49 protein-coding genes and 2 tRNA genes (1 of these 51 only partly in view) are annotated in these 57,221 nt (G+C 67.4%); 16 read left to right on the top strand and 35 right to left on the bottom strand.

What is annotated here, in order from left to right; translation table 11 throughout:
* Positions 1–11: 11 nt before the first annotated feature.
* The 8 genes from C1876_RS03585 to C1876_RS03545 all read right to left on the bottom strand — a co-directional run bounded on the left by C1876_RS03585 (position 12) and on the right by C1876_RS03545 (position 7,301).
* Entirely contained in the window at positions 12–1,304 is a 1,293-nt protein-coding gene (locus C1876_RS03585) for a Ni/Fe hydrogenase subunit alpha (protein ID WP_114545353.1), read from the bottom strand.
* Positions 1,305–1,315: 11 nt separating this feature from the next.
* Positions 1,316–2,101 carry an NADH-quinone oxidoreductase subunit B family protein gene (locus tag C1876_RS03580; RefSeq protein WP_211309496.1) on the bottom strand — a complete coding sequence of 262 codons (786 nt, stop codon included), beginning with the start codon at positions 2,099–2,101 and terminating at the stop codon, positions 1,316–1,318.
* A 16-nt stretch (positions 2,102–2,117) separates the two neighbouring features.
* Complete coding sequence (locus tag C1876_RS03575) at positions 2,118–3,029, bottom strand: FAD/NAD(P)-binding protein (RefSeq protein ID WP_114545351.1); 912 nt, start codon at positions 3,027–3,029, stop codon at positions 2,118–2,120.
* Entirely contained in the window at positions 3,019–4,056 is a 1,038-nt protein-coding gene (locus C1876_RS03570; RefSeq protein WP_114545350.1) for a 4Fe-4S dicluster domain-containing protein, read from the bottom strand. The genes C1876_RS03575 and C1876_RS03570 overlap by 11 nt, the downstream gene beginning before the upstream one ends.
* 136 nt (positions 4,057–4,192) lie before the next feature.
* Entirely contained in the window at positions 4,193–4,597 is a 405-nt protein-coding gene (gene ndk / locus C1876_RS03565) for a nucleoside-diphosphate kinase (RefSeq protein ID WP_114545349.1), read from the bottom strand.
* Positions 4,598–4,712: 115 nt separating this feature from the next.
* The gene (locus tag C1876_RS03560; protein WP_114545348.1) at positions 4,713–6,068 is read right to left on the bottom strand and encodes a tetratricopeptide repeat protein; all 1,356 of its coding nucleotides are present in this window, start codon (positions 6,066–6,068) and stop codon (positions 4,713–4,715) included.
* Between the two features lie 46 nt (positions 6,069–6,114).
* The gene (locus tag C1876_RS03555; protein ID WP_114545347.1) at positions 6,115–6,648 is read right to left on the bottom strand and encodes a peptidylprolyl isomerase; all 534 of its coding nucleotides are present in this window, start codon (positions 6,646–6,648) and stop codon (positions 6,115–6,117) included.
* A gap of 577 nt (positions 6,649–7,225) precedes the next feature.
* Positions 7,226–7,301, bottom strand: a tRNA-Arg gene (locus C1876_RS03545).
* Positions 7,302–7,369: 68 nt separating this feature from the next.
* On the opposite strand from C1876_RS03545, the gene rlmD reads away from it, so the two are divergent.
* Complete coding sequence (gene rlmD / locus C1876_RS03540) at positions 7,370–8,713, top strand: 23S rRNA (uracil(1939)-C(5))-methyltransferase RlmD (protein ID WP_114545345.1); 1,344 nt, start codon at positions 7,370–7,372, stop codon at positions 8,711–8,713.
* 65 nt (positions 8,714–8,778) lie between these two features.
* A complete protein-coding gene (gene dcd / locus C1876_RS03535; RefSeq protein ID WP_114545344.1) occupies positions 8,779–9,318 on the top strand; it encodes a dCTP deaminase in 540 nt (179 codons plus the stop codon).
* Positions 9,319–9,321: 3 nt separating this feature from the next.
* On the opposite strand, the gene C1876_RS03530 is transcribed toward dcd, so the two are convergent.
* Both C1876_RS03530 and C1876_RS03525 read right to left on the bottom strand, forming a co-directional pair.
* Positions 9,322–9,741, bottom strand: a complete 420-nt coding sequence (locus tag C1876_RS03530; protein WP_114545343.1) for a GtrA family protein — start codon at positions 9,739–9,741, stop codon at positions 9,322–9,324.
* Between the two features lie 18 nt (positions 9,742–9,759).
* Complete coding sequence (locus C1876_RS03525; RefSeq protein ID WP_114545342.1) at positions 9,760–12,012, bottom strand: ATP-binding protein; 2,253 nt, start codon at positions 12,010–12,012, stop codon at positions 9,760–9,762.
* A 187-nt stretch (positions 12,013–12,199) separates the two neighbouring features.
* On the opposite strand from C1876_RS03525, the gene C1876_RS03520 reads away from it, so the two are divergent.
* Positions 12,200–13,183 (top strand): glycosyltransferase family 2 protein, encoded by a 984-nt coding sequence (locus C1876_RS03520; RefSeq protein WP_114545341.1) that lies wholly within the window; start codon positions 12,200–12,202, stop codon positions 13,181–13,183.
* On the opposite strand, the gene C1876_RS03515 is transcribed toward C1876_RS03520, so the two are convergent.
* Both C1876_RS03515 and C1876_RS03510 read right to left on the bottom strand, forming a co-directional pair.
* On the bottom strand, positions 13,147–16,665 hold the full coding sequence (locus C1876_RS03515; RefSeq protein ID WP_114545340.1) for a UvrD-helicase domain-containing protein: 3,519 nt from the start codon (positions 16,663–16,665) through the stop codon (positions 13,147–13,149). The genes C1876_RS03520 and C1876_RS03515 overlap by 37 nt on opposite strands.
* Entirely contained in the window at positions 16,662–19,544 is a 2,883-nt protein-coding gene (locus tag C1876_RS03510) for a PD-(D/E)XK nuclease family protein (RefSeq protein WP_244910021.1), read from the bottom strand. The genes C1876_RS03515 and C1876_RS03510 overlap by 4 nt, the downstream gene beginning before the upstream one ends.
* A gap of 89 nt (positions 19,545–19,633) precedes the next feature.
* Between C1876_RS03510 and C1876_RS03505 the strand changes: the two genes are divergently transcribed.
* The gene (locus tag C1876_RS03505) at positions 19,634–20,539 is read left to right on the top strand and encodes an EamA family transporter (RefSeq protein WP_244910020.1); all 906 of its coding nucleotides are present in this window, start codon (positions 19,634–19,636) and stop codon (positions 20,537–20,539) included.
* Here C1876_RS03505 and C1876_RS03500 read toward each other — a convergent pair.
* Entirely contained in the window at positions 20,536–21,432 is an 897-nt protein-coding gene (locus C1876_RS03500) for a LysR family transcriptional regulator (protein WP_114545337.1), read from the bottom strand. The genes C1876_RS03505 and C1876_RS03500 overlap by 4 nt on opposite strands.
* A gap of 238 nt (positions 21,433–21,670) precedes the next feature.
* Here C1876_RS03500 and C1876_RS03495 point away from each other — a divergent pair.
* A tRNA-Glu gene (locus C1876_RS03495) sits at positions 21,671–21,745 on the top strand.
* A 38-nt stretch (positions 21,746–21,783) separates the two neighbouring features.
* Here C1876_RS03495 and C1876_RS03490 read toward each other — a convergent pair.
* A complete protein-coding gene (locus tag C1876_RS03490; protein WP_114545336.1) occupies positions 21,784–22,701 on the bottom strand; it encodes an EamA family transporter in 918 nt (305 codons plus the stop codon).
* 118 nt (positions 22,702–22,819) lie between these two features.
* Between C1876_RS03490 and C1876_RS03485 the strand changes: the two genes are divergently transcribed.
* Positions 22,820–24,289, top strand: coding sequence for a glycosyltransferase (locus C1876_RS03485; protein WP_170139511.1), 1,470 nt, complete (start codon positions 22,820–22,822; stop codon positions 24,287–24,289).
* Between the two features lie 225 nt (positions 24,290–24,514).
* Positions 24,515–25,996: a DEAD/DEAH box helicase gene (locus C1876_RS03480; RefSeq protein WP_114545335.1), complete on the top strand. Its 1,482-nt coding sequence runs from the start codon at positions 24,515–24,517 to the stop codon at positions 25,994–25,996.
* A 293-nt stretch (positions 25,997–26,289) separates the two neighbouring features.
* On the opposite strand, the gene C1876_RS03475 is transcribed toward C1876_RS03480, so the two are convergent.
* Genes C1876_RS03475 through C1876_RS03465 form a run of 3 tightly spaced genes read right to left on the bottom strand, consistent with a single transcriptional unit; the run spans position 26,290 to position 29,924 of the window.
* Positions 26,290–26,562 carry a hypothetical protein gene (locus tag C1876_RS03475; RefSeq protein WP_114545334.1) on the bottom strand — a complete coding sequence of 91 codons (273 nt, stop codon included), beginning with the start codon at positions 26,560–26,562 and terminating at the stop codon, positions 26,290–26,292.
* 51 nt (positions 26,563–26,613) lie between these two features.
* The gene (locus C1876_RS03470; RefSeq protein ID WP_114545333.1) at positions 26,614–26,985 is read right to left on the bottom strand and encodes a DUF1667 domain-containing protein; all 372 of its coding nucleotides are present in this window, start codon (positions 26,983–26,985) and stop codon (positions 26,614–26,616) included.
* Complete coding sequence (locus C1876_RS03465; RefSeq protein WP_114545332.1) at positions 26,985–29,924, bottom strand: FAD-dependent oxidoreductase; 2,940 nt, start codon at positions 29,922–29,924, stop codon at positions 26,985–26,987. Before C1876_RS03465 ends, C1876_RS03470 begins: the two co-directional genes overlap by 1 nt.
* Positions 29,925–30,023: 99 nt before the next feature.
* On the opposite strand from C1876_RS03465, the gene C1876_RS03460 reads away from it, so the two are divergent.
* Positions 30,024–30,380: a NifB/NifX family molybdenum-iron cluster-binding protein gene (locus C1876_RS03460; RefSeq protein WP_114545331.1), complete on the top strand. Its 357-nt coding sequence runs from the start codon at positions 30,024–30,026 to the stop codon at positions 30,378–30,380.
* A gap of 79 nt (positions 30,381–30,459) precedes the next feature.
* Here the strand turns inward: C1876_RS03460 and rplT are convergent, their stop codons facing one another.
* Genes rplT through infC form a run of 3 tightly spaced genes read right to left on the bottom strand, consistent with a single transcriptional unit; the run spans position 30,460 to position 31,611 of the window.
* Complete coding sequence (gene rplT, locus C1876_RS03455) at positions 30,460–30,813, bottom strand: 50S ribosomal protein L20 (protein ID WP_114545330.1); 354 nt, start codon at positions 30,811–30,813, stop codon at positions 30,460–30,462.
* A 23-nt stretch (positions 30,814–30,836) separates the two neighbouring features.
* Complete coding sequence (gene rpmI / locus C1876_RS03450; protein ID WP_114545329.1) at positions 30,837–31,034, bottom strand: 50S ribosomal protein L35; 198 nt, start codon at positions 31,032–31,034, stop codon at positions 30,837–30,839.
* A complete protein-coding gene (infC, locus tag C1876_RS03445; RefSeq protein ID WP_211309495.1) occupies positions 31,027–31,611 on the bottom strand; it encodes a translation initiation factor IF-3 in 585 nt (194 codons plus the stop codon). Before infC ends, rpmI begins: the two co-directional genes overlap by 8 nt.
* A gap of 296 nt (positions 31,612–31,907) precedes the next feature.
* Between infC and C1876_RS03440 the strand changes: the two genes are divergently transcribed.
* Complete coding sequence (locus tag C1876_RS03440) at positions 31,908–32,156, top strand: VF530 family protein (protein ID WP_114545327.1); 249 nt, start codon at positions 31,908–31,910, stop codon at positions 32,154–32,156.
* A gap of 92 nt (positions 32,157–32,248) precedes the next feature.
* Entirely contained in the window at positions 32,249–32,662 is a 414-nt protein-coding gene (locus tag C1876_RS03435; RefSeq protein WP_114545326.1) for a DUF454 family protein, read from the top strand.
* A 60-nt stretch (positions 32,663–32,722) separates the two neighbouring features.
* On the opposite strand, the gene C1876_RS03430 is transcribed toward C1876_RS03435, so the two are convergent.
* Positions 32,723–34,159, bottom strand: a complete 1,437-nt coding sequence (locus tag C1876_RS03430) for an FAD-dependent oxidoreductase (protein WP_114545387.1) — start codon at positions 34,157–34,159, stop codon at positions 32,723–32,725.
* 219 nt (positions 34,160–34,378) lie between these two features.
* Between C1876_RS03430 and C1876_RS03425 the strand changes: the two genes are divergently transcribed.
* Positions 34,379–35,788 carry a helix-turn-helix transcriptional regulator gene (locus tag C1876_RS03425; protein ID WP_114545325.1) on the top strand — a complete coding sequence of 470 codons (1,410 nt, stop codon included), beginning with the start codon at positions 34,379–34,381 and terminating at the stop codon, positions 35,786–35,788.
* A 2-nt stretch (positions 35,789–35,790) separates the two neighbouring features.
* Here the strand turns inward: C1876_RS03425 and C1876_RS03420 are convergent, their stop codons facing one another.
* A complete protein-coding gene (locus tag C1876_RS03420) occupies positions 35,791–37,266 on the bottom strand; it encodes a helix-turn-helix transcriptional regulator (protein ID WP_158544597.1) in 1,476 nt (491 codons plus the stop codon).
* Positions 37,267–37,398: 132 nt separating this feature from the next.
* Here C1876_RS03420 and C1876_RS03415 point away from each other — a divergent pair, with 132 nt between their 5' ends.
* Positions 37,399–38,934, top strand: coding sequence for an FAD-dependent oxidoreductase (locus C1876_RS03415; protein ID WP_158544595.1), 1,536 nt, complete (start codon positions 37,399–37,401; stop codon positions 38,932–38,934).
* Positions 38,935–38,996: 62 nt separating this feature from the next.
* On the opposite strand, the gene C1876_RS03410 is transcribed toward C1876_RS03415, so the two are convergent.
* The 13 genes from C1876_RS03410 to C1876_RS03350 form a co-directional block, all read right to left on the bottom strand.
* Entirely contained in the window at positions 38,997–39,320 is a 324-nt protein-coding gene (locus tag C1876_RS03410) for a hypothetical protein (protein ID WP_114545322.1), read from the bottom strand.
* Between the two features lie 93 nt (positions 39,321–39,413).
* Positions 39,414–40,256, bottom strand: coding sequence for a class II fructose-bisphosphate aldolase (locus C1876_RS03405; RefSeq protein ID WP_114545321.1), 843 nt, complete (start codon positions 40,254–40,256; stop codon positions 39,414–39,416).
* Between the two features lie 9 nt (positions 40,257–40,265).
* Complete coding sequence (locus C1876_RS03400; RefSeq protein WP_114545320.1) at positions 40,266–41,264, bottom strand: dihydroxyacetone kinase subunit DhaK; 999 nt, start codon at positions 41,262–41,264, stop codon at positions 40,266–40,268.
* 79 nt (positions 41,265–41,343) lie between these two features.
* Complete coding sequence (locus C1876_RS03395) at positions 41,344–41,979, bottom strand: DAK2 domain-containing protein (RefSeq protein ID WP_114545319.1); 636 nt, start codon at positions 41,977–41,979, stop codon at positions 41,344–41,346.
* A gap of 145 nt (positions 41,980–42,124) precedes the next feature.
* Positions 42,125–43,291: a histone-lysine N-methyltransferase gene (locus C1876_RS03390; protein WP_114545318.1), complete on the bottom strand. Its 1,167-nt coding sequence runs from the start codon at positions 43,289–43,291 to the stop codon at positions 42,125–42,127.
* 33 nt (positions 43,292–43,324) lie between these two features.
* The gene (locus C1876_RS03385) at positions 43,325–43,675 is read right to left on the bottom strand and encodes an SURF2 Surfeit locus protein 2 (protein WP_114545317.1); all 351 of its coding nucleotides are present in this window, start codon (positions 43,673–43,675) and stop codon (positions 43,325–43,327) included.
* Between the two features lie 25 nt (positions 43,676–43,700).
* Positions 43,701–44,507 (bottom strand): ABC transporter permease, encoded by an 807-nt coding sequence (locus tag C1876_RS03380; protein WP_114545316.1) that lies wholly within the window; start codon positions 44,505–44,507, stop codon positions 43,701–43,703.
* Entirely contained in the window at positions 44,504–45,196 is a 693-nt protein-coding gene (locus C1876_RS03375; RefSeq protein WP_114545315.1) for an ABC transporter ATP-binding protein, read from the bottom strand. The genes C1876_RS03380 and C1876_RS03375 overlap by 4 nt, the downstream gene beginning before the upstream one ends.
* A 38-nt stretch (positions 45,197–45,234) precedes the next feature.
* Positions 45,235–46,620 carry a TrpB-like pyridoxal phosphate-dependent enzyme gene (locus tag C1876_RS03370; RefSeq protein ID WP_114545314.1) on the bottom strand — a complete coding sequence of 462 codons (1,386 nt, stop codon included), beginning with the start codon at positions 46,618–46,620 and terminating at the stop codon, positions 45,235–45,237.
* A gap of 302 nt (positions 46,621–46,922) precedes the next feature.
* A complete protein-coding gene (locus tag C1876_RS03365) occupies positions 46,923–48,722 on the bottom strand; it encodes an FAD-dependent oxidoreductase (RefSeq protein ID WP_158544593.1) in 1,800 nt (599 codons plus the stop codon).
* A gap of 58 nt (positions 48,723–48,780) precedes the next feature.
* Positions 48,781–49,344, bottom strand: a complete 564-nt coding sequence (locus C1876_RS17920) for a molybdopterin-binding protein (RefSeq protein ID WP_244910019.1) — start codon at positions 49,342–49,344, stop codon at positions 48,781–48,783.
* Between the two features lie 63 nt (positions 49,345–49,407).
* Positions 49,408–49,908, bottom strand: a complete 501-nt coding sequence (locus C1876_RS03355; RefSeq protein ID WP_114545312.1) for a hypothetical protein — start codon at positions 49,906–49,908, stop codon at positions 49,408–49,410.
* A gap of 14 nt (positions 49,909–49,922) precedes the next feature.
* Complete coding sequence (locus tag C1876_RS03350; protein ID WP_158544591.1) at positions 49,923–51,521, bottom strand: molybdopterin-dependent oxidoreductase; 1,599 nt, start codon at positions 51,519–51,521, stop codon at positions 49,923–49,925.
* A gap of 300 nt (positions 51,522–51,821) precedes the next feature.
* Here C1876_RS03350 and C1876_RS03345 point away from each other — a divergent pair, with 300 nt between their 5' ends.
* The 4 genes from C1876_RS03345 to C1876_RS03330 all read left to right on the top strand — a co-directional run.
* The gene (locus tag C1876_RS03345; protein WP_114545310.1) at positions 51,822–52,493 is read left to right on the top strand and encodes a hypothetical protein; all 672 of its coding nucleotides are present in this window, start codon (positions 51,822–51,824) and stop codon (positions 52,491–52,493) included.
* A 24-nt stretch (positions 52,494–52,517) separates the two neighbouring features.
* Entirely contained in the window at positions 52,518–54,320 is a 1,803-nt protein-coding gene (locus C1876_RS03340; protein ID WP_114545309.1) for a LuxR C-terminal-related transcriptional regulator, read from the top strand.
* A 209-nt stretch (positions 54,321–54,529) separates the two neighbouring features.
* Positions 54,530–56,161, top strand: a complete 1,632-nt coding sequence (locus tag C1876_RS03335; RefSeq protein ID WP_114545308.1) for an ABC transporter substrate-binding protein — start codon at positions 54,530–54,532, stop codon at positions 56,159–56,161.
* Between the two features lie 257 nt (positions 56,162–56,418).
* Positions 56,419–57,221: the 5' portion of an ABC transporter permease gene (locus tag C1876_RS03330; RefSeq protein ID WP_114545307.1), read on the top strand. It continues 217 nt past the right edge of the window; the window shows 803 of its 1,020 coding nt (coding positions 1–803); the start codon lies at positions 56,419–56,421; the stop codon falls past the right edge of the window.

Raw genomic sequence — 57,221 nt, 5'->3', positions numbered from 1 at the left:
GCGCAGAAACCCTAATGCACGCTACACGACAGGCAGGGGTCGTAGGCGCGGACGAGCTTCTCGATTTCCAGGCGCACGACGTCCTCTTCGGCGCCTTCGCCCACGAGCGTTTCGGCCAGAAGGCGCATGTCGGCCTCGAGGTTCGCCACGTTCTGCGCCGTCGGCGTGAGGATGGACGCATGCACCACGCGGCCCTCGGCGTCGAGTTCCAGGTCGTGGAACAGGGCGCCGCGCGGGGCTTCGGTGAAGCCCACCGCACGGCCCGCCTTCACCTCGAAGGGCACGGGCTCGCTCGAACGCTCGATGGCGCCGGGCTCGGCCAGCATACGGCAGATGTTGGCGCAACGATCGAGCGCGTCCACCAGTTCCACCGCCTGCGCCACGTTGTTCATGAACGGGTTGGCCTCGGGCGGACGCAGCCCCGCCTTCGCCGCAGCCACCTTGGCGTTCTGCCCGAGGTTCTGCCACGAGGCGTTGATGCGGGCGAGCGCGCCGGTGAAGTACGGGTCCTGCGTCTCGCGCACGCGGGCCAGCAACGCAGCCGAGTGCGGCACGGCGTACTCCTCGATGTGCTCGTGCACGTCGTTCGCGTCGAACTCGATGCCCGCGTTCAGGAAGAAGCCCGCGTCGGAGCACTCCACCGGGTAGTAGTCGTCCTCCACCATGGCCAGCATGTCGCCCGCCGTGGCGATGGCGGGCACCTCGAAGCCGCGGAACAGATCCACCGCTTCGAGCGCGAAGTCCATGGCCGCGTCCATCTTCGCCGCCAACTCGAGGTACTCGTCGGCCGTGATCTCATGCGTGAAGCCGCCCACCACCGCGGTGATGGGATGCACGCTGCGGCCGCCCACCTTCGTGCACAGCTCGTTGCCGAGCGCCTTGAGGCCGAGCGCCTGCTCGAACAGAGCCGGATCGGTCTCGGCCAGCGGGAACACGCTCGACATGCCCACGAAGTCGGGCGCGGCGAACACGAACAGGTGCGTCGCGTGGTTCTGCAGGTAGGAGCCGTACACGAGCAGCTCGCGCAGGGCGCGCGTGCGCGGGGTGACCTCGACGCCGAACACGCGCTCGATGGCCTTGAGGTCGGTCACCACGTGGCTCGACGAGCAGATGCCGCAGATGCGGGAGGCGATGTAGGGAATCTCCTCGTAGCGGCGGCCGCGCACCATGCTCTCGAACAGGCGGGCCGGCTCGACGACGTTCATCTCGACGGTTTTCACCGCCCCGTCCTCGATGACCACGTGCACGTTGCCGTGGCCCTCGATGCGGGCGATATGGTCCACGTGTATTGCGGTTTTCGTCATGGGATGCGTCCTCACTCGCTGCCCGCAAGGGCGGGGTTCGTCTGGTTGAACATCTCAAGCGCCTGGTCGAAGTCCTCGACCGACACGCCGTAGCGCGCCACGGCCTCGCGCGCCGACGCCAGGTTCGCGTCGCGCGACAGCCCGCGGCAGCCGTTGCAGGGCCGTCCCAGGTTCACGCACTTCGCGCCGCAGCCGGCCGTGGTCACGAGGCCCAGGCACAGCTGGCCTTTGCCGAAGAAGCAGCTCGACTCGTTGCGCTTGCAGTCGCCGCACATCGTGCGCGAGGTGTAGGCCTTGTTCGAGCCGTACAGCGCGCGCTGCAGCACGTCGATGAAGTCGAGCGAGTCGATGGGACATGCGCGCACTTCGTAGTCCACGTCGATGACGGCGCTCACCGCGCGCGGGGCCACCATATCGCCGCAGGCCGAAGGCACGCGATCGTACACCTGGCCGGGCCGCTCGAGGAACCCGTCGGCGGCCATGCCGGGAATGCCGGCCGTCGTGGCGCACGCGCCCACGGCGATGACGGCGCTCGCGCGCTCGCGCAGGCGGCGCACGGCGGCCTCGGCTTCCTCGGTGGTCACGGCGCCCTCGATGATGGCGACGTCGAAGTCCTCGGGCATGGGATCGCTCGAGGCGAGCTGCCAGTAACGCAGGTCGATCTGGCCCAGCACGTCAAGCAGGTGCGCTTCGGCGTTCGTCACCTGGAGCTGGCAGCCGAAGCAGCTGGCCAGACCCACCACCACCACGCGCGGCGTGGTCGGCTCTTCCTGGCAGGCTATGCAGTTTCCGCTCATATCGCGCTTCTCCATCCTACATCGACCCCTGGATGTTCTTGGCTTCCCAGTAGTTGAACACGGGCCCGTCGATGCACACGTACTGGTGCCCGATCTGGCAGTGGCCGCACTTGCCCATGCCGCACTTCATATGACGCTCGAAGCTCACGTAGATATGGTCGTAGCTGATGCCCTTCTTGCGCATCTCGTCGATGGCGAAGCGGTACATGATGGGAGGCCCGCACAGCGCGCCGAACGTGTTGGACGCATCGATTTCCAGATGCTCGAAGGGCTTCGTGACCAGGCCCACTTCCCCATCCCACGTGTCGTCGGGATGGTCGACCGTCAGATAGAGGTCGAAGTCCTTGCGGTGGCGCCACATCTCGAACTGGTCGCGGAACATCACTTCGGAAGGCGTCTTCGAACCGTAGATGATGGTGACCTTGCCGAACTCCGAGCGCTCGTCGTGGATGTTGTTGATGAGCGAGCGCAGCGGCGCGATGCCGAGGCCGCCCGCCACGAGCAGGATGTCGTGGCCCTTCATGTCCTCGAAGGGGAAGCCGCGGCCGAAGGGGCCGCGCATGCCCACGATGTCGCCGCACTGCATCTTGTGCAGCACCTCGGTGAAGTGGCCCGTGCGGCGCACGGTGAGCTCGATGAAGCCGCGCTTGGACGGCGAGCTGGAAATGGAGATGGGCGCCTCGCCCACCCCGAAGATGGACAGCTCGACGAACTGGCCCGGCTCGTGCGAGAACGCATCGCGGATGCGCTCGTCGATGAGACGGAACTCGAACAGCTTCTCCGTCTCGGTGAGGTCGATGATTGACGTGATGCGCGCCGGCCACGGCCGGTACGGGTTGGCCGCCATCATCTCGGCGCCCGTGAGGGGCGCGGCTTCGTCGAAGAACGGCTTGACCTGGACGGTGGACACCGCGCAGCTACTGGGCATCGTCGGCCCCCTTCCGCTCGAAGAACTCGAGCACCTCGATGGGGTTGATGTTGGCCTTGCACGCCTTCACGCAGCGCCCGCAGCCCACGCACAGCATGCGGTCGTGGTTGGCGAGGAAGCCGTTGAGCTTGTGGTACATGCGGTGACGCACGCGGTTGCGCCCGTCGTCGCGGAAGTTGTGGCCGCCGGCCACCTGCGCGAACTGCGGCGCCGTGCAGGCGTCCCACACGCGCTCGCGCCGCCCGGTCTCGCCGGAGGGGTCGAGCGTGTCCTGGATGTCGAAGCAGAAGCAGGTGGGACACACCGCCGAGCAGGCCGTGCACGACAGGCAACGCCCGCCGAGCTCTTCCCAGAAGGGGTCCTTATGGAACGCGTCCATGAGCATAGCCACGTCCTGGATGTCGGGAATCGCGTCGTTGAACGCGTCCTGGCGCCGGCGCGTCGCGTGGCGGAACTCGATGCGGTCCTCGTCGGTGGCCACCTGCGGGTTGCAGGCGGCTTCGAGGATGTTCGCCGCATCGACGCTCGAGATGCTGACCAGGTACTTGTCGCCGATGTCCTGCAAGAACAGGTCGTAGCCGAAACGCGCCTCGTCGGCTCCCCACAGGTGGCAGAAGCACGTCTCGGACGGCGTGCAGCTTATCCCCACGATGAGCGTGGCGTTGCGCCGCGCCACGTAGTACGGGTCGGGATAGCGGCCGTCCTTGAACACGAGGTCGAGGCGGTTGATGGCGTTGATGTCGCAGGCGTGCGCCCCGAAGATGACGCGCGGCGTGATCTCGGAGGCGAAATCGGTCACGCTGTTCGTGCGCGCGTCGAAGGACATGAGCGTCTCCTCGGGCGGCAGGAAGTACTTCTTGGGCGATGCCAACGTGGTCGGATAGGCCAGCTCGATGTCGTCGGGCGACTCGATGGCCTCGAACACGTAGCTTTGGTCGCGCTTGACCGGAGCCACCACTTCGTAGGATTCCATGAACGCCGACACGAGCGTTGGCAACTCGGATGCATCGATGACACGATAGAGCATGCTTTCGTCCGTTCTCGTCTAGGTGAACGTATGCAAGTTCGACGGCCCGATCCCACCCCGAGGACCGCCTCGGCGCACAAACGCAAAAGGCCTCTCCGCAGCACCGCAGCGGAGAGGCCTTCCCATTGCCGTAGGCTTACGCGAAGAAGATGCCGATCTCGCGCTCCGCGGACTCCGGAGAATCAGAGCCGTGTATAACATTCTCATCCATGATGAGGCCGAAATCGCCGCGAATCGTGCCGGGGGCAGCTTCTGCCGGATTAGTGGCACCCATGAGCGAACGGCACTTCGCCACCGCGCCGTCGCCGGACACGACCATCTTCACAACCGGGCCGCTCGTGATGTAGGAGATCAGGCCGTCGTAGAACGGCTTGCCCTCGTGCTCGGCGTAGTTGGCCTTGGCCTGCTCGTCGGTCACCATGCCCAGCTCCATGCGCTCGATGGTGAGGCCCGCGCGCTCGAAGCGGTTGACGATCTCGCCGATATGGCCGTTGCGCACGCCATCGGGCTTGATCATCGTGTAAGTCTTCTGCTCTGCCATGTTGTAGTGCCCTTTCTCTCATTCTCTCATTCGAGTACGAACGCTTTTCAGGTGGTGCGCATAACGCGGCCCCGCTCCCCCGCGCACGGCGGCGCGGGCGGCAGGGCCGCAGGAATTAATTCTGGCTCGGGAAGTACAGCTCGACGTTCGACACCTTCCACCCGATCAGGTTGCGGACGAGCGACACCTTGTACTGCACGTCGCCGCCCTCGGCCGTCTTGGCCGTCACGTACACGGTGGAATCGCTCATGGACTTGTCCATACCGTCCACCACCGGGCTGCTCACGGGCTCGAGGAGCTCCTTCATCGAGGCCGCGTTCTCCTCGGTCACCTCGCCGGCGAACGTCGCCTGCGGGTCGGAGAACAGCTGCTCGACCACCTGGTCCTGGGACGGGTAGCCCCAGCCCTGCGTGTAGAGGAACACGGCGGCGCCGAACGCCACCAGAACGAGCAGGATGACGGTGACGAGGATCTTGAGGCCCACGTTGCGGCGCTTGCGATCCTGCTTGGCGAGGCCCTTCGACCACTGCTCGAGCTCTTCGTCGCTCGCGTTGAAGAAGTGATCCTCGGCGCCCGGGGCGCCGTAGGGGTTCTGCTGCGCCTGCGTGTACGGATCGGCGTAGTAGTACGGGTCCTGGCCGCTCGCGTAGGGGTTCTCGTCCACGTACACGGCCGTGCCGTCGGCGGCCACGTCGAGGCCCGACATGTCGGCCACCGAGGCAACCGGGGCCATGACCTGGGTGACTTCGGCCGTGCCTTGGGACACCGCGGCGATGGCGCGCTGGTAGTCGACGCTGGCCGAGTCGCTGAGGAAGTACGTCTTGTCGGCGATGGACTCGTCGAAGGCGTTCACGGCCTTCTGCATCTGGCCCGAAGCCACGTAGGCCTGCCCGAGGTTCGCGTACAGCTTGTTGCGCGTGTCGGGACGCATGTCGAACTGCAGGGCGCTCTCGTAGGACGCCACGGCGTCGGCCGGACGGTCGAGCGCCATGAAGCACACGCCGAGGTTCAGCAGCGCCTTGGTGGGATCGGGGTTGGCCTCGTCGAGCGCGGCCTCGCGAAACGCCACGCCGGCTTCGGCCGACTTGCCCAGCTTGAGCAGGGCGTTGCCCATGCCCGAGTAGGCCTTGTACGACGCGTCGTACTTGGCGTCCGACACCGCGATCTCGAAGTGCTTGACGGCATCCTCGTAATCGTGGAGCGAGGCGTAGGCCATGCCGAGGTTGTAGTTCACCGCGCCGCACGCGTCATAGGCCGCATCGGCCGTGGCCTGCGTGTAGGCGTGGATGGCCTCGTTCGGGTTCTTCAGTTTGACCAGGCAGTTGCCTATCTGGTGGTAGAGCAGCCCCATCTCGCCGGGAGCAAGCGAGCTGCCCGCATCCTGCAAGCACTGCGTGTACGCCGCGAGGGCGCCTTGGAAGTCCTTGCGCGCGTACGCCGCGCGGGCTTGCTGGAATACTTCGTTGTTCATCTGCTTCCTTCGTATCTTCGCGGAATCGCCTCGGGCATGCCGGACGTTATTCGGCGGCGTTCTCGATTTCGATGCTCTCGATCACATCGCCCACGCGCAGCTGGCTGATGACGTCCATGCCGTCGACGGTCTGGCCGAACACCGTGTAGCCCGAGTCCAGCATGGGCTGAGCGCCCAGGCACAGGTAGAACTGCGAGCCGGCGGAGTTGGGGTCCTGCGAGCGGGCCATGGCCAGCGAGCCGTCGAGGTGCTTGTTGTTGGGGTTCGTGGAGAACTCTTCTTTGATGGAGTAGCCCGGGCCGCCCGTGCCGAGGCCCGCGAACGGGTTGCCGGCCTTCTTCACGACATCCTCGGAGGAGAGGTCGCGCGTGTTCGGGCAGCCGCCCTGGATCACGAAGCCGGGGACGTGGCGGTGGAACTTGAGGTCGTTGTAGAAGCCCTTGCGCGCCAGCTCGACGAAGTTGCCCACGTGGATGGGGGCGTCTTTGCCCGCCAGCTGCACGCGGATAACGCCCTTCGACGTGGTGATGACGGCGATCTCGTCGCCGGTCGGCTGGTATTCCGGGGTGTACTGCGCCATAGGTCGGCTCCTTTTCGTTTGCTTATCGTACATGCGCCCACAAGAAATGAGGCGAGGGAATCGCATACAGGAGTGAAGTTTAGCAGGTCAATCCCCCGCATCAGGAAAAATCGTAGAACATCCACGGCAAGGTCAAGCAGCTGTAGCCCAACGCGCTCCGCGCTGATACAATCTTCGTAGGGATCGACCTTTTCACAAGGATCTCATGACGAGAAAGGCGGATCGTTTGGCACGTTCGCAGAATCTCAGCACGAGAATCCTGTCGCACGCGTCCGTGCCGTCCCTCGCGGTCGGCCCTCGCCAATGTCCTGAGCGGAATCCCTCTTCTCATACCCGGTTTGTGCATGGCGAAAGGCAAGCTCGTCGCAGCGTGGGTCTCCCTCGTTCCCGTGGCCCCGCTCTGCGTGGCGCCCGCATACGTCTACTTCAACGGATTCGCCGGCGTCTCGCCCACGAATTACCCGGTGACCGTCGTGTCAGCGTGCATACTGCTCGCAAATCTTTTGATCTTGGCGGTTTGCAGCGTTCTGGCGCGCCAGGAGCAGCGCCGAGGCTAAGAACGGCGAAAGAGAAAAACTGGTGCCCTTGACAGGATTCGAACCTGCGGCTTTCTGCTCCGGAGGCAGACGCTCTATCCCCTGAGCTACAAGGGCACGGTGCAGGAGATTATACGCTATCATGGACGAAACGGAAAAACAAAAACAGGATTTGGGCGTATTCAATGGAAGAAACCATAACGATAGAGCGCATGGGCTACACCGCGGAAGCCGTGGGCCATTTGGAAAGCGGCAAGACCGTGTTCGTGGAGGGCGGCGCGCCCGGTGACGTGGCAACCGTGGAGATCGTGGAGGACAAGCCGACGTTCGCGCGAGGGCGCATCGTGCGGCTCGACGAAGCGTCGGCGCTGCGCGCGAAGCCGCAGTGCGGCGCGGGCGACGCCTGCGGCGGCTGCCCTTGGCAGCATCTGGCCTACGAGGCGCAGCTCGACGCGAAGCGCGGCAACGTGGTGGCGGCGCTCGAGCGCACGGCGAAGTTCGACGCCGCGCGCGCCGAGGAGCTCGTGCGCCCCTGCCTGCCGAGCAAGCGGCAGTGGGGCTACCGCAACAAGCTCGAGCTGGGCGCGGCCTTCGACGAGCACGGCACGTTCCAGCTGGGATTCCACCGCGAGGGCACGCACGACATCGCCTCGCCGGGCGTCTGCGCCCTCGCCCACGACGCCATCGCGAAGGCCCCGAAGGCGCTGCGCGGCGCGCTCAGGTTCGCGCAGGGTTCGTCGGACCTCGGCATCTTCCGCGTGGGCGTGCGCCACAGCCTGCGCACGGGCGACCTCGAGGTGGCGCTGTGGACGACCCCGGGGGCGTTTCCGCGCGGGCACATGGCAAAGACCATCAAGAGCGCCGTCAAGGCGACGAGCATCGTGCGCGTCATGGCCGACCCCGGCAAGGCGCGCAAGATCAAGGGCGTCGAGACGCTCGACGGCAAGGGATGCTGGGAAGAGCAGCTGGGCAGCGCGCGCTACCTGGCCAGCGCCCCGTCGTTTTTCCAGGTGAACACCGCGCAGGCCGAGAAGCTCGTCGCGTGCGTCATCGAGGGTTTGGGCGGCCGCATGGGCGAAGACGGGCCCGAGGGCCTCGACGACCTCCTCGCGGCCGACCTCTACGCCGGCGGCGGCACGTTCTCGGTGCCGCTCGCGCAGGCCGGCGCCGAGGTGCTGGCCGTGGAAGCCGCCGGCTCGTCGGTGCGCGACCTGCGGCGCAACGCCGACATGAACGCCGTGGACGTCGAGGTGATCGGCGGCGACGCGGCGCGCGAGCTGCCGGAGCTCGGCGACCTCGACGCGCTCGTGGTGGACCCGCCGCGCGCGGGCCTCGCCGACGGCGTGGTGGAGAGCATCGCCGCGGCCGCCCCTGCGCGCGTGGCCTACGTCAGCTGCAACCCGGCCACGTGGGCGCGCGACGTCGCGCGCTTCGAGAACGAGGGGTACCGGCTGATCAGCGTCCAGCCGGTCGACCTGTTCCCGCAAACCTACCACGTGGAGGTGGCCAGCGTCTTCGAGCGCCTCTAGCGGCGCACCGCGCGCCGCGCACCTCCCCCTTCCGCACCCGCCCCGCGAACCTGAAAGGACCGACCATGATCCTGTCGGACATCACCATAGAGAAGCTGCTCGCCGAGGGCAGCCTCGCCATCGAGCCGCTCGAGCCCGCGCAGATCCAGCCCGCAAGCGTGGACATCCGCCTGGGCGACACGTTCAGCATCGTGGAGGACACGCCGAGCGGCATCGTGGGACTCGAGGACGAGATCGCCTACAAGACCATTCGCACCGACCGCTACATCCTGCTGCCGGGCCAGTTCGTGCTGGCCACCACCATGGAGTACGTCCGCCTCGGCAACGATCTGACCGCCTTCGTGGAAGGCCGCAGCTCGCTCGGGCGCATGGGGCTGTTCGTGCAGAACGCCGGCTGGGTGGACCCGGGCTTCGAGGGGGAGATCACGCTCGAGCTGTTCAACGCGAACCGCTGCGCGCTCGAGCTGCGCACGGGGCGCCGTGTGGGACAGCTCGTGTTCGCCCAGCTCGACGAGGCGGCGAAGAACCCGTATGCGGGCAAGTACCAGGGGCAGCGCGGCGCGACGGGATCGCGCGTGTTCCTCGACCGGGAAGCCGGCTGCTAGCGTCTATTCGATGTCGGAGAGGATCTCGCCGGGCTCGTCGCCCGCGTCGAGGAACTTCTTGCGCGTGACGAAGTTCCACACCATGACGAGGAACGTGGCGCCGATCTTCACGATGAGGTAGTGTACGCCGATGAGCTCGACGCCGGCCCACATGCACAGGTTGTTGATGCCGAGGCCGATGACCGACAGCACGACGAAGATGACGAACTCGCGGCGGCGGCTCATGCCCTCCTTGTGGGTGAACACGTAGCGCATGGACGCGATGTAGTTGAAGATGACCGACGCCGTGAACGAGATGGTGGCGCTCACGAGGTAGTTGATGCCGAACGCTTCGGTGAGCAGCGCCAACAGGCCGTAGTCGATGAAGAATGCGATGACGCCCACCACGCCGAACTTCATGATCTGAGCAATGAGCTTCTTCACCCCGTGCGTCCTTTCGCCCTAGGCGCCTCCGTTTCGCGGGCGCTTTCTCAAAAACCCGTCTATTGTGGCATAAACGAGCCGGATATCAAGGGGTTTGCTCAGATGGCCATCCATTCCGCTCATGCGGCTGCGCTCCTCGTCCTCGACGAACGCGTTCGCGGTCATGGCCACGATGGGCACCGAGCGCGCGTCGTCGCGGTCGAGCGAGCGGATGAGGCGCGTGGCTTCGTACCCGTCCATCTCGGGCATCTGGATATCCATGAGCACGAGGTCGATGGACCCGGGCGGAGCCTGCTTGAACACCTCCACCGCCTCCACGCCCGTCGAGGCCGTCAGCACCTCGGCGCCCGTCATGGCGAGCACTTCGGTGGCGATCTCGCGGTTGAGCTCGTTGTCCTCGGCGACGATGATGCGCCTGCCCGAGAAATCGTACGACTCGTTCTTCGCGGAATGAGGCTGCCGTCGCACGTGGAACGTGCCGCCGTGCACCACGGCATCGTCGTCGCTCGCGCGGACGAAGGGGATGTCCACCGTGAAGGTGGAGCCCTTCCCCACCTCGCTCTCGAGGTCGATGCTGCCGCCCATCATCTCTGAGAACCGCTTCGTGATGGCGAGGCCGAGCCCCGTGCCGCCCCGCATGCGCGACGCGTCGTCGCCCTGTTCGAACGACGAGAAGATGGTATCAAAGAGCTCCGGCTTGATGCCGCAGCCGGTGTCGGACACCGAGAAGCGCATCCACTGCATGTCGACCGTGCGCTGCCCGACGGCGCCGGACGGCGCGGGCAGCTCCTCGATGCGCAGGGTGACGCTGCCGCCCGCCGGCGTGAATTTGAACGCGTTGCCCACGAGGTTGTACAGGATTTGGTTGAGCCGCAGCCCGTCGCCCGTGAGCAGCGCGGGCAGCGTGCCCACCTCGATCGTCTCGTAGCGGATGCCCTTCTCGGCCGCCTGCGTGCCGAACACCGCGCTGAGCGCGCCCACGAAGGCCCTGAAATCGAACGTCTCGCTCTTGATGTCGATCTTGCCGCTTTCGATCTTGCTCATGTCGAGGATGTCGTTGATGAGCGCCATGAGATGCTCGGACGTCACGGCGATCTTCTCGAGGCAGCCGCGCGTCTTCGTCTCGTCGTCGGCGTTCTCGAGCGCGATGGCCGTCATGCCCATGATGCCGTTCATCGGCGTGCGGATCTCGTGCGACATGCGCGAGAGGAACTCGCTTTTCGCCATGCTGGCGCGCCGTGCTTCCTCGGAGGCGCGCTCGGCCCGGTTCTTCTCGTCGGACAAGAGCCGGGTGTTGCGCTTGACCAGGCGATAGTATATCAAGAAGAAAATGGCGACGACCGCGACGATGGCCGCGCCCATGAGGATGGCGTTCTGCAGCAGCACCGCGCTGAGCGCCGCAATATCCCGGTCCACCACGCCGTAGGGCATGGCGGTGCACAGGTACCACTCAGGATTGCTCATCGGACGCAGGTAGAGGTACTCGTGATGTCCCTGGTAGGTGAAGGGCACGAGGGTCGACTCGCCGTTGCGCACCGCCTCGCGCAGCTGCTCGACCGAGTAACCGTCGTCGAAGGCGGCGTTCTGCTCGAGCGATTCGAACATGTTGGCGCCGTTCTCCAGGCCCTCGCTGTAGCACCCGGCCACGCAGGTGCCGTCGCGATCGATGACGCTCGAACGCGAGCTGCCATGGAACAGGTCGAGGTTGAGGCGCTCGGACAGGATGTCCACGCCGTATCCGGCAACGACGGCCGTGAAGGTTATATCTCCGCAGGTCACCGGTTCGAAGGTGTCGACAAGCGCGATGGTTCCGTTGTACAGCATCACGTCATGGCCGCTCGCGTCGCGATACGACAGCGACGATTCGCCGCGCGCGACGATCTCGTCGTCGGTTTGCACCGAGACGCCCTGCGCCGAATAGTAGCGCCCGTCGCTTCCGCGCAGCGCGAGGTAGGCGTACTCGTCGTCATCGACTTCCATGCAGGCGAGGAAGTCCTCCACGTCCTCGAGGCTTGACGGCCGGTAGAGCGCAAGCGAGGTGCCCACGGTTTCGATCTGGCAGAACTTGCTGTCGATACCGGTATTGAAATGGGCGATCACCTGGTCGCTCAGCTCCTGGAGGTACACTTCGCTCATCGTCTCGACGGCGGTGTGGGTTGCCGTGCGGGACGCTATGACGGTGTAGGCGAGCGCAAGTGCGAGCACGAGGATGAGCGCGGCTGCAACGAGCGCAAGGCGCCGCCGCTCTCTCGAGCGAGTAAGCAATTCCATCGGGAGGCTGCCCCCTCTTCCTATCGTAGCGGGCCACCAGCTATTCTAGCATGCGGGTTCTGCCGCTTTATGACCGTACGACAACGGCTTCATTACCGCGTTTCGTCCGGAAAACAACGGACGCATCTGGCATTGGTATGCTGTTTCGAGTAGGATAAACCTTACCTATATAACCGAGGAGTGATACGTGGATCAGAATACCGACACGCCGCGCACGGCTGAGAACAGCGCCGTCGCCGTGCTCATCCCCTGCTACAACGAGGCTGTGACCATCGGCAAGGTCGTCGACGATTTCAAGCGCGTCCTTCCCGAGGCAACCGTGTACGTCTACGACAACAACTCCTCCGACGGCACCGGCGCCATCGCCGCCGAGCACGGCGCGGTGGTGCGCGTCGAACGCCGCCAGGGCAAGGGCAACGTCGTGCGGCAGATGATCCGCGACATCGACGCCGACTACTACGTCATGGTGGACGGCGACGACACCTACCCCGCCGAGGCCGCGCCCGCGCTGCTCGCGCCGCTCGTGGCCGACGAGGCCGACATGTCGGTAGGCGACCGCCTGTCGAACGGCACGTACGGCGAGGAGAACGACCGCGCCTTCCACGGCTTCGGCAACGACCTCGTGCGCACGCTCATCAAGTGGATCTACGGCTTCGAGTTCTCCGACGTCATGACGGGCTACCGCGCCTTCAACGCCGTGTTCGCGAAGACGATGCCCGTGCTCTCGCCGGGATTCGAGATCGAGACGGAGCTGTCCATCCACGCCGTCGACAAGCGCTGGCGCATCGCCGAGGTTCCCATCGACTACCGCGACCGCCCCGAGGGCAGCGAATCGAAGCTCAACACGTTCTCCGACGGCATGAAGGTGCTGTCCATGATCATGTCGCTGTTCAAGGACTACCGCCCGCTCGCGCTGTTCAGCTGGCTCGCGCTCATCTTCTGCGTGCTGGGCCTTGTCGCCGGCATCCCCGTCATCTGGGAATTCGTCACGACCGGCCTCGTGCCGCGCCTGCCCTCGGCGCTGTTGGCCGTCGCGCTCGTGTTCGTGGGCATCCTCGCGTTCGCGAGCGGCCTCATCCTGGACACGGTGGTGAAGGGCACGCGCAAGGAGTACGAGCTGCAGGTGACGCAGGCTTACGAGCGGTACGGAAAGCGCGCCTCGAGGATGTAAGCTGCCAGCTCGTCGCGCTCGGGGGCGGCGAATCGGTAGCGCACCGTTTGGAGCGCGCCGGTTTCGTCCTCATGCTCGACGCGCACGAAGCAGAGCTCGACCTCGGCGCAACCGTGCGCCAGAAGCGCATAGGCGTAGCACTGCGCCTGCAGGAGGTGCTTGTCGTGCAGCGCGGCGGGCGACTCGTCGTCGCTGCCGCCGGTCTTGTAGTCCACCACGAAGGCGGACGCGCCGTCGCATGCAGGGCCGTCGGTGCACACGAGATCCATCTCGCCCTCCATGAGCACGTCCCCCATCGCCACGGAGAAGGGCACCTCGGCGCGCTTGAGCGGCCACGCGCACGCCTCGGCGTACGGGGCGCTTGCGAACCAGCGCGCGCAGGCGTCCGCGAGGCGGGCGCGCTGCCCCGCCGTGAGGTCGTAGGCGCGGGCGAGCGCGCCGAGGCGCGCCGCGTCGGGCGCGAGACCCGTCTCGACCGCCTGCTGCGCCGCGCGGTGAAACGCACTGCCGAGGCTCGTGGCCTTGTCGACGTCCGTCGCGCGCGGCGCCTCGTCGTCGGACACGGAAGCGGCGGGCTGCGGCGCGATGGACGAGTACGAGAACGCATCCGCCCGCGCCGCGTTCCAGGCCAGGCGGGGAGCGCCGGGGGCCTCGTCCACCGCCGGCACGACGAACAGCCGCGGCTCGTCCGGGCGCGCGGCGTCCGGGCCCGCATCGGGCTCCGCACCCTCCTCGGGCGCCTGCACGAGGATGCGCTCGAAGCGCGCCGGCTCGGTGCCGCCGTACGGCAGCATGGCCTCCCCTTCGGGGAAGTCACCCGTGCCGCAGAGCGCGCTGCGGATGTCGTCGACGAGCGGCGCGTACGCGGGCGGCTTGCCCGCGGAGGGCGCCTTCGCGTCCATGGCCACCACGAGCGCCTCGCTCGCGCGGGTCAAGCCCACGTAGAGCTTGCGGCGCGCCTCGGCCAGCTCCTCGTCGGCGGCGCGGCGCGCGAGCGCGGCGCGGTAGGCCGCCTGCGTGCACGCGGCCGCGTCGGCCGCGCAGACGCCGCCCTCGGCACCCTCCACGTAGCGCCGCGCGGCAAGGCAGACCGGGTCGTCGTCGCCGTCGGCGGCCGGAGCCACGCCGCACCTCTTCGCGAGCTGGGGGAACGCCTCAATCGATGCCGAAGGGGCCAGCGAGGCGCGCACGGCGGGGCCGCACGTTTCCACCAACAGCTTGCCGCCCGAGAGACGCGCATCCGCGAAGTCGGCCAGCGCCACGATGGGAAACTCGAGCCCCTTCGAAGCGTGGATGGTCATGATCTTCACCACGTCGCCGCCCGCGCCCGACAGCGCGCCGGGCGCCTCCTTGAGGCCGACGGCCAGCTCGTCGGACAGCGCCCGCGTCGTAGAGGCCAAGCCCAGATGGCGCCCGGCCTCGAGGTCCTCGATGAGCCGGATGGCCTTCAGCACGTTCGCCGCGCAGGCCGTGCCCACCGCGCCCTGCTCCTCGAGGCGGGCCATCCACCCCGAGCGCACCACGGCATCGCGCACGACGTCGGCCACGGGCCGCGTGCGCGCTTCGCGCTGCGCGCGATCGAACAGGCGCACGGCGTGGGCCAGGCGCGGCGGCAGCTCGTCTGCGCGCTCGGCCAGCTTCGCGAAGCCGCGGTCGAGGTCGCGGCGGCGCACCTGGCCGGTCTCGGGGTCCTCCTCGGTCGACAGCACGAGGAAGTCGTCGGCCGCGAGGCGCACCATGTCGCTCGTGAGCACCTCGAACAGCGCGGCGGTGTTCGCCGGGTTCGCGAGCGCCTCCACGAAGCGCGCCACCACCCGCACCTCGGGCGCGGACGCGAACAGCGAGCCGCCCGTCACCACGCACTCGAAGCCTTCGGCGCGCAGCGCCTCGGCGTACACGCCCGCGCGGCTCATCTTGCCCAGCAGCACCACCATGTCCCCCGGCGCATGGCCGTCGGCGCGCAGGGCGGCGAAGCGCGACGCGATGGCCTCGGCCCCCGCGCGCTTCACGTCGCTCGTGCGCACGCCCGTGCCGCGCCCCGCGGGCTGCATCGCCAGCACGAGGTCGATGCGCGGTACGCTGCCCTTCCAGCTCGACGGGCGCGCCTCGTTCGGCGCGAGCGACATGAACTGCTCGCCGAACACCGTGGGCTGCTCGAACACGCGGTCGACGAACGACAGCACGTCGCCGTGGCTGCGGAAGTTCTTCGTGAGCTCGACGTAGAGCGCGCCCACGTCGTCCGAGCGCATGGCCGTTTTGTGCGCCTGGTACACGTTCACGTCGGCGCCGCGGAAGCGGTAGATGGACTGCTGCGCATCGCCCACCGTGCACAGGTGCGCGTTGCGCGCGCCGGCAAGGCGCGCGATCATGTCGATCTGCAGCTGGCTCGTGTCCTGGAATTCGTCCACCATGACCAGCTTGAAGCGGTGCTCGTAGCGCTCGGCGATGGCGGGATGGCGTTCGAACGCGTCGAGCGTGCGCACGAGCAGGTCGTCGTTGTCGAGCTTGCACACGGCCCGCTTCGCATCCTCGTAGCGCGCGGCCACCTCGCGGGCGAGCTGCATGAGCTCGTCGGCCAGCGGGTACGCCAACGCGAGCGCAACGCGCTGCGCCACGCTCGCATGCACGGCCTGGTACGCCTTGACCTCGGCTTTCACGGCCGCACCGCCGAAGGTGCACGGCAGGTAGGGGCATCCGTCCACCGCGCGTGCCAGCGCACGCATGTCGTCGGAAGCGCCCGCGTCGGCCAAAAACGCGCCGAGCGCTTCCACCGCGTCGGCCGCCTGCGCCCGCGCGCGCTCGGCCGACGCGCTCGAACCCGCCTGCTCGAGCGCGGGCAGCACGCCCTCGTAGGCCAGCAGCAGCTCGCGGGCCAACGCCGACGCGCGGGCCGGCCCCGGCCCGAAGTCCACGGCGTCGAGACCGCCGCGCTGGCCCACCGCCTTGTCGAGCAGCGTCTGCAGCATGGAGGCCACCGACGGCGCCGACGGCAGGGCGGAACGCGCCGGATACTCGTCGAACAGCGCCGCGTACGACCCGCGCGCGATGATGTCGTTGTCCGCGCCCAGCGCGCCGTCGATGGCGTCGGCGATGAGGTCGGCCCGCTCCGCATCGCCCATGATGCCGAACGCCGGGTCGAGCCCCAGGTCGAGCGCGTGGGCGCGCAGGATGCGGGCGCACATGCCGTGGATGGTGGATATCCAGGCGCCGTCCACGCGCAGCGCTTCCTCGCCGAGGCCCTCGGCGCGCAGCGTGCGCTTGACGCGCGCCTTGATCTCGGAGGCGGCTTTCTCGGTGAACGTGATGGCCAGCACCTCGTCGATGCTCGACACGGCGGGGCCGCTCTCGGGCAGCAGCGCGTAGGCGATGCGCTGCGTGAGCGTGAACGTCTTGCCCGAGCCGGCGCCGGCCGACACGAGCAGCGGCCCCGTCACGTGCTCGATGCTTTGGCGCTGTCCGGGCGTGCAGGTGTCCAGGTTCACGATATCCGCCTCCTCTCGCAGGTGAGCACGGGGCAGTAGCCGCACGGGTCGCCCCCGCGAGGGTCGGGCCCGATGCAGCCGTCGGCCAGCAAACGCACGGCCCCGGCGATGCGCTCCTCCACCGCGTCCACGAGCTCGCCGAACGACGACACGCCGAGCGCTTCGGCCGCCGGCCCCGGCACGCCGCACCGCTCGACGTCGATGCCCGGCACGTCCTGCTCCCCCACCACGGCACGGTCGAACGCGCCTGCCACGCGGCGGTCGCGCCCGTACGACACGTAGAGCGCGCCCACGACCTCGAGTCCGAGCGCCCTGCGCGCCACCTGGGCGTACATGAGCGTCTGCACCTTGTGGGGCAGCACGGCGCCCCCGGCCTGCGCCGCCGGCGACGAGGAGTCCAGGGCGTAGTCGTTGCCGAGCGAGCCCTTGTAGTCGATGACCACGGCCTGCCCTCGCTCGTTCACGTCGATGCGGTCGACGCTGCCGCGCAGCAAGCAGCCCGCATACGGGAAGTCGGCGGCGGAGCCGAAGTCGAACTCGAAGTACCGCGGCGCGAACCCCGGCAGCAGCGCCGCCTCGCGGTCGAGGAAGGCGACGAGCTTCTTCTCCAGATCGTTCGTCTCGGCGCGCTCGAACGAGGTGCGCGGGATGAGCGGGTTGCACGAGTGCTTGAGCTCGGGCTGGAACGCCAGATGGCGCTCGAACGTCTCGCGCAGCAGCGCGCGCGCCTCGCCCAGCGTGGCCGGCTGCACCTTCGCATGGCCCGCCGCCTGGAAGTGCTCGTAGAAGCTTTTCAGCACGCCGTGCGAGAAGCTTCCCATCTCAAGCGGGCCGAAGCCCGCGTCGGGCTCCGACAGGCGCAAGCGCCGCAGGGCGAACCACTTGTACGGGCATTCGAGGTAGCTCTCGAGCGCCGACGGCGACAGCGCCAGCGGCGCGCCAGCGGACGGCAGCCCCTCGCGCGGCGAGCGCGGCAGCACGATGCGGGCGCGCTGCGCGGGCGACACGGCGCCCGCCGGGGGCAGCTCCCACGACAGCAGGGGCCGCGCGTCCGTGTCGCATGCGGCGACGCCCGCGCAACCGAGCGCGAGGTTGCCGTGCAGCGCGTCCTCGCCCGCCTGTTTCGCGAACGGCGCGAGCGGCAGGGGCAGCCCCGTGATGCCGTCCACCTTGTCATGGCCCGGCCCGCGGTAGCAGTCGAGCAGCTCCTCGAGCATGACCGCCGGGTAGGCTTCGTCGGCATCCACCGTATTCAGCACGCGCTCGCACACCACCGCGTCGCGCGCCGACGAGAGCGCGCGGAAGAAGAGGCGGCGCCCGTCGGCCAGCGCGTCCGTCGGGTGGTCGAGCCCCAGCTTCGCCAGCAGCAGCGTGCCGCCGTCCTCGACGGCGCGCACCGGGTAGGCGCTTGCCGTGAGGTCGCACAGCACGAGCGTCGCGCACGAACACGTTGGGCGCTCGGCCGCCTCGGCCAGCGACAGGAACAGCACGTCGGGGCGTTGCCCCTCGCCCGAGGCTGTGCGCGCGCTCGCCGCCACCGGCAGGCGCTCGAGCAGGGGCAACGCGTCGGCAAAGGCCACGCCGGCCTGCGCGCACGCTCCCGCGAACCCGCGGGCGCGCGACACGGCCGCCAGCTGCTCCGCGCGAAACGCCGGGTCGAGGTCGACGCGGCTGCGCAGCCGCGCCTCAAGGCCCGCGAGCGCCCCGCCCACGTCGTCGGCGGCGAGGGCGGCCAAGGCCTCGGCGGCGGCCTCGCTCTTCTCGGACAGCGCCCGCACGATGCGCGCGCGGTCGACGGTGCGGTCGGCGCGCCACGCCGCATCGAGCTCGCACGCGCTCCGGCGGCTCACGCCCGAAAACGGGCTGAACGCGAAATCAGACGCGAGCGCGACGCGGCAGGTCCCGCGCATGAAGGCGTGCAGGGCCAAAAACGCCCGCCCGAACGCCGTGTCGGCGAAGGCGCGGGACGCGGTGACCGCCGCGTCGACGCCGTCCTCTGCCAGCGCGTCCGCCACCTCGTCGAACAGCGCCCGCGGATCGCGCGCCGCCACCACGACGGGAAGCGGTGCGCGGCCGTCGCGCTGCGCGCACGCGCGCTCGCGGGCAACCGCGTCCTTCACGGCGTCGGCGATGAGCACGGGCGCCGCATAGCGTCCCGCCGGAAGCAGGAAGCGCACGCGCCCCGTCGGCTCCAGGGGGGCACCCTCCGTCGGCTTGAACAGGCGCGACAGCAGCCCCTGCACCTCGGCGGCCCGCTCGGGGGAGGCGGACGGGGCGCGGCAGCCGTCGTCGAAGCGCGTCACGTCCGTGCGCGCGGCCAGCGCGTTCACGAGCCGCTCCTCGGCCAGGCCCAGCTCATCGAAACCCGCCAGCACGAGGGGCGCCGCCTGCCCGAGCGCGGCGGGCAGCCATGCGGCCGCCTGCGAAGCCTCGCACAGGTCGCGCTCGGCCAGCAGCGCGGCGTAGCGGCCGAGCACGGCCAGCACGTCGCGTTCGGCCGCGCTCAGCTCGGCGCGCGTTTCGACCGCGTCCGACGCGTTCGCCTCCAGCACGAAGGGCAGCGCCTCGCGAGCGATGCGCGCGAGCAGGTCCACCGTGCCCGACGTGGCCTCGAGCGCGGCGCGATCCGCCTCCGAGCACGCCCGTTGCAGCAGCAGCGTGCGCTCGGCCGCCGACACGATGCGCCGGCCGTCGCCGTAGAGCTCCCAGCGATCCCGCACCCACGACGCGGGCGTCTCCACCCGCACGCCGAAGCCGCACGGGCCTCCCGCGAGCGCCCGGCGCGTGCGCGCCGCCGCTGCGGCGGAGGGGACCAGCAGCACGGGCACGAGCCCTGCGGCCTGATGGACGGCAAGCTGTTCGCGCGCCGCGGCAAGCACGGCGTCTGCGTGATCAAGTATGTGACGGTGTAAAGGCATGCCTGCCATTGTACTCGCATACCGCACAGACGTGCGCTACAATGACCGCCATGCAAAAGAACACCTTGAAATATTCCGCCGTCGTATTCCTGGGCGGCGCCAGCTACGGCGTCATGGCCGCCACCGTCAAATCCGCGTTCGCCGAAGGGTTCACCTGGGCTCAATCGGCGGCGAGCCAAGCCTTGTTCGGCGCGCTGCTGTTCGGCGTCGCGCTCATCGTCTTGACCGTTGCCGGCAAGCGCCCCGTGCCGCTTTCGCCCAAGCGCGTCCTCGCGCTGCTCGGTCTCGGCCTGACCACCTGCACCACGTGCGTGCTGTACAACTACGCGCTCACCATGCTGCCGGTGTCGGTGGCCATCACGCTGCTGTTCCAGTTCACGTGGATCGGCATCGTCTTCCAGGTGATCGCGACGCGCCGCCGGCCCCATCCGGCCGAGCTCGGCGCCGCCGTCGTCATCCTCGGCGGCACGCTGTTGGCAAGCGGCCTGTTCTCGAGCACGGTGGGCGACCTCAACCCCGTCGGCATCGTGTGCGCGCTGCTGTCCGCCGTCAGCTGCGCCTCGTTCATGTTCCTGTCCGCGCGCATCGGCACCGATCTGCCGCCCATCGAGCGCGGCCTCGTCGTGTGCCTGGGCGCGTGCATCCTCGGCTTCGCCGTGTGCCCCGACTACTTCGCCAGCGGTGCCCTGCAGGCCGGCATCTGGAAGTACGGGCTGATCCTGGGCGTGTTCGGACTGCTCGTGCCCGTCATTTTATTCGGCATCGGAACGCCGCACCTGTCGGCCGGCCTGTCCACCATCATGGCGTCGTCGGAGCTTCCGTGCGGCATCGCCATATCGGTGCTCGTCCTGTCCGAGCCGGTGGACGCGCTGCAGGTGGTGGGCATCGTCATCATCATGCTGGGCGTGGTGGTGTCGCAACTGCCGAACCTGCTGCCCAAGCGCGTGCGCGCCTAGAAACCGAAATACGACAGCCCCACCGTGAACAGGTCCATCAGCAGCGCCTCGACCGCCGCGCTGCGCTCCTTGAGGTAGACGGCGCAAATGGGCACCGTCACGTTGTCCTGCGGCGCGAGCGGCCGCACCGCCGTCATGCCGTGCATCTTCTCCAACGCGGGAATGCCCGTGGTGAAGATGACGCCGCCCTGCTTGAAATGCTCCCAGATGTCCGACAGCTCCAATGCCACGAACGTGAGGTTCGTCTTCTTCGCGCGGTACTTCGAGATGATGCTGTCGTTCGCCGCGTCGAACCAGCTGGACAGGGCCACCGGGTACGGAGCAACGTCGACGAGCGTGAGCTCGCTCTTGTCGGCCAGCGGATGGCCCTTCCCCATGATCACCGCCGACGGCACGGTGCCGAGCGGGCGGCATTCCACGTCCGCGTGCACGAACGCGCCCACGGTGATCAGCACGTCGAAGGTGCGCGCCTTGAGCCCCGCGAGGCCCTCCCCGCCCGTGGCGAGCGCCATCGTGGTTTCCACGCCCACGCGCGCCTGCACGAGGGCCGCCGTGTTCTCGCGCACCACCTCGTTGCCCAGGAACGGCGGCGTGTTGAGCGCGAGGCGCAGGCAGTCGAGCGTGTCGCCCGATCGCTTGAAGCGCGCGGCGAAGATCTCGAGTTCCGAGAATCGGGCCAGCACCGGTACCGCCTGATCGTGCAGCGCCGTTGCGAACGACGTGGGCTTCATGCCCTGGTTGTTGCGCACGAACAGGTCGCACCCCACCTCGCTCTCGAGGTCGGCGATGCTCTTCGAGATGGCCTGCACGGTGATGTGCTGGCTTTTCGCGGCAGCGGATAGGCTGCCGTATTCGACGACGGCGGCGAAGTATCGAATCTGCTTGATGTTCAAGGGCCTGACTTTCCGAATGCGTGCGGTATCAAACGAAAAAATCGTACCACTCCGGCACCGACGAGCCCCTCCCGCCCATCGTGTTCAACTTATTTTTGAATCGTCCCGAAGGCTCGCATAAACGGGCGCGCGCCCTCTTCGGCAGACGGTTTCATCTTCTGCGAAAAAAGCACTTGCAATGAGGCCCGCACTTTGCAATAATATTCAGGCTGCTTTTTGAAGATGAAGAGCGCATAACGTCCCCATAGTCTAGAGGTCAGGACGCGGCCCTTTCAAGGCTGAGACACGGGTTCGATTCCCGTTGGGGGCACCACGAACGTGCAGGCCGGAAGCATTCGCTTCCGGCCTTTTTCATTCCGCAGGATGCGCCCGCACGCGCGCGGGCACGAGGTTGGGCGCCTGCGACACCACGACGCCGACAAGGATAGCGACCACTCCCACCAGCTGTAACGCGGCCACGGGCTCGCCGAGCACGGCCATGGACAGCGCGATGCCGCACGGCAGCTCCGACGACGCCATGATGGCGGCAAGCCCCGGCGCGAGGTGCGGCGTGGCGATGCCGAACAGGATGACCGGCACGAACAGCGCGCACAAGCCCAGCATGAGGCCGTAGGGCGCGATGCCGGCCTGCAGCACGCCGCTGCCGACGTAGTCGGGGCACAGCGCGAACGCGAGGACGCAGGCGCCCAGGCACACGACGAGCCCCCGCTCGATGGGCGGCAGGCCGCGGCCCACGCGCCCCGAGAAGAACATGAACGACGCGCAGCTCACCGCCGAGAGCAGCCCGCAGGCCACGCCGAGCGGGTCGAGCGCGCCCACCTCGTCGAACAACAGGCCGCTCGCCAACAGCGTGCCGCCGAGGATGACGGCGGCGGCGACCGCTTCGGCCGGATGCGGGCGGCGGCGCGTGGCGATCACCTGCACCACGATGCCCATCCACGTGAACTGGAACAGCAGCGTGATGGCCGCGGATACCGGCAGCAGGGTGAGCGCGTAGTTGTACAGCACCGTGCCGATGCACGTGTTGACGCCCAGCGCCAGAAGGGCGAGCACCTGCTTGGGAGCGAGCGGCACGAGGCGCGTGCCGCGCAGCCGCAGCACGACGAGGCCGACGGCGAACAACAGCGTGGCGAACAGCGCCTGGCTGGCCACCACCTGGGGCCATGTGAACCCCGCGGCGTAGGTGACCTTCACCGTGGTGGCCTGCGCGCCGTAGCTGGCGCCCGCCAGGAAGACGAGCGCCGAGTATTTCAGGACGTCCTTCTGCATGCCGCTATTCTAGCGCACGGGAGAGCCCTCGCGCGACGCGAACCCGCAGATGCGGCGATGCGATGGGTACCGGGCGAGAAACCGCCCAGCGCGGCGCGTTTGCGGTATGATGGTTCGCATGAACACCGACGAGAACACCACCATCCCGCTGCCGACCGCTGCCGCGCCCGCCGCCGGCCCCGTGCCGGACGAGCCGAACGCCTCCGCAGCCGCTGCTTCCACCGAGCTCGCCGTAGGCGACGCCACCGCCCTCGCGCCCGCGGAGGAAGCGCCGCCGAAGCCCACCGTCATCGTGATGCACGCATCCGTGGGATCGGGGCACCGCAGCGCCGCGTACGCCATCGCCCAGGCCTTCGAGCTCATACGCGATGCGCAGGACGCCGACGCGGAGCCGGCTGTTTCCGTCGTCGGCGCTGCCGGCAGCGCCGATGCCGCCGATGTCGCCGCGCCGTCTCCCGTCCCCGACGATCTCGACATCGAAGTCATCGACGTGCTCGATTACGGGCGCATCGTGTTCGACGGCAACAAGACGGCCTCGCTGTTCACGGGCGCCACGCGCCCCATCTACGACCTCACCTGGCGCTTCACGCTCACCGGGCGCCTGCTATGGGGAGGCGGCTCCATCTGGTCGCATGTCATGTACGCCAAGTTCACCGACTACGTGCGCGAGAAGAAGCCCCTCGCCGTCGTGTGCACCCACATCACCGCGGCGAACGTGGCCGTGGCCGCGCGCATGCTCACCGGACAGCACTACCCCATCGTGTGCGTGCCCACCGACTACGAGACCGAAGGGCTGTGGCCCCACAGCGCCACCGACCTGTTCTGCGTCGCGAACGAGTCGATGGCCGAGACGCTGCGCCCCCGCAAGGTGCGCGAGGACCGCATCCTCATCACGGGCATCCCCACGCGCGACGACTTCCGCCGCCCCTACGACCGCGTTGCCACGCGCGAGCGGCTGCACCTCCCGCAGGACCGCCGCGTCGTGCTGGCCCTGGCGGGCGCGTATCTGCCGCGGCCCTACGTGCACTTCCGCACCGCGCTCGACAAGCTGCTGCCCTACCTGCACGGCTTCGACGACACGCTGCACTTCGTGTTCGTGGCCGGGAACGACGCCGACTACGCGCGCCACCTGCGCCAGGAATGCGACGAGCTGGGCCTGACGAACGTCACCGTGCTCGACTACGTGGAGGGCATGGCGGCGCTCATGGCCGCAAGCGACCTCGTCATCTGCAAATCGGGCGGCCTCACCGTCACCGAGTGCCTGTGCGCGCAGGTGCCCATGATCCTCTTGGGCAAGGCGTACGGCCAGGAGAAGGTGAACGTGCAGATGCTCACCTCGCTCGGGGCGGCCATGCACGTGACCACGGCGCGCGAGCTCTTGGACACGCTTCGCCACGTGGCGAAGAACCCCGAGAGCGCGCACGCCATGCTGATCAACGGAAGCTTCCTGCGCCACCCGGATGCCGCAGAGGACATCGCGCGCGCCACGCTGCGCCTCATCGCCGAGCCGAAGGACGTCGACGACCCCCTCTACCGCAAGCACCTGCTGAAGTTCTACTGGGGCAAAAAGCCCGCCCACATCCGCTAGAGCGGTTGCGGCCCCGTCCTTGCGCGGTGTCGGATCGGTGGCAGTTTTGGTCATTATGCGCTCATCGGCGCGTGCGGCGGCTTGAACGTTTATACTGGTGAATCGGCGCCCGACGGCATCTGCCGCGGTTGCGCCTCGATCTTCCACATGCATGACGCGGCGGATCGAACCCCGCACCTGCAATCAGCGGCCGCCAAGCCGCATCGACACAGAAAACAGAGACATATGAAGCAATTCAACGAACTCGGCCTGTCCGATCAGGCTCTTGAAGCCGTCGCGCGCCTGGGCTACGAAGCGCCCACGCCCGTCCAGGAGCAGGCCATCCCCCTCGCGCTCGAAGGGCGCGACCTCATCGCCGCCGCCAAAACCGGCACCGGCAAAACCGCGGCCTTCTCGCTGCCCTCGCTCGACCGCCTCGAGCACGCCAAAGGCGGCCAGGGTCCGCTCATGCTCGTGGTCACGCCCACGCGCGAGCTTGCGCAGCAGATCGGCGAGGTGTGCACGGCCATCGCGGCCTCGACGCACCATCGCATCCTCACCGTGGTGGGCGGACTTTCCTACACCCCGCAGATCAACAAGCTCAAGCACGGCGTGGACATCCTCATCGCCACGCCGGGCCGCCTCGTCGACCTCATGGAGCAGGGCGCGGTGCGTCTCGGCGACGTGGAGGTTCTCGTGCTCGACGAGGCCGATCGCATGCTCGACATGGGCTTTTGGCCGGCCATGAAGAAGATCATCGGCGCCACGCCCTCGAACCGCCAGACGCTGCTGTTCTCGGCCACCATCGACGCGTCCATCAAGAACAGCGTGGGCAAGCTGCTGCACGACCCGGCGTTCGTCGAGATCGCGCACAAGGGCGAGACGGCCGACACCGTGGACCAGTACGTCGTCCACGTGCCGCAGCTGCTCAAGCCGGCCCTGCTCAAGGCGCTGCTCGCCGAGAAGGGCTCCGAGCGCGTCATCGTGTTCGCCCGCACGCGCAGCCGCGCCGATTCCACGTGCCGCCGCCTCAAGCGCGCCGGGTACACGGTGGAGGCCATCCACTCCGACCGCAGCCAGGCGCAGCGCCGCCGCGCGCTCGACAACTTCGCCGCCGGCAAGACCGGCGTGCTCGTGGCCACCGATGTGCTCGCGCGCGGCATCGACGTGGAAGAGGTGGACTACGTCGTGAACTACGACCTGCCCACCCAGCCCGAGGACTACGTGCACCGCATCGGCCGCACGGGCCGCGCGGGCGCGGCGGGCTTCGCCGTGTCGTTCGTGAGCCCCGAGACCGCCGACGCGCTGCGCGACATCGAGAAGCTCATCAAGCGCCCCATCCCCGAGATGGCGGTGCCGTCCTTCGATGCCGAGCAGGCCGCCGAAGAGGCTGCAGGCAAGGCCGCCCGCGCCGATGCGCGCCGCGACCCCGAGATCAAGCAGGCGGCGAAGGAGCAGGCCGCGCGCGAGCGCAAGAAGGCCAAGGCCCGCGATCAGGCGCAGACCGAAGCCGCGCCGCAGGGAAGGCGCCCCGCCGCGAAGAAGAAGCCGGCCGGCGCGCAAGGCGGCCAGCAGAACCGCTCGCAGAACGCGCAGGGCAAGAAGCCGAACGCCCCGCAGGGCAAGCCCGCAACGGGCGGCGCTCCCAAGAAGCGCGGAGGCTCGGATTTGCGTCCCGGTCGCGCCCAGCGCGCCGCCAAGGCACAGCAGCGCGGCAAGCGCCGCTAGAAAGCTCCCCCACCATGCGAAGCGGGGCCGCACCAGAAGGATGCGGCCCCGCTTCGCGCACTATGTCGCTTACGCGCGCTTCATTTGGCAAATTTTTACGCGATTGCGGGCGAAATCGTCATTTTTTGCCCTCGATCGCCCGCATGTTGCCATTGTCGAGCACATTGCCCCAGGTCAATATCTGAGCCTTGGGCGCACCAGACCGCAATCGCGAAAAAACTTGCCAAATGCGAGCAGTTTCTGCGAGCGCCGACGTTCGTCATCTTGGTGCCGCCGAGGACGAGCGCTTTCATCTAGCCGAGCGGGTTCTTGTTCTGGTTGGCGGCCACGTGCACAAGGCGGTTGCCCAGCCACAGCAAAAACGCCAGCACCACCACGGCGCTGCCGGCCAGCATCCACGAGCCGTTCAACAGCTCAGCGATGAGGAAGAACACCACCACGGCCGCCACGAACAGCAGCGCGAGGGTTGCGAAGGCCACGAGCGCCGTGGCCGCGAGGCGCGCGCCATTCTTCTCTTCGGGCTGAGCGGGCTCGCCGCCCCGATCCTGCTCTGGTTCATCGGTCATAGCGCGCTCCCTTTCCCATCGGCCACGGCCCGGCGGGTCGCTTCTCGGCCCCTAGCATACGCTTTTCGTGGCCACCACGGCCACGCCGGTGCCGCACACGTCCTCGATGAGCACGTCACCGGCGGCAACCGGCGCGTCCGGCTCAAGGCGCGCGATGGCGGCCAGCACGTCGCGCATGGCGACCTTCGGCACGGGGCGCTGCGTTTTCACGCTGACGGGCTCGAGGCAGCCGCCGCACGGCAGCACGGCCGTCACCATGCGCTCGGGCGCGACCGCCTCCTGCGCCGCGTAGTCGGCCCCGCGCTTGCACGTGTAGCCCGACACCTCGGCCACCTGGCCGCTCTCGTCGAGCGTCACCTCCACGCAACAGCCCAGCGGGCAGCAGATGCACGTGAAGGTGACGATATCGGTGGCGAACTGCATCAGTCGGCACCTCCCCCGGCCATGCCGGCGTCGCTTGCGGGCGAGACGGCGTCGTCGCGGCCCTCCACCCGCACCCGCACGGCCGAACAGCCCTCGGCCGCGCCTGCGGGCAGCAGGATGAGCACCATCTCGGCGGGCACGGCGATCATGGTCTTCGCCCGCTTGAGCTCGCGCACCTCTCCCGACGCGTCGATGCCCTCCACGATGAAGCGCGGGGCGTTCACCGTGCGCGTCACGCGCAGCGACAGCATGAGGCGCTCGTCGGGCGGCGTGGCGGCGTCGATGGTCTGGGGCACCACGTAGCGCACGCCCTCCCCCGCCATCACCGGCACGCTTGCCGCAGCAGGCCGCTCCGCGCCCCCGCGGCGCGCGTGCGCGGCTGCGGCAACGCCGGCGCGCTCGCCTTCCTGCGACGCATGGTCCACCAGGTCGTGCACGTGCAGCGCGTTGCCGCAGGCGTACACGCCCGCGACGTCCGTGGCCAGGCGGTTGTCGACGCGCGCGCCGCCCGTCACGGCGTCGAGCGTCACGCCGGCCGACTTCGCCACCTCGTTCTCGGGCAGAAGGCCCACCGACAGCAGCAGCGTGTCGCACGCGATGCGCTGCTCGGTGCCGGGTATCACCTGGATCGTATCCGGGTCCACCTGCGACACGTACACGGCGCTCAGACGCCCCTCTCCTTCGAGGCGCGTCACCGTGGACGAGAGGTGCAGCGGAATGCCGAAGTCGTCGAGGCACTGCACCACGTTGCGGCGCAGCCCCGACGGATGCGGCATGAGCTCGTGCACGCCCACCACCTCGGCGCCCTGCGATGCGAGGCGCCGGGCCATGATGAGGCCGATGTCTCCCGAGCCCAGGATGACCGCGCGACGGCCGGGCAGGCATCCTTGCAGGTTCATGAAATTCTGCGCGCTGCCGGCCGAGAACACGCCCGACGGGCGGGCGCCCGCCATGTTGAGCGCGCCGAGGCCCCGCTCGCGCGATCCGGTGGCGAGCACCACCGCGCGCGCCGCGAACGCATGGGCGCCGCGCGCGTCCACCGCATGCACGACGAGCGGCGTGCCCGCAGCCGCGTCGGCCGGGTCGAGCGACGTCGCCGTCGCCCCCGGCAGCACGTCCACCGAGCCCCGGGTCGCAAGGGCGTCGATCTCGCGCTGAGCGTACTCGGGGCCCGTCAGCTCCACGCCGAAGCGATGCAGGCCGAAGCCGTTGTGCACGCATTGCTTGAGGATGCCGCCGAGCTTCGCCTCGCGGTCGAGCAAGAGCACGCGCGCGCCGTCGCTCGCCGCGGCCTGCGCGGCGGCGATGCCGGCCGCCCCGCCGCCCACCACGGCCACGTCGTACACGCCGGGAGCGGCCGCGAGCGCACCCGCCGCAGCGGCCTCGCCAGCCGTCTCGGGCGCCGCGTCCTCGTCGGTGCGGGCCAGCTCCACGTAGTCCGGGCGCGACGAGGCCACCACCGGCGAGCCGGGCAGCCGCTTGTCGAGCGCTTCGGGCGCGCGGCCCGTCTCGCGAGCGACGATCTTCGCGATCTCGGGCGAGCAGAACCCGCCGTGGCAGCGGCCCATCATGGCGCGCGTGCGCCACTTCAGCGCGTCGAGCGACAGCACGGGCAGCGGCCCGCGCAGCGCGGCCACGAGCTCGGCCTCGGTCACCTCGCAGCAGCGGCACACGACGTGGCCCCAGCGCGGGTCCTGCGCGATGGCGTCGGCCCGCTCGGCTTCGTCGAGCTCGGCGAACGGCGCGCAGCGGACACGCCGCGGATCGAACGCCTCGTTGGGAGCCGCGCCCAGCTGCGCGGCCACCGCAGACGCTACGTGCTCGGCCACGGCCGGCGCCGACGTGAGGCCCGGCGAGTCGAAGCAGGCGATGTTGAAGAAGCCGGGCGCGTCCTCGGGCTCGCCGATCACGAAGTCGTCGCCGTCGGCGCTCGAGGCCCGCAAGCCGGCGAAGTTCGCGATCATGCCGCGCGCGCTCGCATCGGGCCAGGTCTTGCGAGCGGCCTCGAGCACGAACCGCAGCCCTTCCGCGCTCGTGGACAGGTCGGTCTTGCTCGCCTGCTCCACCGCATTCGGGCCCACCAGCAGGTTGCCGTGCACGGTGGGCGTCACGAGCACGCCTTTGCCGGCCGACGAGGGCGCCTGGAACACCGTGTGCGAGAACAGCGGGCCGTACTCCGCGTCGTACAGGCAGTACTCGCCGCGCCGCGCCGTTATGCGCAGCTTGCGCGCGCTCACCGCGTTGTTCAGCTCGTCGGCGAACACGCCCGCGGCGTTCACCACCGCACGCGCCGCATAGCGCGCGCCCGCGGACGTGACCAGCAGGTAGCGCAGCGGCGGGTCGGACGGCCCCACGGGGTCGAGCGCCGCGGCGCGTTCGGGCGCCAGGCGCTCGACGGACACGACGCGCTCGTTGAAGCGGAACGTCGTGCCGTGCTCCGCCGCCTGCTCGGCCGCGCGCAGCGCCACCTCGTACGGGTCGCAGATGGCGCCCGTCTCGGCGACGAGGCCGCCCCGCACGAGCGGGCTCGCTTCGGGCTCGAGCGCCCGCACCTCGGCCGCGTCGAGCTCGCGCACGCCGGGCACGCCGTTCTCAACCGCGCGGGCCACCAAGCGGCGCACGGAGGCACGTTCCTCGTCGGAGAACGCCAGCACGAGCGAGCCGTTGCGAACATAGGAGAATCCCAGGTCGTCAGCCCATTGCGGAAACAGCTTCGACCCCGCCACATTGAAGCGCGCCTTGAGCGTGCCGGGAAGCGGATCGTATCCGGCATGCACGATGCCGGAGTTCGCACGCGTCGAGCCGCAGGCCACGTCGTTACCCGCTTCGAGAACCGTCGCGGACAGGCGCCAACGCGCCATTTCCCGCGCGGTCGTCGCGCCGGCAACGCCCGATCCCACGATCACGACGTCGGCAGTATGAAGAGGTTCGGTATCCATGTCCTTCAGCTTACTATGTATCGCCGTTGAGCGAAAGAGCAGACACGCAAACGGACGCACACGGTATCGTGAGTTCTACGAAGCGACGAAAGGAAACTCATGAGGATTGCGGTGGCGAGCGAGGGGCTGGACGTATCGCCCTATTTTAGACACTGCGCGAGCTTCACCTGCTACAAGATCGAATGCGGAATCATCGTCGAATGCCAGAATATGCCCAACCCCCATCAGACGCCGGCCCGGCTTGCCGCCGTGCTGCGCGAGCTTGACGTGAATACCCTCATCACGGGCACCATCGAACGCGACACCGTCGATGCGCTGCGCGCGGCCGACATCGACGTGGTGGCCAACCAGAAGGGCAGCGCCCGCGCCGCCGCCGAAGCGCACCTGGCCCATACCCTCATCGGGAGCGACGAATGGCACAGCGACGAAGAGGGCCGCAACGCCGTCGAAGCGTAGCAGCTCCACCCCTCGTATACGAGAACGCCCCGCAGGAAATCCTGCGGGGCGTTCTTTCATATCTGGGAAAGCGCGAGGCTTACAGAGCCTTCTTGGCGACCTCGACCACGGCGGTGAAGGCCGCGGGATCGTTGATGGCCATGTCGGACAGCACCTTGCGGTCCAGCTGCACGCCGGCCTTCTTGAGGCCGTTCATCAGCACGGAGTAGCTCAGGCCGTTCAGACGGGCACCGGCGTTGATGCGGGTGATCCAGAGGCGACGGATGTCGCGCTTCTTGTTGCGGCGGTCGCGATACATGTACTGGAGCGAATGCTGCACCTGCTCCTTCGCGGCACGGTAGGAACGGGACTTCGCGCCGTAGTAACCCTTGGCACGATTGAGGACGGTACGACGCTTCTTATGGGCGCCAACTGCGCGCTTGACACGAGGCATGATCTATCACTGTTCCTTTTCGATTAGCGGAGGCCGAGATTGCGTGCGATGACCTTCTGGTCAGCAGCGGCCACTTCGGTTTCATGGCGGAAGTTGCGCTTACGCTTGGGGCTCTTCTTCGTCATGATGTGGCTCTTGAACGCCTTGGAGCGCATGATCTTGCCGGAACCGGTGACGCGGAATCGCTTCGCGGTGCCGCGATGAGTCTTCATCTTAGGCATGGTCGTTCCCTTCTTCTTTCTTCTCGTTCTCTTTCTTTTTCTTCGCCGCAACCGCCGAGGGCAGAGGGGCGATGAGCATGTGCATGTTACGGCCTTCCATCTTCGGCTGGCTTTCGATGACCGCCATTTCCTTCAGGTCATCGGCCAAACGCTCCAGAATGGTGAGGCCAAGTTCGGGGTGAGCCATCTCGCGGCCGCGGAACATGATGGTGATCTTGACCTTGTTGCCGCCGTCGAGGAAGCGCAGGACGTGCTTCTTCTTCGTCGTGTAGTCGCCCACGTCGATCTTCGGGCGGAACTTCATTTCCTTGGTCTCGATCTTGCTCTGGTTCTTGCGGGCCTGCTTTGCCTTGATGGCCTGGTCGTACTTGAACTTGCCGTAGTCCATGATGCGGCATACGGGCGGCTCGGCGTTCGGGGCGATTTCCACGAGGTCGAGGCCCTGGCTGTCGGCGACGCGCTGGGCTTCAGCCGTCACGTAAATGCCCATCTGGGTTCCGTCGAAGCCGATCAAACGGCATTCGCGCGCATTGATTTCTTCGTTGAGCCGAGGCTCCTGAGCAGCTATCGCGCTCACCTCCCAATCCTTCGCGCTTTCGCGCCATAATAAAAAACCCGTAGCGCCGGGAGCGTACGGGTATCGCATTCGCGTCAGGCTTTGCAGCCGGTATTCGAGCGACCCATCAGCAACCGAAGCGCCGAAGCAGGTGGAGGGTTTCCCCTCACTTGAATAAACAACTCGCCTATTGTAGCACGGACCCACCCGGATGCAAGCCCTTTTTCAGCTTTCGCCACAACAACGCAATGCGAGGAATCGAGCGCGCATAGCTGCCCGAACCGTGAGATAATCGCATCCGAGAGAACAGAGGACCTATGCCAACCGACAAGCCCGAACCGCGCGAACACCCCAACGACCCGCTCCACGGAGTCACGCTTGAAATGATGCTCAAGCGGCTCGTGAACAAATACGGATGGGACGGGCTGTCGAAGCGCATCAAGATCAAATGCTTCAGCAACGAGCCCAATTTCAAAGGGGCGCTGAACTTCCTCCGCAAGACCCCCTGGGCGCGCAGCAAAGTGGAGGAACTCTACAAGAACTCGAGGTTTTGGACGGACATCTGAGCTTTCCCCGGCACGCTTCGTCGGCTTTTGCTATACTCGCGCCATCAGATGCCCGCATACCGCCTTTTGCGACGGAAGGACACCGAGACCCTATGAACCGCGCGACCCGCTTCCTCATGCTCGTCGGCGCCTGGACCGCCTGCATCATCGGATGCATCGGCGTGTTCGTGCCGGTGCTGCCCACCACCCCGCTGCTGCTGCTCGCGACGTTCCTGTTCGCGAAGTCGTCGCCGCGCTGCCATGCCTGGATCGTCTCGACGAAGGTGTACCGCACCTACGTGGCCGCCTTCAAGGAAGCGGGCGGCATCCCGCTTGCGGCGAAGGTGCGCATCCTGGCCGTGTCGTTCACGCTCATGGGTTTGAGCGCCTGGTTCGTGCAGAAGCCGCTCGTGTGGGGCATCCTCGGATGCGTGAGCCTGTTCCTGCTCTACCTCATGTTCGTCCGCATCCCCACCATCGGCACCGAGCGCGTCCAACAAGCCCGCCGCGCCGAAGAAGCGGAGTGACGGAACCCCTCGCCGAAACCGAAGCGCCCGCCGCAATCCGCGCGGCGGGCGCGTGCGCGTTTACGCCTCCTCGGTAGCCGCATCCACGGCGATCTGGCCGAACACGTAGCCCTGGCTCAAGCCCGACGTGTACAGCAGCCCCTCGCGCACCTCCGATGATGCGCACACCTCGCCGCAGGCGAACAGTCCGGGAATGGGCGCGCCGCTCTCGTCAAGCACGTGCGCGCACTCGTCGATGTCGAGGCCGCCGTAGGAATAGTAGATGCACGGCTCGATGCTGAGCGCGTAGTACGTGGGCCCCTCGAGCGGCGCGAGGAACGTCTCGCGTCCGAAGTCCTCGTCGACGCCCGTGGCCATCATCTCGTTGTAATGGGCGACGGTGGCCGGCAGGTTCGGCGCGCCGATGGTTTCGGCCAGCTCGTCGAGCGGCGCTCCGCCGATGACGATGCCCTCGGCGAAGTAGTCCTCGAACAGGTCGTATTCGGCGCGCACGCCCTCGTCGAACACGTAGTAGCCGCGATGCTCGGGCTGCTTCATGCCCAGCTTTCCCGCCGTGTCGTAATGCGCGTCCTCGGCGTGGAAGCGATCGCCCTCGATGTTCACGACGATGCCCGGCGCGCTCGAGGGCGGCAGCGACATATCCGTCATGCTCTCCGTGCTCACGAAGTATGTGTGCTCGCCGGCATCGAGCGCAACCGCGCCCGCACCCGCCTCCTGCGCCATGACGAGCCCCTCGCCTTCGGCACCTGCGCTCGAGATGACGCGCACGTCCGCGTACTCGGGCACGTACTGCTGCACCATGGCGGGATTGTTGGTGAATCCGCCCGTCGCGAGGATGACCGCAGGCGCACGGTACAGCGTGCCCGCCGCGTCGAGCACGCCCACGACGCGCCCGTCCTCCACGACGAGCTGCTCGGCCTTCGTCTTGAGACGGATCTCGGCACCGGCCTCCACCGCCTGCTGTTTGACGAAGGCCACGAGCGCGCCGCCCGCCCCTTCGACGTTATGGGCACGCGGGTCCCAGTCTTCGAGGGGCACGAAACCGAGCCCCTGCGCGTTGAGGTCGTCCACCATCGCGACGGCGCCCGCGTACATCGCGCGGCAGAGCGGCTCGCCGGGGTGCTCGTAGCGCGCATCCGGCAGACGCATGTAGTCGATGTAAGCGTCCACGGTATCGCCGCCGTACCCCTGCGCGTCCTGCAGCTTCGTGCCGGGCGCGTGGATGGTGCCGGAGCTCAGCGCGGAGTCGCCGCCCAACGCGGCTTCCTTCTCGAGCACGACGCAGCGCTTGCCCGTTTCGCCGGCGCGAATCGCCGCGCCGAGACCGCCGATGCCGCCGCCGACGATGACGAAATCGGTCTCCACGACGTTCTTCGCCGCGCGTTCGGCCTCCTGCTGCGTGCAGGCGCTCAGCAGGCCGCCCGCCATGGCCGCAACGCCTGCCGTCGCCGCAAGCCCGACGAACGAGCGACGCGTCAAATGCATGGTGGAACTCATAGTAACCACCCTCCCTCAGGGTAACGCGCGCCTCCCTCCGGCGCGCTGCGAGGCGCTCATTTTGGACGACGCGCGCGCCGGCGAACATCCCTTGCGCCCGGGTACGCGGCATATACCTCGTTTTTAGGTATGCCGTCCGGCAACGGATTCACCGGAGCGGCCGCGCCCGCGGCTATACTTGACGAAAACCCACGCCCACCCCGAAAGGCAGCCCACCCGATGGCGCAACGGCGATCCCTTCTCACGGCCGCATCGTGCGGACTCGGCTTCTTCTGGGCCTGGTGCTACTGCCTGTGGTTCGTGCCCAACATCTATACCGGCACCGCGGTGGTGCCGCCCGGCGAAAACTGGTCGTGGCTCGTCGTGCTGGGCTCGGCGGCGCTCGTGCACTTCGTCCTCCCCTGGCTGCTCAAGACGCGCCGGCTGTCGTCGCTCGGATGGCTGCGTTTCGTCGTGCCGCTTGCCACCGTCGCAGGCACGGTGGGCATCGAGCTCACGGAGCGGCTCGTGCCGTCCCTTGCGCTCTACTACGGCGCGGCGGTGGTGTGCGGCGTCTCCTCGGCCTTCCTCTTCCATCTGTGGGGCGACCATTACGCCGCCACCCGCAACGGCGACGCCGAGAGCATCGCGTTCGGGTTCGGCGTGGTGGTGCTCGCGTCCATCGTGCTCACGTCGCTGATGCCGAGCGCGCTGTCGAACGTCTACGTCGCCCTCACGCCCCTCGCCTCGGGCGCGCTGCTCGCGATCGCGCGCCGACGCGCTGACACCTCGTCGTACCCGGCGCTGCTGCCGAAAGCCAGCCGGAAAACAAGCCGCAACGCCATCGTGCGCGTGTGCCTGATCGCGTTCCTCACGTGCGTCATCTGCACGTTCATGTGGGCCATCGTGCCCCTCGAGCAGCTGCCCATCGGCTTCGACGCCATGGCGCTGGGCGTGGCGGCGGGAGCCGTGCTCATGATCGTGGCGGCGCTGCCGAAGCTGCTGTTCAACGAGAAGATGCCCACGGGACGCATCCTCACGTGGATGCTCGTGCTGGCGGCCTTCGGCATCGCCCTGTATCTGGCGGGCGGCAGCGAGGCGCTCATGCTGTCCTACATCGCAAGCATGGCCTCGTCGGTGGCCCTCGACGTGCTGTTGGCCACGTACTTCGTCGCGCTCATCGTGAAGGGCTACGTGGCCTCGTCCACCGCCTTCGGCTACAGCGAGGGCTTCATCTGCGCCGGCATGCTCGTGGGAAACGTGCTGCACAACGGCCTGGAAGCGGCCGGCCTGCTGAGCGAGCAGACCGTGCTCGACATCTGCCTTGCGTTCATGTGCGCGCTCATGCTGCTCGTGGTGCTGCTGAACGACCAGCAGCGCAGCATCCACGAGATCATGACCGCCCCGCGCAAGCCCTCGGCGCTCGAGCGGCACGCCGCCGCCATCGCCGACGAGTTCAAGCTCTCGGCGCGCGAGTTCGAGATCCTCGAGCTGCTCGGACAGGGGTTTACCGCCCAGGGCATCGCGAAGCGCATGGTGATCTCGCCCTACACGGTGCAAACCCACATCAAGCACATCTACCAGAAAATGGGCATCCACAGCCGCACCGAACTGCTCGACTACCTCACGCTCCGCCAAACGGATGCGTAATCCTACCTCCTGAGGAGGGCGTCGAAGTCCTTGCGGGAATGAACCCCGAACTTGTCGTAGATACGGCTGCAATGGGCGCGCACGGCACCGTTCGAAATGAACAGCTCCTCGCTGATCTCGGTTGCGGTCTTGCCTTCCACAAGCAGGTGGAACACCGTCGTCTCGCGCTGCGAGAGGCCCTTCGCCGTCGCCACGGCTCCAAGCCGCTCGCGCTCCGAGGTGCGTTCCTGAGGCTGGAACGACGCGTAGGCGCGACGGTCGCCCAACCGGGGGGCGAACACCACGATGCCCGCCCCCACCGCGGCGAAGATGGTGATCGTCACCACGACGCCGCTGTTGAGCGCCGGCACGAGGCGCATGAGCACGATGGCAGCATCGGCGGCCACGAGCGCGAAAACGCGCACGCAGGAGCCGGGCAGCATGGCCGACGTGCGGTTCTGATAGGCGCTTGAGCACACGAGCGTGTACACGAGCAGGTCGAACGTCGAGTACGCGGCGCTGACGAGCACCTGCGAAAGCGAAGGGGACACGCCGAGGAACTCCACGCCGATCAGTCCCGCCGTCATGAGCGGCAGCGCGATGGCGTACAGGATGGTGCGGTCGAAGCGGTCGCCCATCTCGAACGCCAGCACAAGCACCACGACGGACGGCAGCACCGTGCCCCACCCTGTTTCGGAGGCCGAATGGGACAGCGACGTGGCGCTGCCGCATAACCCGTAGGCAAACGCGAACACGCACACGAACAGGAAGAGCGTGCCGAAACCCGACAGCGAGCCCGCGCCCGTCGCCACGCGCGGGCTGGCGCCCAAACTGGGCACCTTGTCGAAGCAGAACGCCACCTGCACGAACGATGTGCCCGCAAGCGCCATGACGAGCAGCGTGCTCGACAGCGCGTCCACGCCCGTGACGAGAGGCAACACCACGAAACGCACGGCGAAGGATACGGCGAACACTTGAATCACCTTGACGGGCGGCAGATAGCCGCAGAATTCGATCCACTGCGCGAACAGCATGCCCGCCCCACCCCCGATGAGCACGAGGCTCGCCACGACAACCCTCGGCCCCGGATCGATGCCGAGCACCACGAGCAGCGGCACGAGACACCCTGCCACGATGAGGGCGCTCGGCAGGGCGAGGAGGAACCCGCTACGGCGGTGCGCGTCGAAGCCGTAGCACAACGCAAGGTAGGCCACAAGCCCTGCCACCTTGCCCATGTCGACGAGCAGGAAGAAGAAGCCGCCCTCGAACAACGGCCCCACGCCCACGTGCGCCACTGCGGCGTTGAACCACAGGGGCCATTCATGGGCGCAGCGGTACAGCCCCATGCCGATGCCCGCGTAGAAGATGAGCGCGTTCTCCCTGAGAAAGGAGAACAGCCTGTTGAGTTGCGTGTCCAGCCCGATCGACCCCCCGACTTCCCCCGCTGCCGATCCCCCGGCGCTGCGGTGGATGATACCGGTTTTAAGCAGTCCGAACAACGTTTAAACACGTTTAAACATCCGTGCGCTCGGAACCGCGGGTACCGTGTCCTCAACCCCGGCGCCGTCGCCGCGCACCCTCCCTCCGACGACGGCCCGGGATCAGGAGAACCGAATACGGAAGGGGACATCATGGAGAGCACAACCAGCAAGCAGTGGGGACGCCGCGACTTTTTGAAGGGGGCCGTGGCAAGCGCTGCCGGCCTCGCCGCATTCGGCATGGCCGGATGCGCGCCGAAAGCCGAAGGCAAGGAGAACAGCGGTGCGTCCGGCGTGCCGCAATCGTGGGATCGCGAGGTGGACGTCGTGGTCATCGGCAGCGGCGGGTCGGGGCTGTCGGCCGCCATCGAGGCAAGCGGCGCCGGAGCCGATACGCTCGTGCTGGAAAAGGGCAGCGTGATCGGCGGCACCACGGCGCTGTCGGCCGGCATCACGCAGGCGGCGGGCACGAGCTATCAAAAAGAGTTCACCGCGTACCAGGACGACACGCCCGAGCGTCACTTCCAGTGGTACAAGGCGCTCGGCGAAGGCTGGGTGGACGAAGAGCTCGTCAAGGATTTGGCGTACGGCTGCCCCGAGGTCATCCGCTGGTACGTCGAAGACCTCGGCATCACCATCGGCGACTTCTCGGGGCAGTCGCACGTGCCCTACGCCGACGAGTACTACGCCGTGCGCATCCATCGACCCGACGGGCAGGGCGCGGGCCTCATTGCCGCGATGAAGGCGAAGGCCGAGGCGAACGGCGCCGCGATCGAGACGAACTCGGAGGTCACAAGGCTCATCGTCGATGCGGAAGGTGCCGTGGTGGGCGTCGAAGCCGACACGAAGAAGGGCACCGTCGCCGTGAAGGCGAACCGCGGCGTGGTGATTGCCACGAGCAATATCGATCACAACACGGATATGGCGCGACAGTTCTGCCCGCAGCAGGTATGGGCCATGGAGCTGGCCGATTGCCTGAGCGTGCCCACGAATACGGGCGACGGCATCCGCATGGGCATGGAGATCGGCGCCGACATCCGCAACCTGGGCAGCGGCATGGACGCCATCCTCGACCTGAAGCTCACGTCCGGCAAGGACGTATGGGGCCTCATTTTCGTCAACAAGGCCGGACAGCGCTACGTGTGCGAGGATGCGCATTACGCCTACAAGACGCGCATGCAGTTCCAGATGGAACAATCGACCGGGCACCCCTGCTACGCCGTGTGGGCCGAGAGCAACTTGGAGAACTGCCGCGCCTGGGACGCCGACACCATCGGCGACGCCGTAGCGGCGGGCACGGTGATCAGCGCACCGTCCATCGAGGAACTCGCGGCCGCCATCGGCGTCGACGCTGCCGGACTGGCGAACACGCTGCAGTTCTGGAACGACACGGCGGTGCCGACGCAAACGGATGCGTCGTATGGGCGCATCAGCGGGTTCGAGCGCATCGAGGGCTCCATGTACTACGCCAACCGCATGCGCCCCGAAATCATGGGCCCCTGCGGCGGCTTGCGCATCGACCTCGAATCGCGCGTGCTGCGGCCGAGCGGCGAGGCCATCCCCCACCTGTTCGCCGCAGGCCTGTGCACGGGCGGCTGGGTGGGACCGTTCTACCCCGGCTCGGGCACGGCCATGGCGTCGAACGCGCACTTCGGCCGCAAGGCGGGCCGCAACGCCGCCGCCCTGTAGCGGCAGCGCGCGCATCCGAGACGAGCGCCCGCCCTGGATAGGGCGGGCGCTTGGGTACGGGGTTAGTTCTTGTCCTCGTAGAGTTCGATGATGGCGCCGTCTTTTTCGACGAAGGCGAGGCGCACGCCCGGGCCGGCGTCCATCGGGCCGCAGATGATGCGGTCGGCGTCGTCGGCGTATGCGTCGAGGTCGTCAATCGCGTAGGCCACGTGCCAGCGGCGGTGCAGCTCCTCGGGGAACGGAGTGCCCTCCTCGAACTTGAGGTACTCGATCTTGTAGTCGTAATCGTCCACGTTCGACACCCAGAACTTCATGGCCTCGTTGTAGGTCATGTTCGGCTTCTTCTCCGTGATGGGAATGCCGATGTGCATATAGGTTGCCGTCATAGTGCGTCCTTTCTCGAAGATCTTTCGACCCCTCTGCCGCTTGCGCGGCAGCCCCCTGCGCCCCGCTTCGCGGTGCTCAGGATGGCAAGGGTTTTAGCGCATTGAGAACATGTCCATGGCCGCTTCCGCGTCGGCCTGCATCGCCTCGGTGGCGGCGTTGGCGAGGGCGTGGAAGTACTTCGGGTGCGCATCGGCGATGAGCGCCTCCACGGCGCGCACGCCCGCGTTGCTCATGTAGCTGAAGTAGTTGATCTTGCGGATGCCCGCCGCGATGGCCGCACGGGTATCCTCGCGCGACAGGCCGCTGCCGCCGTGCATGACGAGCGGCACGCCGCAGCGGATGCGCAGCTCCTCGATGAGGTGGAAGTCGAGCTTGGGCTCGGCTTGGTAGAAGCCGTGCACCGTGCCCACGGACGCCGCGAGCGCGTCGATGCCGGTGTCGGCCACGAAGCGCGCGGCCTCGTCGGGGTCGGTGTAGACGTTCTCGCGTTCGTCGTCGGCATGCTCGAGGCCCTCGTGGCCCGTCGTGAAGCCGATCTCGGCTTCCACGTCGGCACCGTAGTCGTGGGCGAGCTCCACCGCGCCGAGGGTGAGCGCCACGTTCTCCTCGTAGGGCAGCTGCGAGCCGTCGATCATGATGGCCGAGAATCCCCGATCGAGGGCGCGGCGCACGTACTCGATATCCTCGCCGTGGTCGAGCATGACGCACACCGGCACGCGGGCGGCCTCGGCGCGCATGACCATGATGGGGCCGATGACGTCGATGGACGTCTCGTGCTCGTGCAGCTGCGCGTGCTGGATGATGACGGGCTCGTCGCGCGCTTCGGCGGCGCCGATGGCCGCGAGCAGCAGCTCGAGGTTCGGCGTGTCGAACGCCGCGGCGGCGCAGCCGCGCTCCTCGGCCCAAGCGAGGACGGAAGTGAGAGATGCGAGCATGGAGCCCTCCTACTTCTTCAAATACGGCGTGGTGCAGGGGGCGTTCCAGAGGCGCAGGAGCTCGTCGTCCATGCGGGCCATGAACATCTGGAAGCCGGCCTGCTCCTGGACGGTCAGCATCTCGCCGACGAAGTTCGCCACGACCTCGATGTCCTGCTTCGCCAGCTCGTGCACGGCGGCGCGGTAGACGATGAGCTGCTCCATGAGCGTGGTGGCGCCCGAGCCGTTGATGATGAGCATGACCTTCTCGCCCGGCTCGATGCCGATGTCCTTGACGAGCGCGTTCACCATGATGGCCGCGGTCTCGTCGGCGGACTTCATGGGCTGGCGGCCGCCGCCCTCCTCGCCGTGCTGCCCCATGCCGATTTCCATCTCGTCGTCGCCGAGCTCGGCCAGAAGCGTGCCCGTCTGCGGATGCGTCGCGCCGCGCACGGCCACGGCCAGGGTCGCCATGTTGTCGGCGAAGCGCTGCGCGACGGCGGCCACCTCTTCGAGGCTCATGCCCTCGGCCGCCGCAGCGCCGGCGATCTTGTACGTGGGGATGCAGCCCACGAGGCCGCGACGGTCGTCGGCGTTCTCGCGCGGGGCGTTCGACACGTCCTCCTGCGTGACCACCTTCACCACGTTGAGGCCCTGCTTCTTGCACTGCTTCATGGTCATGTTGCCGGTGAGCATGTCGCCGGCGTGGTTGAGCACGATGTAGAGCACGCCCTTGCCCTTGTCGGCCAGCTTGATGGCGTCGACGCAGGCCTGCGGGCCGGGCGCGGCGAAGATGTCGCCCACGACGTCGATGTCCACCATGCCCTCGCCCACGAAACCCTCGATGGCGGGCTCGTGGCCCGACCCGCCCTGCGTGACGATGGTCACGCGGTCGGCCTCGGCCAGCTTCTTGTTGATGACCATGTTGTCCTCGCCCAGCTCGAGGATGTCGGGGTTGGCCAAGGCCAGGCCCTCGAGCAGCTCCGCGGTGAGGTTGTCGGGGCCGTTGATGAACTTCTTCATCTGCATGGTGGTCCTCCTACGTAGGTGGATGGCTGACGACCCGCCGCGCGGGCGGCGGGAAGGTTCCGGAAAGGACGGGCGGCGCTTACAGGCGCGCGGCGCCCGACGCGAGACCGCGCAGGAAGAGCGCGGTGGACACGGCGCCGGCATCGGGCGTGCCGATGGTGGCGTCGCCGTAGCTGCGCGCACGGCCGAACTTCGAGGCGAAGCCCTCGGACGCCTTCGCGCCCGCCTCGGCGGCATCGGCCGCGGCGGCGAACACGGCAGCCGCATCGCAGGCGGCCGCATCGCAGGCTTGCGCCGCTTCCACGGCGGGGATGAGCGCGTCCATCATGGTCTTGTCGCCCACGGCGGCGGCCGTGATGTCCCGCATCTCGGCGAGGGCGCCGGCGAACATGCGGCGCGCAGCGTCGGCCGAGATCTCGCTCTCGTCGTCGCCGAGCTCGACGCCCAAACCGGAGATCATCGTGCCGTAGAGGGGGCCGGCCGAGCCGCCGCGCACGGCCATGGCGCCCATGCCCAGCTCGTCGAGGAAGTCCTTGAGGGAATCGTCGCCCCACGCTTCGACGCGCTCGTTCATGAGCTTCGCGATTTTCGTGATGGTGATGCCGTGGTCGCCGTCGCCGAACCGCGAATCGATGTCGCTCAACGCGTCGGCCTGTTCGAGCATGAGCTGCGCGCTCGCGCGCATCATGCGCTTGAACGTGTCCCGATCGATCATGGATGGGCCCCTTCCCGTCGGTTATCGCTTGCTGCAAACTCTACCCGCAACGTATCGCGCGGTCAATGGGCGAAAACAAGCGCGCCGCCCCGGAGGGGGCGGCGCGGCATGACCGGTTCGAGCAGCACGCGAGGGGACGCAACCCCTACGCGTTGATGTACACGTAGATGATGCGGATGGTGTCGGCCAGGTTGCCGGAGGCGTTGGCGGTCTTGTAGTCGTACAGCAGCACGGCGGACCACTCGTGCGCGGCGCCGGCGAGATCGACCGTGCCGGAGAACGAGCAGCTCTCCTTCACGAGCGTCGTGCCGTCGGTGTCGTACGTGGAGTACGCCGTTTTGTCGGCGGGCAGCTCCACCGTTCCCTCGGGCACGGCGATGCCGGCCTCGGCGAGCGTCTTCTCCACGATGTGCTCGTTCTTCACCGCGTCGACGAAGCTGAGCGAGCCGTAGCCGAGCGCGGCCGTCGCGGCGGAGTAGCCCGCCTGCACGATCTTGCCGTCCTCGTCGAGGCCCAGGTACACGCTGGGCGTGCCCGAGCGCGTGTCGGCCGGCTCGTCGGTAAGCGCGATCGTCACGTTCGTCTTGACGGGGTTGCCCTCCTCGCTCACTTCCTTCGAGCTCGTCTCGGTGGCGCCGTGCTTGAGCGCCTCGATGGCCTCGTCCTTCGTCATGCCGAGCACGGCCGCCAGGTCGGGCACTTCGGTCTTCTTCGTGGCGGTGGACGCGGCGTCCTTCGTCTCGTCCTTGTTGATGGAGCCCACTTCCGCGGAGCTCTGCTGCTCCTGCGTCTGCTGCGAGGCAAGCGTCTGGCTTTCGCCGAGCAGGCGGAACGTGAAGTAGCCCAGCGCGCCGATCAGCAGGATGAGCAGCACCACGATGGCGATGAGCACGCGGCGCATGCGGCGCGACTTGCGCTGGTAGGCCGGGATCTGCTGCTTCTTTCCCTGCTTGTCCTTTTTCTTCTTGTCCTGCTTGTCCTTCTTGCCGTGGCGGCCCTGCGGCTCCTCGGGCTCGACGGGCAGGGCCTCGTCGCCGAACAGCAGCGGGGGCGCGTCGACCGGTTCGAGGCTCTCGAACGCGTCGGGGTACTCGTCTTCGTTGTCGCCCTGGTAGCTGAAGCCGCCCGCATGCGCGCCGTCGCCAACCGGTGAGAACGCTTCGGTGAGGCCGATGCGCGCGTCGTTGTCGTCGGAGGGCGCAGAAGGTGCCGGCGCGTCGCCGACGGGGGAAAAGGCCTCGGTGAGGCCGATGCGCTTGTCGGCGGGGTCGGAGGGGGTGCCTTTGGGTACGATGGGAGCATGTTTGGGCATCGGTTTGCCTTCCTGACAGGTGGAACGGAGCGCTTAGCGCATGAAGAAGTAGACGGCGATGGCGATCACGCCTACGGCGGCCAACGCGAGCACGATTTTCTGGGCGAGCGGCATGGGCGCCGCCTTGAGATCGTCGATGGTCGTCTCCTGGTAGTCTGCGTCCTTCGCGCGCTTCTTCGGCGCGTCGTCGGCCTCCGCACGGGCGGGCGCCTCGGGTGCGGCCGGAGCCGACGGCGCCTCGACGGGCGCAGCGACGGGCTCTTCCGCACTCGGCGCCGCGGGAGCGGCGGAGCGCGACGGGCGGGCGCCCGCCTCGATGACGACGTCGTCCTCGTCGTCGGGCGTCACGGTAATATGGGAAAACTTGGGTTCGCCTGCAGCCACGGATCTTCCTTTCACGATGCAGCAATTATAGTTGATTATCGGGGCGTATGCCCTCGTCCAAATAATATCCATCGGGCGCGAACCGCCTGCGGTACGTAAGGAAGCAGGCCAGCACGATGGCGATGGTGTTGGCGGCCGACAGCATGAGCATGACGACGATCTGATATTTCGCCGCAAGCAGCGGGTCGGCGCCGGCGAGGATCTGCCCCGACATCATGCCGGGGATGGTGACGATTCCCGCGGCCGACATGTTCGCCAACACGGGCGTCATGCCCGCGCCGATGGCGGCCTTGAGCGAGGGGAACGCCGCCTCCCGCGGCGTGGCGCCCAGCGCCACGAGCGTGAACATCTCGCTCGAGCGGCTGTCCATGTCGGCGAACAGCCGGTCGATGGCCACCGCCGTGGCCGCCATGGCGTTGCCGATGATCATGCCCGCGATGGGGATGAGCTCGCGCGCGTTGTACCAGGGGTCGGCATGGATGACGCCCTCCACCACCGTGAACGCCACGATCATGGACGACGCGAACAGCGAGACGAACACGGCAGGCCACAGCCCGCGCACGGAGCTCTTGACCCGCGACGTGGCAATGTGCGTGGCGGCCAGCACCATGAGGCCCAGCACGATGAGCACGATCCACCAGGTTTGATACTGGAACAGGTACAGCAGGACGAAGCCCATGGCCAGAAGCTGCACGAACGTCCGCACGCCCGACACGACGATGCGCTTCGTCTGCCCGAGCGCGAGCTTCCACGATACGATGCCCGCCACCAGCATGAACGCGCTCGCCGCGACCAGCTCAACGAAGCCGATGTCCACCACGCCGCCGCTCATGGGCGCGCCTCCCCCGCCGCCGGGCGCTCCGCGTACGCGAGCGCGCCGTCGCGCAGCGCGAACGTGCCGCGCGCGAACCCGTCGGCTGCGCGATGGCGAATGCGCAGGCAGGCCGTCCGCGCGCCCACGAGCTCCCGCGTCAGGCGGCCCACCGCGTAGGCCGACTCGTCGTCGAGCGCGGCGTCCACCTCGTCGAGCAGCAGCACGTCGGGAGCTGTGGCGAACGCGCGCAAGAGCGCGATGCGCGCAACCTGGCCGCCCGACAACTGCGCCGCGCTGCGCCCCGGCTCCACGTCGGCGAGATCCGCCCGCTCGAGCAGGCGCGCCAGCTCGTCATCGTCGGGAGGCCGCGACGCCGCGTTCACCTTGAGCGTCCAGGGAAGCAGCAGGTTGTCGCGCACGGTGCCGCTCACGAGCGCCGGCTGCTGGGGCACGAGGCACACCCGACGGCGCCACGCCGTCGGCTCGAACGACGAGCTGGGCGCCTCGTCCAGGTACAGCTCGCCGCCGTCGCGCGCGAGCATGAGGGCGCACGCGCGCAAGAGCGTGGACTTCCCCGCGCCCGACGGCCCGGTCAAATCGTAGATGCCGCCCGCCGCCAGCTCGAAGCTCGCGTCATGCAGCAGCGGCACGGCGCGCCCCGCGCGCGGGTACGACACCGCGATATGTTCGGCTCGAAACGTGTGCATGGGGGCATGGTAGCACCTGCATGCCCCCGACGCACGTCTTATTGCACGCCCTCGATGTGCGGGATGGTGGCAAAGCCCGCTTCCAGCTCCTCGTCGGTGGGCGCATGATCGGTCATCTCGCCCCGGTTGTAGGCGTCGTAGGCCTTCATGTCGAAGTAGCCCGTGCCGGTGAGGCCGAAGAGGATGGTCTTCTCCTCCCCCGTCTCCGTGCAGCGCTTGGCCTCTTCCATGGCCTGAAAGATGGCGTGGGCGCTTTCGGGCGCGGGCAGGATGGTCTCGAGGCGCGCGAACTCCACGGCGGCCGCGAAGATGTCGGTCTGCTTCACGGCCACGGCGTCGAGGTAGCCGTCGGCCTTCAGCTTCGACACGATGGGGCTCATGCCGTGGTAGCGCAGGCCGCCGGCGTGATCGGGGCTCGGCAAGAAGCCGTTGCCCAGCGTGTACATCTTGGCGAGCGGGCACGTGCGGCCCGTGTCCGCGAAGTCGTAGGCGTAGCGGCCGCGGGTGAGGCTCGGGCAGCTGGCGGGCTCCACGGCCACGAAGCGCGTGTCGGGCCGGATGCCCTTGATCTTGTCGCGCATGAACGGCGCGATGAGGCCGGCGAGGTTCGAGCCGCCGCCCGCGCAGCCCACGACGATGTCGGGGTATTCGCCCAGCTCTTCGAAGGCGGCGTAGCTCTCCAGGCCGATGACGGACTGGTGCAGCACCACCTGGTTGAGCACCGAGCCCAGGGTGTAGCGCCCCTTGTTGGCGGGGATGTTGAGCGCGCGCTCCACCGCCTCGGAGATGGCGGTGCCCAGCGAGCCCGTGGAATCGGGGTGCTCGGCCAGCATCTTCTTGCCGATCTCGGTGGTGGTGGACGGCGAAGGCGTGACGTGCGCGTTGAACGTCTCCATGATGTTGCGGCGGAAGGGCTTCTGCTCGTAGGAGCACTTCACCATGAACACGTCGAGATCGAGGCCGAAGTGCGCGGACGCCTCGGCGAGCGCCGTGCCCCACTGGCCCGCGCCCGTCTCGGTGGTGATGCCGCTCAAGTCCTGCGCCTTGGCGTAGTACGCCTGGGCGATGGCCGAGTTCAGCTTGTGCGAGCCCGACGTGTTGTTGCCCTCGAACTTGTAGTAGATCTTCGCGGGCGTGCCGAGGGCCTTTTCCAGGTTGTAGGCGCGGCACAGCGGCGACGGACGGTAGATGCGGTACATCTCCAGCACGGGCTCGGGGATGTCGACGTAGGCCGTGTCGTCGTCGAGCTCCTGGCGCACGAGCTCGTCGCAGAACACGGGTGCCAGATCCTCAGGGCGCGCGACCTGGCCGTTCGGCAGCCGGATGGGCTCCGGCTTCTCCGGCATGTCGGCCCGCAGGTTGTACCACTGCGTCGGGATCTGGTCTTCGCGCAGGTACAGACGGTGCGGTGCTTGTTCGGTCATGGTCGTTTCCTTTCCTTGCATTCGGTTGATTCGTCGGTTTCGTTCGCGCACAAAAAAAGAGCCCCCGGATCTCCGAGGGCTCTTCTGAGTATGTATGCGTGGACAGAAGCCAGGGGACCCGGGATTAATGCTCTCTGTTCCACCACCACGCGCCGAGAAGCGGCATCGCACAGGCGATGTCGTTGAAAACAGCGGTGTTGGAAGCAGCTCGCACAAAGAACCTTTCGGGTTCGGTTTCCGGGTACGGAGGCTAGTATAGCGCAACGATCGCCAAAGGGAAGACCAAAAATCACCGCGTCGCATCAAAACGCCAACTGCGCGCTTTCGACCGGGGTCGGATACTCCTTCCCCATCATGGCGTGCGCGGCGAGCCACGACAGCGTCACGCAGCGGCCCATGCACAGGCCGCCGTAGAGCTGCGGGTAGTTCCCGTTGAAGAACCCGCCCACGTCCAACCCGCCCACGTACAGGCCCTCGATGGGCTTGCCCGCGGGCGTGACCGCCTGCATCTTGTCGTTCACGTGCACGCCCGAGAGCGTGGCCAGGGCCCAACCGGCAAGCTTCACCGCGTAGTACGGGGCCTCGTCGACGGCGGAAAGCCGCCACGGCGCCTTGTGGTAATCCGTATCGGTCCCCGACGCCGCCACCTCGTTGTAGCGCGCCACCGAAGCCAGGAAGTTCTTCTTCGCATCGGCGTCGAGCCCCATCGCGTCGGCCAGCTCGTCGAGGGAGTCGCATTTGATCACGTTGCCGTTCTCCACGTTGGGGCCCAGGTACACCTCCTCGTACTCCTCGGCGCTGCGGCACGGGTAGAACTGGCCGAGCAGCAGGCAGTTCTTCGCGCCCTCCTCGGCCACGAGCCGCGAGCAGATGGTGGTTCCGAAGCTGACGATGTCCTCCCAGCAGCTTGCGTCGAACACCTGCCACCAGTAGTGGCCCGGCTGCTGGACGGCAAGGTTGAAGGCGAAGTCGTACGTGTTGTCCTCGTTGCAGAAGCGCTGTCCGAGCGCGTTCACCCGCAGGAAGGGCTGCGAGCCGGGCCACCAGAAGTTGGGCGAGGTGCCTCCCTGCGCGCCGAGGCCGCCGTCGTCGTCCGCCGTCGTGATGCACCCGCGATCGAAGATGAGCATCGATCCGGTGGACGAGGCGTCGCGCGCCGCGCCGGCCCAGGTGGCCAGCTTGATGCCGTCGCCGTTCCTGCCGTCGCCGCCGATGTGGTTCGAGCAGTACTTGTGGGAGACGACGCCCCATTCGTCCATCATGTCCTTGTTGCCCAGAAAGCCGCCGCAGCACAGCATGACGCCCTTCGACGCGCCGTAGGCGACGTACCCGCCGTCCGTCTCCGCGATGACGCCGGTGACGCGGCCGCCTTCGCCGTCCTGCATAAGCTCGACGACCTTGGTGTCGAACAGAAGCTCGCCGCCGGCCGCCTCGAACAGCTCGACGAGGATGGGCATGGCCACCTCGGACCCCATGGGGTTGGCGGTTTCCTGAAGCGGCGGCTGATAGGCCGTGTGGTACACGTTCGTGAAGTAGAAGTCGTCGGGATAGAACTTCTTCTTCACCACGTCGAGCATCACGTCCGCGCCCTTCTTCTGCAGCGTCTCCTGGTACCAGTCGACGAACGCGCCCGAGTTGTAGGCCCAGAGGCGGATGAGGTTCTCGTCGCACTTTCCGGACGCGTAGCGCACGAGGTCGTGGATGACGAACTCCTTGTCGACCTCGATCCCCGCCTCTTCCATGAGGGCGCTCCCGCACGCGTCGATGTCGCCGGCCCACGACGTGGGCGCGCCCGACTGCTCGAGCACGGCAACCTTGCCGCCCAGCTCGGCGGCGCGCAACGCGGCGATCATGCCCGAGTTCCCGGCGCCCACGATGACGATGTCGTAGTCCTTCCCCGCGCTGGCATCGGAGGCGACGGATGCCGGGCGGGCATCCCATGTCGCCGATGCGGAACCCGCCCGCTCCGGAGCGGGCGACGCGTCGGCGGCGGCCTTCCCTTCCCCGTCGGACGGGGCGCACCCGAACAGCGCGCCCGCGGCCGCCAACGCTCCCGTTGCCATGGCCCCGGTCAGAAACCCCCTTCGATCGATGTTCTTCATAGTGCCTCCTTGTTCCGTATGTTCCATTCCCACCGCACGCGCCGCGCGCGAAGCCGCCTCAGTCGAGCACCTCGAAGGCGTGCACCGCCGGCGACGGCGAGCACGCCCCCTCGTCGTTCACCGCGCGCACCTTGAGCCGGTAGGCGCCCGCCTCGCGCGGGGTGTACGCGAAATGCCAGTACACCCACCGGTCGGCATCGGCGTGCTCCACGGGATACGTCGTCCAATGCTCCCCCTGGTCGAGCGAGAGCTGGATGGCCGTGATACGGCGATCGAAATCGGACGCGTAGCCCTCGAAGACGAGCGGCTCGCCCGTCCGGCCGACGTACGGCGCTTTCACCGACACGTTGGGGCGGTTCGTGAAATCGTGGCCGTCGCAGGCGAACGGGTCGAAGGTTGGAGGGTCCTCCTCCCGCGTGAACCGGATGCCCACGATGTCGCGGACGTAGTACTTCGCCGGAAGCCGGGGAACCCAAAGCTGGTTGACGGCCCCCATCACCGACAGGACGTCGTCGCCGTTCACCTTCGAGGCCACGATGGCGCCGCGCTCCACGAGCGCGTCCAGCGGAAGCGCCAGCTCCCTGCCGTCCGCCGCCGTGAACGTGACCGTATTGCATTCCATGTTCCCCTCGCCTCCTCCGTCGAAGCCGGCGCCCCGCGCAACGCAGGGCGCCGGCGTTGCTCGCTACCTTGCTTCGGCCATCTCGGCGATGGACTGAAGCGACACGCCCTCGACCTCGGCGTTGGCGATGGCGCCGCCGCCCGCCCCGTTCGACGCGCACGCGCACGCCATGACGTGGGAGGCCGCGCCCTTCCGATCCTTCATCTCGTCCACGGTTGCGGAAAACGCCGTGCCCCCGTCGCCCGACACGTCGATGGACGGCTGAGCGCGCTCGACGCCGTAGTCCGGCAACGACGCGCACAGCGAAGCGGCGGCCTTGCAGAACACGTCGGCTATCGAGCCGTTCGACGAAAGCGCGCCCTGGTCGAAGGAGAACGCGCCCTCCACCTGCGCGACGGTCGTCAGAAGCGATCCTTTCGCGGCATCGTCGCCCGTCGCGATATCCGCGCGCACGGCCGCGTCCGCGCCGCCCTGCACCGCCGGCACGGCAACGGCCGCACCGGCACCCGCCAGAAGCGTCAGGGACGCGAGCGCTCCGGCAACCTTCGTAGTCGTTTCATTCATAGATGATCACCTCGTTACCCTTCCACCGTGACGAACACGCTCGCGGGCTTCTTCTGATGCCAGTCTTTGCCGTCGACGGCCTGCACCTTGAGGCAGTACGTGCCGGGCTGGGTGGGCGTCCACGTTGCATGGAAGCGCTGCCAGTTGTTGGGATCGGCGTCGGGGGCGACGTCGGCGTTGAACCAGGTTTTGCCGTAGTCCCAGCTGAACTGCACCTGCTTGGTGCTATGGCCGTCCACGTTCCACACCCAGGCGAACCCTTCGAGGTCGATGGCTTCGCCCACCTTGAACACCTGGCCGTCGGTTGCCGGGTTGAACCATGCCGAGTTGCACCCGTACAGGTGCGGGTCCTCGGCGCCGTCGTAGAAGTCGTCGCCGGCGATGACCCTGACCGGGGCGGTGACGGGCTCGGTGCCGAACTCGATGGTCTTGAGGTACTTGACCCACGTGCCGCCGGGGAAGCCGGGCTGCACGAGCACCGCGGGGGCGCCCATCATGGCGGTCAGCTCGTGGCCGTAGTACTCGGTGGCCACGAACGCGCCGTTCTTCAACGCGTCGTCGAGCTCGACGCAGAAGTTCCACCCCTCGTCGGCATCGGCGATGCCGTTCACGGTCACGGCCCCTTCGTCGACGCCGCCGCAGTACTCGATGATGTCGCTCAGCAGGTAGCCCGAAGCCTCGAAGCTGTCCTCGAGCGACGAGTTCACGCCGTTGACGAGGCACTCCTGCGTAACCTGCTGGGTCTGCTTCTCGAAATGCTGCTCGAGGTCGGCGAGCGTGAGCGTGGCGGGGTTCTTCACGCCCTTGATCTCGATGCTCCATGCGGCGAGTTCCGCGTCCGTCCATGCGGGGATGTTGAAGTTCACCGCTTCGTAGCGCTGCGACTCGTCGGTCATCTCCTGGTCGAGATCGACCTTGAGATCCACCTCGTCGGACGCCAGCGTCGAGATGCCGATGGAGGTGTCGGCATCGTAGCCGCGCATGTGGAAGAAGGCCTCCGAGGCCGGCGTGTTCGCCGTGTAGCCGCTCAGCTGCTCTTCGTAGCAGTACTCGTCCCACATGACGATCTCGCCGTTCTTCTTGGTGGCGTGGCAGCTCCAGCAATTGCCGTTGTCGGCATCCGTGAACGTGGGGCTGCTGAAGTGCGTCGCGTGCATGTAGTCGCCCAGGTACACGCCGCCGCGGGTATCGTGCATCGAGTGGCACGACTCGCAATCGTTCCAGTCAACCGTCTTGCCGAAGATGGCTCCCGTGGTCATGATGTGCACCGTGGGGGCGATGTCCTTGATGGTTGCCTGGAGGTCTTCGTGGCAGGCGTCGCAACCGCGGCTCCCCGCATTCACCTTCGCCGAAATGTTGTAGTCGTCGGGCAGCGCACCCGCATCGCGCTGCTGGAAGTCGTTCGCCTTCATGTTCGTGCCTTCCAGGACGGCCGCTCCCGCAGCCTCCTGCTCGGTGGCGGCGCCGGAGGCGTCCGGCTCCCGCGAAGCCTGCTGCTGCGGCGCGCATCCCAGCGCGCTCAGCGCGGCCGCGAGCATCATCGCGATGCACAGCGCGGCGATCGGCTTCTTCTTCGATGAACGGCGCTTCTCGACCGTCTCCTCAGCTTGCATAGTATCCTCTCCTCTCGCTATCCAACTCGTCGTACCCAACCGTCCCCTGCGGCAACGCGCACGCCCCCTTTCCTCGCCGAACGGGACAGCCGCCACCCTAAAACGGCTCGAAGCGGAGCGCATCGGCGGTTTGAGGTGGTATTTTGCGAACGGGAGGCACGCCCTCGTCAAGCCGTCATCACCTCTCATCAAAAATCGTTTAGTCAGCCATTAGACGGTAGTTGTTGATGCCAAAAGCCCCGAACCCGCTAGCATGGGCCGATAGCGGAAGAGGGATATCGGAAGAGGATCGGGGGAACCATGTTCGCATTCGCACAACCGTTCACGTCAAGACGAGCCGTCGGGGCGATCGGAGCGGCCGGAGCCGCCCTTGCGCTCGCCGCCGCCGTCGCGCTGGGAGGATGCGCCGCGCCCGCGGACGAGCTCGACGGGCCGCAGCCGGCGTTCTCGGGGGCGGTGCACGAGCAAACCGCCGCGGCCATGGCCGAAACGGACGGCGACGCGTTCCCGGTTTCGGCCGTGATGAACGCGTACGCGACGCCCGGCGAGAAGGCGCCGACGTGGACCTACCTGTTCGCGTCGCAGCGCTATGCGAAGTTCTACACGGTGTTCAACTACAGCACGAAGGCCGTCGCAAGCATCTACGGCCCCACCACCTGGAACGAAGGCGATTGGGAGGAAGCGCCGAAGGACGCGTCGGCGGAGGTGGGCGTCGATGCCGACGAGGCGTACCGCTTCATCCTCGACGCGTATCCCGAATACCGCGCGCATCCCTACCGCATCTCGTTTTTGGCGTACGAGCCCGAAATAGAGAAAACCGAAGACGCGCCCGCAGCCATGACGTGGTATTTTTATTTCACGGACGAGGACGCGCTGAGCGCATTCGACAGCGGCGTCGAGCATCCGAACGACATAGCGAAGGCAATCGTAACCGTCGATGCGCGGACAGGGGATGTTCTGCGACAGGGGTAGCGTCGAGGGAATCGCAGGAATCGCATGATGAAAGAGCGGGGCAATCTGTTTTACGGGGCGACGTCGGCAAGCTCCATCGCCGGGTCGGCCCTCATGTGGGCGTGGTGGGATCTCGCCTTCTACTCGGGCATCTTCTTCAACTGGAACCAGAGCGCGCAGGCGTTCACGGTGCCGTCGCTCGCCGTCGGCATGGCCGCGAGCGGCGTGACGCTGTTCTTGCTCGCCCGCTTCGCGCCCGCCGTCAGCGCGAAGCTCTACGGCGGAACGGGGCGCCTCATCGGGGTGGGCATCGCGGGCATCGCCTCGTCGCTGCTCTCCATCGCCGCCGCGTCCTGGAGCATGCTGCCGCTCGCCCTCGCTTCGAGCGCCGTGAACGGGGCGGTGCTCGCCCTCGTCATGGCCCTGTGGGGCACGGTGTGGACGGAGCGCGGCGCGCAGTCGGCAACCGTCAACGCCTCGCTCGCCATCACCATCGGCATCGTGTTCGACGGCATCGTGCTGTTCGCCATGAAGCCGCTGGCCGCGGCCGTCGCCATCTCCACGTTCCCCCTGCTCTCCATCCTGATGTACGTCTATGCGGCGCGCGATCGCGTGGACGGCGAGGTGTTCTCGCGCACGCGCTCGACCCGGCGCGGGCGCGCGCGGACGAGCAACGTGCTGAAGCGGGAGTTCTTCGGCATCAGCGTGCTGCTGCTTCTGGGATTGACCATCGGCGAGATCGCGTTCAACTTCATGAACTACCACTTCGCCTACGAGCAGATCGCATCGACGTCGGGCATGGACTTCAACTACCCCTATCACGTGGCCCGCGCCATCGGCGCCTGCACGTGCTTCGTGGCCATCGGCGTTTTCAACGTGTCGTACAAGCGCTTCTTCTGGGTGGGCACGCTGCTCATGTCGTTCGCGTTCGCCATGATGCCGTTTCTGGGCGCCCTGGGCATCCCGCCGTACTACAGCAACTACGTCAACATGGCGTGCTTCGCCCTCGTGGCCATCTTCGAGCTGAGCGTGTTCTGCGAGATATCGTACGCGCGGCACACCTACCCGCTCGAATCGGTGTGCTTCGGCATGATCTTCATGACGGGCATCATCGACGCCGGGCTGCTCGTGGGCGTGCTCGTCGACCTCTTCCATCTCGACCTCGCGCAGTACGCCATCCTCATGACGGCGGTGGGCTACGTGCTCGTCTTCGGACTGCTGGCGGCCATTTCCGAGGGACAGCGCTACCTCGATCCGGACACGGGCGTGGCGTCGGGCCGCCGGCTGCAAACCGAGGTGCAGAACAGCCTCGAAACGCGGCGGCGCAAGCTGCACGACGCCCTGGTGAAGCAGGCGAAGCTCACGGAGCGCGAGCAGGACATCCTCGACGAGCTGCTGCGCGGGCGCAGCACCGTGTCCATCGCCGGAAGCTTCAACATCTCCGACAACACCGTGAAGTCCCACGTGCAGAGCATCTACAAGAAGCTGGGCATCCACAGCAAGCAGGAGATGCTCGAACGGTTCGACCTGCCGCCCGAGAACGAGAATCCCGAGGCGCAGGAGCCCGGCCCCGACGACTCCCGCAAGCGCGCGCTCGACGCCACCATCGCCCACCTCGCGCGCGCCCACGGCTTGACCGCGCGCGAATCGGAGGTGTTCGGCTTGATGGCGCGCGGGTACCGCCCCAAGGAGATGGAAGAGCGGCTGTTCATCTCGTCGGCGACGGTGCATTCCCACACCACGAACATCTACGCGAAGATGGACCTGCACTCCTACGACGACCTCTCGGCCCTCGTCAAGAGAACCCGCAGCGACATGAACAAGGCCGACGATCCCGCTCAGAATTAACCGTATCTACCTTTCGGGGGCCATTCGGGAACGCTCGCGGGAGGAAAACGACATCTTATGGTACAAATTCAACCAGATGCTGCTTTATTGGACTAAAGTATGCTGATACGCTTGGAACGCAACGACGCGTTCGGGCGTCGGCAGAGTCGCACGACTCGCAGGAGGGCCCCGCAAATACGACGGGGTGCGAGGGAAGGAGACACCGACCTATGGAAAAGAGCACATTCAGCAGGCGCACGTTCATCGAGATGCTCGGCGTGTCGGCTGCGGGCTTCGGCCTGGTTAGCTTGGCGGGCTGCAGCAGCGGCGGCGACACGAGCGCCCCGTCGACGGACGCCGGCTCCACCGGCACGACCGGCGGTGCCGCGGACGCCATCACGTACAGCCTGACGGCCGACCCGCGCGCGGTCGACCCGGCGTACTTCGACGACGGCGAGTCCGCCGTGGTCAGCTGCAACATCTACGAAGGCCTGTACCAGTACGGCGCCAAGGACGCGAAGGTTGCGCCCTGCCTGGCCACCGATCTGCCCGAGATCTCGGACGACGGCCTCGTGTACACCATCAAGCTGCGCGAGGGCGTCAAGTTCCATGACGGCGGCGATTTCAACGCCGACGCCGTGGTGAAGTCCATCGAGCGCCAGCTCGAGCCCAACCGCAACTCCGAAATGCCCTACGCGTCCTTCGTGTTCGGCGAGAAGGAAGCGGGCAACGGCGTGGAGAAGGTCGAGGCCATCGACCCCACCACCGTCAAGATCACGATGCGCGCGGCTTCCGCCCCGTTCGTGAAGAACCTCGCCATGGCCCTGGCCTCCCCCATCGTCGACCCGGCAGCCGCCGAGGCGGCGGGCAGCCAGCCCATCACGAAGCCCAGCGGCACGGGCCCCTACAAGTTCGTCGACTGGACGAAGGGCGCTTCCGTCACGCTCGTGGCCAACGAGGACTACTGGGGCGACGCGCCCAAGACGAAGAACATCGTCTTCAAGATCATCGCCGAGGGCAACACGCGCCTCACCTCGCTCATGAACGGCGAGTGCGACATCATCTCGAGCGTCGACCCGTCGTCGGCCGACCAGGTGACGAGCAACGGCTTCGAGCTGTTCTCCGAAGACGGCATGACCATCAACTACATGGCGTTCAACACCGAGTCGGACAAGTGCTCCGACCAGGAAGTGCGCAAGGCCGTGGCCCAGGCGATCAACGTCGAGGAAATGGTGCAGGCCATCTACGGCGACTACGCCACCGTGGCGAACTCCGTCATGCCGAACTGGATGGCGCCCTACACCAAGGACGTCAAGCAGACGGCGTACGATCCCGAGGCCGCCAAGAAGACGCTGCAGGACAAGGGCATCACGTCGCTGCAGTGCATCACGTACACCACCGCCCGCCCCTACAACCAGAAGGGCGGCAGCCAGCTGGCCAACATGATCCAGGGCTACCTGTCCGAGGTGGGCGTGGACGTGAGCATCACCGAGTACGACTGGACCACCTACAAGACCAAGGTGCAGACCGATCCGTACGACATCTGCTTCTACGGCTGGACGGGCGACAACGGCGACCCGGACAACTTCATGAACCTGCTCGCCGACACGAACTGGTCCATGAACGTGGCGCACTTCCAGGACGAGGAGTACAAGGCGCTCGTCGCCAAGGGCCTCACCACGCCGGATGGCGATGAGCGCGACGCCGTCTACCTGAAGTGCGAGCAGATGGTTGCCGAGAAGCAGCCGTGGGTGCTCATCTCCCACTCCAAGAACCTGCTGGGCATCAACCCGAAGGTCAAGGACTTCTACTACCATCCCACCGGCGTCGCCTTCTTCAAGGGCGTGTCGAAGGAAGCGTAAAGCAAGCAGTGCTTGTGTGCGGGGCCGTTCGAGCGCGAGCGGCCCCGTTTTGGGTTCTATTACCGGTTGGCGTCGCATTCTTGCCGCCAAACGATAGCAAGTGCGCTACACTGTCATGCGATCTTTTTCGATCCGTGGCTGCGCGCAAGGCATCACCAGGCGCGCACTCGAAGCCGAAGGCACCGCCTCCGGCTTCATTCCTGTCCAAGCAGCGCAGGCGTGCTCTCGGACGGGTCCCGTTAAGAAAGGAGCAGCAGTTGCTCAAATACATCCTCAAACGAATCCTTATGGTGATTCCCGTTTTGCTGGGTGTGACAGTCATCATCTTCCTCATCACCCGCGTGTTGGCCCCGGACCCGGCTCCGGTGGTTCTGGGCGAGCACGCAACCCCCGAGGCGATGGCGGTCTGGCGCACCGACAACGGGTTGGACGACCCCATCTGGCTTCAGTACGTCAACTTCATCGTTGGCGCCGTCCAGGGCAACCTGGGCACCTCGTACTACACCCACCAGCCGGTCACGGCCGAGATCGCGGCGCGCTTCCCCGCCACCGCCGAGCTGGCCATCTGCGCCATCATCGTGGCGTCCTTGCTGGGCGTGGCGCTGGGCGTGCTGGCGGCGGTGAAGAAGAACAAAGCGGCCGATAACGTCAGTATGTTCATCGCGCTCATAGGCGTGTCGATGCCCATCTTCTGGTCGGGCATCCTGCTCATATTGCTGTTCTCGGGCATCTTGCACTGGCTGCCCTCGAGCGGGCGCGTGTCCCCCTTGCTCCAACCCACCGGAGGAACCGGGTTCTTCATCCTCGACACCATCATGCAGGGCAACTGGGCCGCGCTCGGAGACGTGCTCGTGCACCTCATCCTGCCCACGCTGGCGCTGTCGCTGTACTCCATGGCCATCATCACGCGCATGACGCGCTCGAGCATGCTCGAGACGCTCAACGAAGACTACGTGCGCACCGCGCGCGCCAAGGGCCTGTCGAAGGGCGCCGTCAACGTCAAGCACGCGCTGCGCAACGCCATGCTGCCCATCTCCACGGTCATCGGCCTGCAGTTCGG

Origin of the sequence: Eggerthella sinensis, from assembly GCF_003339815.1 — a bacterium.
Classification (GTDB): Bacteria; Actinomycetota; Coriobacteriia; order Coriobacteriales; family Eggerthellaceae; genus Eggerthella; species Eggerthella sinensis.
The sequence above is the reverse complement of the archived record's forward strand: the minus strand, read 5'-3'. Positions and strand labels throughout refer to the sequence as shown.

What these genes read in the sequence shown, in the direction of transcription:
- C1876_RS03585 (WP_114545353.1), bottom strand. Translation starts at nt 1,304, where the DNA reads ATGACGAAAACCGCAATACACGTGGACCATATCGCCCGCATCGAGGGC.
- C1876_RS03580 (WP_211309496.1), bottom strand. Translation starts at nt 2,101, where the DNA reads ATGAGCGGAAACTGCATAGCCTGCCAGGAAGAGCCGACCACGCCGCGC.
- C1876_RS03575 (WP_114545351.1), bottom strand. Translation starts at nt 3,029, where the DNA reads ATGCCCAGTAGCTGCGCGGTGTCCACCGTCCAGGTCAAGCCGTTCTTC.
- C1876_RS03570 (WP_114545350.1), bottom strand. Translation starts at nt 4,056, where the DNA reads ATGCTCTATCGTGTCATCGATGCATCCGAGTTGCCAACGCTCGTGTCG.
- ndk (WP_114545349.1), bottom strand. Translation starts at nt 4,597, where the DNA reads ATGGCAGAGCAGAAGACTTACACGATGATCAAGCCCGATGGCGTGCGC.
- C1876_RS03560 (WP_114545348.1), bottom strand. Translation starts at nt 6,068, where the DNA reads ATGAACAACGAAGTATTCCAGCAAGCCCGCGCGGCGTACGCGCGCAAG.
- C1876_RS03555 (WP_114545347.1), bottom strand. Translation starts at nt 6,648, where the DNA reads ATGGCGCAGTACACCCCGGAATACCAGCCGACCGGCGACGAGATCGCC.
- rlmD (WP_114545345.1), top strand. Translation starts at nt 7,370, where the DNA reads ATGGAAGAAACCATAACGATAGAGCGCATGGGCTACACCGCGGAAGCC.
- dcd (WP_114545344.1), top strand. Translation starts at nt 8,779, where the DNA reads ATGATCCTGTCGGACATCACCATAGAGAAGCTGCTCGCCGAGGGCAGC.
- C1876_RS03525 (WP_114545342.1), bottom strand. Translation starts at nt 12,012, where the DNA reads ATGGAATTGCTTACTCGCTCGAGAGAGCGGCGGCGCCTTGCGCTCGTT.
- C1876_RS03505 (WP_244910020.1), top strand. Translation starts at nt 19,634, where the DNA reads ATGCAAAAGAACACCTTGAAATATTCCGCCGTCGTATTCCTGGGCGGC.
- C1876_RS03490 (WP_114545336.1), bottom strand. Translation starts at nt 22,701, where the DNA reads ATGCAGAAGGACGTCCTGAAATACTCGGCGCTCGTCTTCCTGGCGGGC.
- C1876_RS03485 (WP_170139511.1), top strand. Translation starts at nt 22,820, where the DNA reads ATGAACACCGACGAGAACACCACCATCCCGCTGCCGACCGCTGCCGCG.
- C1876_RS03480 (WP_114545335.1), top strand. Translation starts at nt 24,515, where the DNA reads ATGAAGCAATTCAACGAACTCGGCCTGTCCGATCAGGCTCTTGAAGCC.
- C1876_RS03475 (WP_114545334.1), bottom strand. Translation starts at nt 26,562, where the DNA reads ATGACCGATGAACCAGAGCAGGATCGGGGCGGCGAGCCCGCTCAGCCC.
- C1876_RS03470 (WP_114545333.1), bottom strand. Translation starts at nt 26,985, where the DNA reads ATGCAGTTCGCCACCGATATCGTCACCTTCACGTGCATCTGCTGCCCG.
- C1876_RS03465 (WP_114545332.1), bottom strand. Translation starts at nt 29,924, where the DNA reads ATGGATACCGAACCTCTTCATACTGCCGACGTCGTGATCGTGGGATCG.
- C1876_RS03460 (WP_114545331.1), top strand. Translation starts at nt 30,024, where the DNA reads ATGAGGATTGCGGTGGCGAGCGAGGGGCTGGACGTATCGCCCTATTTT.
- rplT (WP_114545330.1), bottom strand. Translation starts at nt 30,813, where the DNA reads ATGCCTCGTGTCAAGCGCGCAGTTGGCGCCCATAAGAAGCGTCGTACC.
- rpmI (WP_114545329.1), bottom strand. Translation starts at nt 31,034, where the DNA reads ATGCCTAAGATGAAGACTCATCGCGGCACCGCGAAGCGATTCCGCGTC.
- C1876_RS03440 (WP_114545327.1), top strand. Translation starts at nt 31,908, where the DNA reads ATGCCAACCGACAAGCCCGAACCGCGCGAACACCCCAACGACCCGCTC.
- C1876_RS03435 (WP_114545326.1), top strand. Translation starts at nt 32,249, where the DNA reads ATGAACCGCGCGACCCGCTTCCTCATGCTCGTCGGCGCCTGGACCGCC.
- C1876_RS03430 (WP_114545387.1), bottom strand. Translation starts at nt 34,159, where the DNA reads ATGAGTTCCACCATGCATTTGACGCGTCGCTCGTTCGTCGGGCTTGCG.
- C1876_RS03425 (WP_114545325.1), top strand. Translation starts at nt 34,379, where the DNA reads ATGGCGCAACGGCGATCCCTTCTCACGGCCGCATCGTGCGGACTCGGC.
- C1876_RS03415 (WP_158544595.1), top strand. Translation starts at nt 37,399, where the DNA reads ATGGAGAGCACAACCAGCAAGCAGTGGGGACGCCGCGACTTTTTGAAG.
- C1876_RS03410 (WP_114545322.1), bottom strand. Translation starts at nt 39,320, where the DNA reads ATGACGGCAACCTATATGCACATCGGCATTCCCATCACGGAGAAGAAG.
- C1876_RS03405 (WP_114545321.1), bottom strand. Translation starts at nt 40,256, where the DNA reads ATGCTCGCATCTCTCACTTCCGTCCTCGCTTGGGCCGAGGAGCGCGGC.
- C1876_RS03400 (WP_114545320.1), bottom strand. Translation starts at nt 41,264, where the DNA reads ATGCAGATGAAGAAGTTCATCAACGGCCCCGACAACCTCACCGCGGAG.
- C1876_RS03395 (WP_114545319.1), bottom strand. Translation starts at nt 41,979, where the DNA reads ATGATCGATCGGGACACGTTCAAGCGCATGATGCGCGCGAGCGCGCAG.
- C1876_RS03390 (WP_114545318.1), bottom strand. Translation starts at nt 43,291, where the DNA reads ATGCCCAAACATGCTCCCATCGTACCCAAAGGCACCCCCTCCGACCCC.
- C1876_RS03380 (WP_114545316.1), bottom strand. Translation starts at nt 44,507, where the DNA reads ATGAGCGGCGGCGTGGTGGACATCGGCTTCGTTGAGCTGGTCGCGGCG.
- C1876_RS03375 (WP_114545315.1), bottom strand. Translation starts at nt 45,196, where the DNA reads ATGCACACGTTTCGAGCCGAACATATCGCGGTGTCGTACCCGCGCGCG.
- C1876_RS03370 (WP_114545314.1), bottom strand. Translation starts at nt 46,620, where the DNA reads ATGACCGAACAAGCACCGCACCGTCTGTACCTGCGCGAAGACCAGATC.
- C1876_RS03365 (WP_158544593.1), bottom strand. Translation starts at nt 48,722, where the DNA reads ATGAAGAACATCGATCGAAGGGGGTTTCTGACCGGGGCCATGGCAACG.
- C1876_RS17920 (WP_244910019.1), bottom strand. Translation starts at nt 49,344, where the DNA reads ATGGAATGCAATACGGTCACGTTCACGGCGGCGGACGGCAGGGAGCTG.
- C1876_RS03355 (WP_114545312.1), bottom strand. Translation starts at nt 49,908, where the DNA reads ATGAATGAAACGACTACGAAGGTTGCCGGAGCGCTCGCGTCCCTGACG.
- C1876_RS03350 (WP_158544591.1), bottom strand. Translation starts at nt 51,521, where the DNA reads ATGCAAGCTGAGGAGACGGTCGAGAAGCGCCGTTCATCGAAGAAGAAG.
- C1876_RS03345 (WP_114545310.1), top strand. Translation starts at nt 51,822, where the DNA reads ATGTTCGCATTCGCACAACCGTTCACGTCAAGACGAGCCGTCGGGGCG.
- C1876_RS03340 (WP_114545309.1), top strand. Translation starts at nt 52,518, where the DNA reads ATGATGAAAGAGCGGGGCAATCTGTTTTACGGGGCGACGTCGGCAAGC.
- C1876_RS03335 (WP_114545308.1), top strand. Translation starts at nt 54,530, where the DNA reads ATGGAAAAGAGCACATTCAGCAGGCGCACGTTCATCGAGATGCTCGGC.